Below are 56102 nucleotides of genomic sequence, written 5' to 3' on the forward strand. Positions count from 1 at the left end.
ACCGGAAGCCCGGAGAAGCGCGGCGCGGCCGCGGCCGGCCTGCCGGTCGTGTGAGTCGCCGCACAGGCGGTTACCGGTAGGCAACGCGTACCGGGAGGGCGGCCCGTACGGCCCCGCAGTTCAGCGGGGCGGTACGGGCCGCTCCGCCGTACGGGGGTCCGCGCCGGCGTTTCATCTGTGTTTGACCGCCGGGTCATGCCCTGGTAACACCGTTCTGTGAGCATGGTGGAACACACCGCCACCACCAGCCCGCTCCCCCACCTCGTCTCATCCGCACGCGAGAGAGGACCCCTCATGCCGGCCGCGTCGACGCACGTCCGCGCCAGTGCCCTTCCGTCCGTCACCGGCGCCCTGCGGGCCGTCGAGGCCCTCTTCCTGGGCGCCGGACAGCGCACCGCCCGCCGCAACGCCTGGACCTCCGTCCTGGAGGACCGCCGCCGCGCCAAGGACCGCATCGAGGCCCAGGACGTCCTGGAGGCCGCGTCCGGCCGGACGTCCCGGGCCACGTAGACTTCAAGGCATGGCGAGGAAGGCAAACACGGGCGGCGCTGACGCCGCGAACCCAGGGCGACTGAAGCAGATCGCCCTCACGTACAAGATGACCCGGAAGGCCGATCCCAAGGTCGGGCTCGTCGTGGCCGGCGTGGGCATCGTCGTACTCGGTGTCCTCCTCGGTATCGGCTTCCTGATCGGGCACCCGGTCTACCTGGGCATCCTGGGCTTCGTCCTGGCGTTCCTGGCGATGGCGATCGTCTTCGGACGGCGCGCCGAGCGGGCCGCCTTCGGGCAGATGGAGGGCCAGCCGGGCGCCGCCGCGGCGGTGCTGCAGAACATCGGGCGCGGCTGGACGGTGACCCCCGCGGTCGCGATGAACCGCAGCCAGGACGTCGTGCACCGGGCGGTCGGCCGCCAGGGCATCGTCCTGGTCGGCGAGGGCAACCCGAACCGGCTGAAGCCGCTCCTCGTGGCGGAGAAGAAGAAGATGGCCCGCATCCTGGTCGACGTGCCGGTGACGGACATCGTCGTCGGCAACGACGAGGAGCAGGGCCAGGTCCCCCTCAAGAAGGTCCGCACCAAGATGCTGAAGCTGCCCCGGCTGCTCAGCGGCCCCCAGGTGACGGCGGCCAACGACCGGCTGCGGGCGATGGGCGACCTCATGAGCAACATGCCGCTGCCGAAGGGCCCGATGCCCAAGGGCATGAAGATGCCGCGCGGCGGAAAGATGCGCTGACGCGCGCCACGACCGGAAAAGGCGGTGCCCCGGACCTTCGAGGTCCGGGGCACCGCCTTTTCGGCGCGCGGGTCCCGGGCTCAGGCCCGGACCTGGACGGCGCCGGAGAAGCGGTCGTGGAGGCCGCGGCCGTCCCGGTCCCAGACGAGGGCGGGGATCGCCAGGCAGGTGAGGGCGGCGCGGAGCACGGCGCGGGGCAGCGAGAGGCGGCCGCCCGCGGCCGAGACGACCCGCAGGCGGAAGAGGAGCTTGCCCGGGGTGGCGCCGACGGTGCCGACGGTCAGGGCGTTCAGGACGAACAGGATGAGCAGGGCCCAGTTGCTGGTCGCCTGCCCGTAGCCGTCGGTGATGAGACCGTATGCGATCAGCAGACACAGCCCCCAGTCCACGGCGAGCGCGCCCAGCCGCGCCCCCGGGCGGGCGATGGAGCCGGGCCCTTCCTCGGGGAGGCCCAGCTGCTGCCCCCGGTAGCCGAAGTCCACACCTGCTTGCTCCGCCGCGGCGCGGGGGCCGGAGAGCCACGATCCGAGTGCTTGCCTGTTGTCCACCCGACCACCGTACTGCGCCCGTTTTCGATCACTTCGGTCCGGGTGCGGATGGGGCACGACACGAGCCGGCCGCAACCGTCCCGGTTAACTTCGACGAAACAAATGGGTCATGCTTGAGAAATCCCGACTGCCTAGGGTCGGGTCCGAGCGTGCGCCACCGCACTGGCCGCATCACCGAGCTGCAACCCCGCCCCTCCCCGGGCCGGGAGTAGGAGGAGTTGGATGTCCAAGCACGGGTTCCAGAACGCCGAAGAGGTCGCGAAGTTCATCAAGGACGAGGACGTCAAGATGGTCGACGTCCGCTTCTGCGACCTTCCCGGCGTGATGCAGCACTTCTCGATCCCGGCGACGGCCTTCGACCCGTCCGAGGAGCTGGCCTTCGACGGCTCGTCGATCCGCGGCTTCCAGGCCATCCACGAGTCCGACATGTCGCTGCGCGCGGACCTCTCCACGGCCCGCCTGGACCCGTTCCGCCGCGACAAGACGCTCAACATCAACTTCTTCATCCACGACCCGATCACGGGCGAGGCCTACAGCCGCGACCCGCGGAACATCGCGAAGAAGGCCGAGGCGTACCTCGCCTCCACCGGCATCGCCGACACCGCGTACTTCGGCCCCGAGGCCGAGTTCTACGTGTTCGACTCGGTCCGCTTCGAGACCTCCGCGAACCAGGGCTTCTACCACATCGACTCCGAGGCCGGCGCCTGGAACACCGGTGCGGAGGAGAACAACCGCGGCTACAAGGTCCGCTACAAGGGCGGCTACTTCCCGGCCCCGCCGGTCGACCACTTCGCCGACCTTCGCTCCGAGATGTCCCTGGAGCTGGAGAAGGTCGGCCTCCAGGTCGAGCGCCAGCACCACGAGGTCGGCACCGCCGGCCAGGCCGAGATCAACTACAAGTTCAACACGCTGCTCGCCTCGGCCGACGACCTGATGCTGTTCAAGTACATCATCAAGAACGTCGCCTGGCGGAACGGCAAGTCCGCGACCTTCATGCCGAAGCCGATCTTCGGCGACAACGGCTCGGGCATGCACGTCCACCAGTCGCTGTGGTCGGGCGGCGCCCCGCTCTTCTACGACGAGGCCGGTTACGCGGGCCTGTCGGACACCGCGCGCTACTACATCGGCGGCATCCTCAAGCACGCCCCGTCGCTGCTCGCCTTCACCAACCCGACGGTGAACTCCTACCACCGCCTGGTCCCGGGCTTCGAGGCGCCGGTCAACCTGGTCTACTCGCAGCGCAACCGCTCCGCCGCCATGCGCATCCCGATCACGGGCTCGAACCCGAAGGCCAAGCGCGTCGAGTTCCGCGCGCCGGACCCGTCGTCGAACCCGTACCTCGCCTTCTCCGCCCTCCTCCTCGCGGGCCTCGACGGCGTCAAGAACAAGATCGAGCCCATGGAGCCGATCGACAAGGACCTCTACGAGCTGGCTCCCGAGGAGCACGCGAGCGTCCCGCAGGTCCCGACCAACCTGGAGGCCGTCCTCAAGGCCCTGGAGGAGGACAACGAGTACCTCCAGGCCGGCGGCGTCTTCACCTCCGACCTGATCGAGACCTGGATCGACTACAAGCGCACCCACGAGATCGCCCCGATCCAGCTGCGCCCGCACCCGCACGAGTTCGAGCTCTACTACGACCTCTAAACCGCGCGGCGCACCGACGCCCACGCAGAAGGCCGCCGTCCCGGAACCCCGGGGCGGCGGCCTTCGCCGTCCTCACGCTTCGGTCCCCCCTCGGTCCCCCCGCGTCAGCGGTTGTAGCGGATGAGGGTGCGGACCAGGCGGCAGGTGGTGTCGGAGGGCGGGTGGATGCCTATGCGCTCGGCCATGGTGCGGATCGTCGCGTTCGTGGCCTTCGACGGGACGTAGACGCCCGAGTCGAGCAGGGCGATGGCGAGGCGCATCGCCTTGAGGCGGCGGTTGTGGGTGACGTACCACTCGCGCGGGCGGCCGGCCGGGAGGGCCTTCTTCTGGAGGGGCGTGAAGGGTTCGATGGACGGCCTGCGGATCACGGCTGCTGCCATGGGCTACCTCCTGGCGAACGGTGGCGGGGGCCCTCCCCGGGGCCCTTGCCTTCAGCTCCTATTTTAGGCGCAAGCACTGACAATCGGGCCTGGTCGGACGGGGTTCGGGGTAACTTCGGGGGATGGAGATCTGGATCAATCCCGCCTGTTCCAAGTGCCGGAGCGCCCTCACCCTGCTCGACGCGGAGGGGGCCGGGTACACCGTCCGGAAGTACCTGGAGGACGTGCCCTCCGCGGAGGAGATCCGGGACGTTCTCGGACGGCTGGGGCTGGAGCCGTGGGACATCACGCGGGCCGGAGAGGCCGAGGCCCGGGAGCTCGGGGTGAAGGAGTGGGGGCGGGAGCCGGAGGACCGCGAGCGGTGGATCGAGGCGCTGTCCGCGCACCCGAGGCTCATCCAGCGGCCCCTCATCACCGCCGACGACGGCAGCGCCGTCGTCGGGCGGTCGGAGGAGGCCGTGCGGGACGCCATCGGCCGGGGTTAGCGGTCCCCGGCCGGGGCCGTCAGCGGGCTTCCGCGCGGGTCTGGGCCTCCGTGAGGAGTTCGGTGAGGCGGAGGGCGAAGCGGGCGTCGCAGGGGTGGGGGGTGCCGGTGGCCGCCGCCGCGAGGAGGGCGTCGACGGCGTGGGCGTAGGCGTCGGCCGCGCCGTTCCACGGCGGCAGCTCGGCGCGGCCCGCCGTGCCGAGCAGGGTGAGCGACGCGCCCGCCGCGGGCGGCGGGGCGCTCAGGCTCAGGGTCGCCGTGCTGCTCGCGCCCGAGGCGTGGCGGAGGACCAGGTGGTGGGTGTCCTCCGGGCCCCTCGCCGCCGTCAGGGCGGTCACCTCGCCGAGGACCGGGAGCAGGACGGAGAGGACGTGCGGGCCCACGTCCCACAGGCCGCCCTTGTCGCGGCGCCACGGGGAGGCCGCGTACGGGCTGTCGGAGCCGGGGGCGTAGAGGGAGCCGAGCCAGCGGGCCTCGGCGACGTACCAGCCGCCCTCGGCCCGCCGCTCCTCGATCCAGCGGGCCGTCTCCGGGGCGAAGCGCAGGGTGCAGAAGACGACCGAGGCGACGCCCGCGGCGTCCGCCGCGTCGACGACCTCGCGGGCGGCCGTGACCGTCGTGGCGAGGGGCTTGTCGAGCAGCAGGTGGCGGCCGGCCCGGGCCGCGCGGGCGGCGATCGGCGCCTGGACGTCCGGCGGGAGCGCGACCGCGACGGCGTCGCAGGCGTCGAGGAGGGCGTCCAGGTCTTCGTACGCGCGCGTGCCGGAGGCGGCGGCCAGTTCGGCGGCCGCCTCGGGACGCCTGCCCCACACCCCCGCGAACTCGACGCCCTCGTGGGCGGCGAGCGCCGGGGCGTGGGTGCGGGCGGCCCAGGGGCCGGTGCCGAGGAGGCCGATGCGGGGGCGGTCGGGGAGGGAGTGATGCGCCATGGGGCCAGTCTGCCCGGCCCGGGGCCCGGGGTCCCCGTTGTCCACGGGCCGGACCCCGGGGGCCTCCGCCGTCCACAGGGCCGGGCCCGGGGCCCTCGTCGTCCACGGGCGGATCGCTCGCGCCCGTGGTCCACGGCTTGGAAATCCGCTGGCCCGGCGCCCCCGGGCCGGTGTTAGTTTGCTCGGGTGCCGGCCGCGGGACTTCGGTGCGACTTCCGATACCTGCCTCGTAAAGCAACGTCTTCGCTGATCGCGCTTCCTCTCCCCGGCCGGCACGCCGACGCGCGAGAAGGGGGCCCGCCGTGTCCGAGCTCGTCGCCGCCGAGGACGTGCTGCTGTTCGTCAACGCGGCCGTGACCGCCACGGGGCAGCGGGAGTTCCGGTCGTCCGCCGCCGAGCAGCGGCTGTCGCTCGACTTCCTCCACGCGTACGTGCGGGTCAACTACCGGCCGCTGTACGCGGCGTGCCTGGCGCTCGACATCAACGACCACAACGCCGCGCTCGTCGTCGAGCAGCTGCTGCGGACGCCGGGCGAGGCGGGTGAGGGAGAGGGGCGGCTGGTCGCGGCCCGGCTGGCGCGGATGGCCCCGCAGCGGGTGTACCGGCTGTTCCGGGTGCTGCGCGCCGCGGGGGTGAACAACCGGCGGACGCGCGCGATCACGCGCGAGTGGCTGGCCGCGCGGCCCGATCCGGCGCTGGACGCCGTGAAGTACCGGACCGGGGTGAAGACCGCGCTGCGGCACGCGCACCTGCCGGCCGCCGACGCCGAGACCAACGACTTCCTCTTCGCGCCCGGGCGCCGGACGCGGTACGCGCACCCGATGCTGGAGGCCTGCCGGCGGGCCCGGTACGAGGAGGGCGCGCTGTACGGGCTGCCGTTCACCGTCGCGGAGGGCTTCGCGGCGAAGCACGGGGTGGACCGGGCGGTCTTCCTGGAGCGGATCGCGCCCCGGATGACCCGGCTGGAGCGGCTGCGGACCGAGCGGGCCGCCGGGCGGGGCGCCGGGCCGGCGACCGCGCTGGGCGGGATGCCGCTGACCCGGCTGGCGCTGTACGTGCTGGCGCTGCCGTTCGCGGAGCGGGCGGAGCGGCGGGCCGAGCTGACGGGGGCGCTGCGGGCGGCGGCGCGGCGGGCGGCGGGGCCGTACGCGGGGAGCTGGGGGCGGGTCGCGGCCGTCCTGGACGACAGCTTCTCCTCGTCGGGTTCGGCGGTGAAGCGGCGCCGGCCGCTGGCCGTGGCGCTCGGCTGCCACTTCCTCCTGGAGGCGCTGGCGGCGCCGGGGGCGTACACCGGTCTGTGGACCTCGGGCGGTACGGATCCGCTGCTGGTCCGGCCGTACGGGCCCACGCCGCTGGGGCTGCGGATCCTCGACGCGCTCGACGGCGGGCCCGACCGGCTGGTGATCGTCTCGGACGGCTGGGACAACGCGCCGCCGGGGCTCGCGGGCGAGGTGCTGCGGGTCTGGCGGACCCGGCTGGATCCGGGGCGGCGGACGGCGGCGGTCCACGTGAACCCCGTATACGACGCGGGGGTGTTCGACGTGCGCCGGCTGGGGCCCTCGGTGCCGGCGGTCGGCATCCGGGACGCGGAGGACCTGCCGGCGCTGGTGGAGATCGCCGGGTTCGCCGAGGGGCGGACCGGGCTGACGGAGCTGCGCGCCTATCTGGACCGGCGGGTGGCGGACTTCCTCGCGGCGCACGCGAAGGGGGAGAGGGCGTGACGCGGATCGACCTGACCGGGCTCGGCGTGCGGCCCTCGCAGGTGTGGGGCGGGATCCGCCTGGTGCCGCTGGTGCGGGCCGAGCCGGTCGAGGGGCTGCGGCTGCACCGGGAGGCGTACGGGCGGACCCGCCGGGACGGGTCCTCGTCCGTCGACGTCGGGGACGGCACCGCCTACACCTCCTACATCCCGCACGGCTTCGTCGCGGACTGGTCGGGGGCGGAGCGGGAGGAGGCGGCGTACGGCACCCGGCTCGGGGACGGACCGCCGGCCGCCGTGCCGCTGCGCGCCCCGCACCACCGGCTCGCCAAGCAGCGGCGCGGCGAGCGGCGGCTGCGGTTCCTGCCGCTCCACCTCGCCCTGGAGGGGTACCTCTCGCTGCACTTCGGCGGTCCGTCCGTGCTGTGGCAGGAGTGGTCGCGGGAGGCGCTGCGGCGGGGCCTGTCGCCGCGGGCGGAGGCGGCGTACGCGGGCGTGGACGTGCCGGGGCTCGCGGAGGCGCTGCGGGTCTTCGAGGTGCACCCGGGCCAGTGCGGGGTGCTGGTGTACGCGGCGGACGCGCTGGCCGCCGCCTTCGTCGTCCCCCACCCGGAGGACTACCGGCTGCTGCACCCGACGCTGGTGGAGGACCTGTTCGGCGAGCTGGTGCACCAGTACGCGCACTACGGCGCTCCGGTGCCGGAGTTCGCGTCCCGGATCCGGGACGGCGCGGGTGGCGTCCGGGACCTCGCGGACCTGCGGGCGGCGGCCCGGGAGCAGGAGCGGCGCTGGGCGGTGGCGCACGACGGGCTGATGGCGCGCGACCTGCTGGAGACGCCGTACGCCTTCGAGCGGGTGCGGCGGACGGGGCGGTTCGCGCTGTACCGGTTCCTGCCGCCGTTCCTGCGGGACGGCCGGGAGCAGCACATCGGCGAACTGATCACCGACCACAAGGGGCGGACGGCCTACCTGAAGACCTTCCGGCTGTCGGACGCGCAGGTCAGGAGGGGTTACCTGCTCCGCAGGCTGGCCTCCTGCGACTGGCACCCGGGCCGGACGGCCGAGGCGCTGGGCACCTCGCGCGAGGAGCTGGTCCGGCGGATCCGCGCGGCCGGCTTCGGCGCGCTGCTCGACGCGCACGGTCTCGCACAGGCGGCGCGCGAAACGCGGGAAGGCTGAGTAACACGGGGTTCACAAACGGGCAACCGAAGGGAAATCCCGTGTTGCGAAGCTGCGGTCACACGAAAGGCGCCAACGGGCGGCGGGCCGGGTCACCGGCCGGCGTCCGCCGCCGCCCCGCAGCTTCTCGCAGCGCCGCGAGCCGCCGCGGACACCCGCAGCAGCACGCCACGCCCTAAGGATGACCCCGTGACCTTCAAGGCTGAGTACATCTGGATCGACGGCACCGAGCCGACCGCGAAGCTTCGCTCCAAGACGAAGATCATCGCGGGCGAGGGCCTGCCGCTGGCGGAGCTGCCGATCTGGGGCTTCGACGGTTCCAGCACCAACCAGGCCAAGGGCCACGCCTCGGACCGCGTCCTCAAGCCGGTCTTCTCCTGCCCGGACCCGATCCGCGGCGGCAACGACGTCCTGGTGCTGTGCGAGGTCCTCAACACGGACATGACGCCGCACGAGTCCAACACCCGTGCCGCGCTGGCCGAGGTCGCCGCGAAGTACGGCGCGCAGGAGCCGATCTTCGGCATCGAGCAGGAGTACACCTTCTTCGAGGGCACCCGCCCGCTCGGCTTCCCGGTCAACGGCTTCCCGGCCCCGCAGGGCGGCTACTACTGCGGCGTCGGCGTGGACGAGATCCACGGCCGTCCGATCGTCGAGGCGCACCTGGAGAACTGCCTCACCGCCGGTCTCGGCATCTCCGGCATCAACGCCGAGGTCATGCCCGGCCAGTGGGAGTTCCAGGTCGGCCCGCTGTCCCCGCTGGAGGTCTCCGACCAGCTGTGGGTGGCCCGCTGGCTGCTCTACCGCACGGCCGAGGACTTCGACGTCGCCGCGACGCTCGACCCGAAGCCGGTGAAGGGCGACTGGAACGGCGCGGGCGCGCACACCAACTTCTCCACCAAGGCGATGCGCGAGGGCTACGACGCGATCATCACCGCCTGCGAGTCGCTGGGCGAGGGCTCGAAGCCGCTCGACCACGTCAAGAACTACGGCGCCGGCATCGACGAGCGCCTGACGGGCCTGCACGAGACCGCCCCGTGGGACGAGTACTCCTACGGCGTCTCGGACCGCGGCGCCTCGGTCCGCATCCCGTGGCAGGTCGAGCAGGACCAGAAGGGCTACATCGAGGACCGCCGCCCGAACGCGAACGTCGACCCGTACGTGGTGACCCGCCTCATCGTGGACACCTGCTGCGAGGCGCTCGCCAAGGCCGGCCAGGTCTGATCGTCCCGCAGACGCGCTTCCCGTGAAGGGGCGCCCACCGTTCCGCACGGTGGGCGCCCCTTTTCGCCATGTGGGCGGGACGACAGGGGATTTGGCCGCCCCGGGGCTGCTCAGGTCCGTTCCCTTCTGGTTCAATAGGGATATGGCCAGCGAGGAGCGGAACGACAGCGCGAGGGGTCGACTCGACCTCGAGCCGTTCTGGCCTTCCCGTCAGCACCACGACTACGACCGGTGCTGTCGGCGCGTGAGGAACGCGTCGGCCCCCTAAAGCCACGACCGGCAGACTCCGGTCCCCCGGCCTTCGGCCGACGCGCATGACGCATGACGTACGACCTCCGGTCCGTCCCGCACCTCGCGCGAGAGAGCTGAGTCCTCCCATGGCCCACACCCAGGCTGCCGCCGCCCCGCTTGCCGCTCCCCGTCCCCGCCTGCGCGCCGTCGCCCCCGACGAGGCCGCCGGGCTCGCCCGGGTCGCCGGCCTCCTGCCGCCGGGCGCCACGCTGCTGCCCGCCCCGCCGCACGCCCTGCCCGCGCTGCCGGGCCGGCCGCCGATGGTCGGCTACCTGGTCCTGCTCCCGGCCGACCGGCAGGCGCCCGCGCCGGCCGAGCCCGAACCCGGGGCCGCCCCCGAGGGGCCGGTCGGCATCGACGGCGAACGGCGGATCGCCACCGTCGACGGACGGGCGCTCGACCTGACGTACCTGGAGTTCGAGCTGCTCGCCCACCTCGTGGCCCACCCGCACCGGGTGCACACCCGCGACCAGCTGGTGCAGACGGTGTGGGGGTACGGCCACGTGGGCGACGGGCGCACGGTCGACGTCCACGTGGCCCGGCTGCGCCGCAAGCTGGGCGCCGAGCACCGCCACACGATCCAGACCGTGCGGCGGGTCGGCTACAAGTACCTGCCCTGACCGTCCCCCAGGGGGCGGGGGTCCGCCCACCGGCGGTACGGAAAGGTCCGCTCCGGGCCCGCGCCGCCCCCGCTCCTGGCTGGTGGTGCCGAGTCCGGCGCGGGCCGCTACGGTCGGGAGGAAAGCCGCGCAACGGTTGGAGACCGAGCCCATGCCCGCGATTCCCGCCACCTCCGTCGCCAACCTCCGGGACCTCGGCGGCCTGCCGCTGGGCGGCGGGCGGTCCGTCCGGTCCGGGCTCGTGCTGCGCTCGGCGCAGCTCGACCGGCTGGAGCCGGAGGAGGCGGTGGTGGCCGGGCTGAAGCTGCGGACCGTCGTCGACCTGCGGACCGCCGCCGAGCGGGCCGACCGGCCCGACCGGCTCCCCGACGGGGCGCGGCTGCTCGTCGCGGACGTGCTCGCCGACCACCTGGCCGCGAGCGGACTGCCGCCGGCCGCCCGGCTCAAGACGCTCCTCACGGATCCGGCGCTGGCCGAACGGCACCTGGGCGGCGGCCGGATCCTCGAGGCGATGCGGCGCACCTACCGCGCCTTCGTCAGCAGCGACTCGGCCCGCGCCTCCTACCGCGCCCTCCTCACCGAGCTGGGCACGCCCGGCGCGGGGCCGCTGCTCTTCCACTGCACGGCCGGCAAGGACCGCACGGGCTGGGCGGCGACGGTGGTGCTCACGCTGCTCGGGGCGGACGAGGCGGCGGTCCGGGAGGAGTACCTGGGGGTCAACCCGGCGGTGCGGCTGGCGTTCGCGCCGATGATCGAGGGCTTCGTCACCCAGGGCGGCGACCCCGAGCTGGCGCTCGCGATGATCGGGGTCCTGCCGGAGTACCTGGACGCCGGGCTGGAGGAGGTCGCGGAGCGGCACGGCTCGATGGAGGCGTACGTGCGGGACGGGCTCGGCGTGCCCGACGAGCTCACCGAGCTGATCCGCGAGCGCCTGACGGTGTACGCGGCCTGAGGGGCGGGGAGCCGGCCGGGGTGACCATCGGAAGAATCGCTCGTTCTGCTGAACGTGAGCACCCAGGATCTCGTTCCCTCGCCCGTGGGCCCCGTCGACGTCGAGCAGGCCGAGGCCGCCCTCGTCGAGCGCTATCCGCGCCTCGTCCGCATCGCCTATCTGGTCCTGCCGCCGACGATGGGCCGCAACCGGCGGGTGCTGACCGCGCACGCGCTCGTGCAGCGCGCCCTGCCGCGGCGGCGGGTGCCCGGGCCCGCGGTGCCGGAGCCCCGGCGGCCCGAGGACGCGGTGGATCCCGGGTACGCGTACGTGCGGGGCGAGGTGCTGCGGCAGGCCCTGGTGGCCGGGCTGCCGCTGCGGCGGTTCGCGGTGCCGCGCCGGGCGCAGCTGCCGCCGCTGCTGCCGCAGGTGTGGGGGCTGCGGCTCTTCCCCCGGGCCGGCGGGGCGGACGAACTCGCCCTGGACCAGCTGCTCTCCCGGCTCTCCGCCCCGGCCCGCGCCGCGTACGTGCTGCGCGGTCTGGAGCGGCAGGGCGACGCGGAGGTGCTGCGGGTCCTCGCGGCGGCGGGGGCGCCGGACCCGGAGTCGGCGCTCGCCGAGCTGGCCGCGCTGGAGGACGGGGAGCCGGACCTCCCCGAGTCCGCGCCGCCGGCGCCCGCGCCGCGCGGCGGCGAGCGTCCCGAGCGGGTGGCCGAGCAGGCGGGCCCGGGCCGCACCCCGGCCGCTCCGGGCCCGTCCGCAGCCCCCGGCCCCTCCCCCGCTCCCGCCGCTCCCCCGGCCGGGCGCCGGCTGAGCGGGGCCTCGCTGCTGGAGTCCGCGGAGTTCGATCCGTGCACCCTCCAGGCGCGACCCGGGGACCTGCTGCGGCGGCGGCAGCACGGGCGGGCCGTGCTGGTGGGCGTGGTGGCGCTGCTGGTGTGCGGGGCGCTGCTCGGCCTCCCGGGGGACGGCTGGGGCAGAAACGGTGCTGCGGCGCCGAGTTACGCCCGCAACCCCGCCGCCGAGGCCGCCCTCGACCCGGCGGCGGTCAAGCGGGTCGCCGCGGCGGTCTGGCCCGGGGCCGTACGGCGGGACTTCTCGGTGTGGCCCGCGCGCGGCGAGCTGGCCGGGGACGCGCCGCTGCTGCGGCGGGCGCTCGCGGTGTGGGCGCGGCCCGGCGGGGCGGTGGAGTCGTCGGCGACGCCGGGCACGCCGGTCGGGCCGCCGATGGGTCCGCCCCAGCTGCTCTTCGCGGGGCGGGTGGACGCGGCCCGGGTGGTGCTCTTCCACGACGGGCTGCGGCTCGTGCGGTACGCCGAGCCGGTGGAGGGGAGCGCGGGCGCCGCGCTGGACTTCGCCCGGACCGACGGCGCGGAGGGCCCGGAGGCCGCCGCCGTCGTGGTGACGCGGGCGGCGGGCAACGTGCGCTACCTGACCGCCCCGTGGGTGTCCGGCGCGTCCGTGCGGGACCTGCTGATGCCCGGCAAGGAGCCGTGGGCGCTGGGGCGTGACGCGCGCGGGGTGACCGACGCCGTGCCCAGTCCGGCGCTCGCGAAGGAGTGCGCGCGGTGGAACACGCTCCAGGTGGAGGACGGTTCCGGCGGCCGGCTGCTCGGCGACCTCGGCGAGCTGCTGCCCGCCCGGCTGCTGTGGGGTCCCCCCGGCAGGCCCGTGGACGCCACCGGCCGCGAGGCGCGGGAGACCTGGTCGCGGACGGCGTGCGGGCTGACGACGGTCCTCGGGCAGGGGGTGCGCTCGGTGCGGTCCTGGCGGTTCGCCCGGCAGACGCTGCCGGAGGGCGCGGGGCGGGCCGCCTGGGTGTGCACCCGGGCGGAGACCTGGCGGGGCACCGGCACCCGGGTGCTCGCGCAGTTCCTGCCGCCGGACCGGAAGGCGCCGGCCGCGCTCGCCGCCCGCGCGCAGGACGCGCCCGCGTGCGGGGTGCGGGAGCCGAGGGTGCTGGCCGGGGCGCTGTGGCAGGCGCCGGGCGGCGGCTGGTACGTGCTGGCGGCGGGCGGCCCGGACGTGGCCTCGGTGGAGGTGAAGGGGGCGGTGGCGGCCCGCGCCGAGGGCCCGGTGCTGGCCGCGAAGGCGGCGGCGGGGGCCCGTGCGGAGCTGAGCGCCACCCTGGAGGACGGCCGCCGGATGCCCGCCCTGCGGTGAGCCGGCGCGGCTGGGGGGCCGTACCGGGGCGCGGGGCGGGGGCCGTGCGCGAGGCCCCGCGGCACGGGGCGCGCGGCGGGGCGCGCGGCGGGCCGAAAAAGGGAGTGCACGGCTCTGTTCCCCGTGCTTACTCCTCAGTACATTGACGGCATGTCTAATACGCAGCCTGCACCGGTGGCGTCGGAACACGTCGAGCTCAAGGCCCGCAAGGTCGCCTTCGACTGGCAGGAGACCCCGCTCCACTGGGTTCCCGGCGACCCCTTCACCACGCACACGATCAACGTGCTGCACCTCCTGCTCCCGGCCGGTGAGCGGTGGTTCGTGCACGTCTACCAGCAGGCGCTGCCGTACATCACCGACGACCGGCTGCGCGAGGACGTCATCGGCTTCATCGGCCAGGAGGCCGTGCACTCGCAGGCGCACGACGACGTCCTGCCGCACCTGCGCGCACAGGGCCTCGACCCGACGCCGTACACCGCGCAGGTCGACTGGTTCTTCGAGAAGCTGCTCGGCGACCGGACGCTGCCGCCCGGCCGGCCGCGCCGCTGGTGGCTGATGGAGCGGGTCGCGCTGATCGCCGCGATCGAGCACTACACCGCCTTCCTCGGCGACTGGATCCTCAACGCCGAGGAGCTGGACCGGCGCGGCGCCGACCCGATGATGATGGACCTGCTGCGCTGGCACGGCGCCGAGGAGGTCGAGCACCGCTCGGTGGCCTTCGAGCTGTTCATGCACCTCGACGGCGGCTACCGGCGCCGCGCCCGCACCTGGGCGCTCGCCTTCGGCGCGCTGGTCTTCCTCTGGCAGCGCGGGGTCCGCTTCTTCCTGGAGAACGACCCCGGCCTGCTCGACCCCAAGGCGTCCTGGGCGGACTTCTACCGCAGGGGCCGCGAGGGCGTGCTGCCCGCCACCCCCGACGTGCTGCGCTCGATCCCCCGCTACCTCAGCCGCGCCTACCACCCCTCCCAGGAGGGCGACACCGCGCAGGCCCTGGCCTACCTCGCCTCCTCCCCCGGCGCCAACGGAGGCCGCTGATGGCCCGGTTCACCACCGTCGCCCTCGTCGCCGGCGCCGCGCTCCTGGTCCGCCGGGCGGTCCGCTCCCGGATGACCAGCGCGCCGCTCTGGCCGCTGCCGTCCCTGGAGACCCCGGTCTCCGGCTACGGGCGCGGGGCGACCGTCCCGCGCCGGGTGACCGTCACCGGCCGGTCCGTGCCCGCCGAGGGCGTCGTCGAACTGCGCCTGGAGGGCGAGCGGCTGCCGTCCTGGGAGCCGGGCGCCCACCTCGACCTCGTGCTCCCCTCGGGCCGGGTCCGGCAGTACTCGCTCTGCGGCGACCCCGGCCAGGCGGACGTCTACCGGATCGCGGCCCGGCTCGTCGAGGAGGAGCGGGGCGGCCGGGGCGGCTCCCGCGAGGTGCACGAACAGCTCCACGAGGGCGTCGAGATCGAGATCCGGGGCCCCCGCAACCGCTTCCCGCTGGCCCCCTCCCCCGCGTACGTCTTCGTCGCCGGCGGCATCGGGATCACCCCGGTCCTGCCGATGGTCCGGGCGGCCGAGGCGGCCGGCGCGGACTGGCGGCTGGTCTACTGCGGCCGGTCCCGCGCCACCATGCCGTACCTGGCCGATCTGCTCCGGATCGGCCGGGACCGGGTGACGGTGGTCGCGGAGGACGAGGCCGGCCGGCCGGACCTGTCCTTCCTGGCCTCGGTGCCCGCCGGGACGGCCGTCCACTGCTGCGGCCCCGAGGGGCTGATGGAGGCCGTCACCGCCGCGATGCCGGAGGGACGGACCCCGCGCCTGGAGCGCTTCTCGGCGCTCGCCCCGGCCGGCGGCACCCCCTTCGAGGTCGAACTGAGGCGCTCCGGGCGGACGGTGGCCGTGGCCGCCGACCAGTCGGTGCTCGCGGCCGTGCGGGAGGAGGTGCCGGGCCTCATGTACTCCTGCACGCAGGGCTTCTGCGGCACCTGCCGGCAGACCGTCCTGGACGGCGAGGTCGACCACCGGGACGAGCTGCTCACCGACGCGGAGCGGGCGGACTCGATGCTGATCTGCGTCTCGCGCTGCGCCGGGAAGAAGCTCGTCCTGGACCTCTGAACGTCAGGGCAGGATCAGCCAGTCGAAGGCGAGGGCGGCCGCGAGGCCGCCCACCAGCAGCCAGGTGCCCAGCCGGGTGCGGCCGTTGCGGGCCAGCTCGATGACGACGCCGCAGAGGATCATCGCGAGGCCGTAGACGCCCACGACGAGCACGGAGGTCCGGCTGGCGAGCCGGACCACCAGGATCACGCCCATCACCACCAGCAGGACGGAGGCGGCCGCCACGCGCAGCCGCCGCGCCTGCTTGGGGGTCATGCCGTCGCCGGGCTCCTCCGCCTCCTCCTCGCCCTCCTCCGGCGCCTCGTCGGGCTCGTCCGTCTCGGGGTTCTCGGCGGCCGGGGTGTCCTGGTCGGAAGCTGTCATGGACGAGGAGCGTAACGGACCCCGATAGGCTGTTCGTATGACGACCGGTGTACGGCGCAGGATGGGCGTCGAGGAGCGCAAGCAGCAGCTGATCGGGGTGGCCCTCGAACTCTTCAGCAGCCGCTCCCCCGACGAGGTCTCCATCGACGAGATCGCCGCCGCCGCGGGCATCTCCCGGCCGCTGGTCTACCACTACTTCCCCGGCAAGCAGAGCCTGTACGAGGCGGCGCTGCGGCGTGCGGCCGACGAGCTGGCGGCCCGCTTCCTGGAGCCGCCGCAGGGCCCGCTGGGGGCGCGGCTGCTGCGGGTGATGGGCCGCTTCTTCGACTTCGTCGACGACCACGGGCCGGGCTTCGCGGCGCTGATGCGGGGCGGCCCCGCGGTGGGTTCGTCGACGACCAACGCGATGATCGACGAGGTGCGGCAGGCCGCGTACGAGCAGATCGTGGCCCACCTCGGGGTGGCGGAGCCCTCGCCGCGGCTCGAACTGGTCGTGCGGTCCTGGGTGTCGCTCGCGGAGTCGACGGCGCTGCTGTGGCTGGACGGGCGGCGGGTGCCGCGCGCGGAGCTGGAGCAGAAGCTGGTGCACGACTTCGCGGCGCTGACGGCGGTGAGCGCGGTCCACGACGAGCAGGCGGCGCAGGTGCTCGCGGCGGTGCTGGCCGAGGAGCCGGCGGACGGGCCGTTCGCGCAGCTGGTGGTCCGGCTGCTCGCGCTGGCGCCCGCCGCCGTGCCGGCTCAGCCCGCGCGGTAGGAGTTCTCGAAGTCGCGGATCTCGACCGAGAGGCGCACCCGGTCGGCCGTCTTGAGGTGGCGGGGCAGCAGGGCGAGGACCGCTCCGGAGAGCCGGCGCTTGGCGTCGTCGGTCTGCCCGAAGCGCAGGGCGATCTCGACGTGCACCACGGCCTCCTCGGTGGTGCCGTCGCCGGCGACGGTCTCCTCGACCTCCCGGAAGCGGGTCGTGCAGGCGGCGAGCGGTCCGCCGCCGGCCTCCGCCACGAGGGCGTGGAGGGCGAGCGCGAAACCGCGCCGGTCCAGGGGCGCGGAGTAGTCGACGGCGATCTGCGGCATGACGGTGTCTCTCCTGCTGGTACGGGGTGTCGGGCCACAGCTTTACGGCGCGGGCCCCGGCCGCACAAGTGGCGGCCGGGGCCCGCGTCCCGGGGAGGACCGTCAGCCGGTGGCCTTGAAGACCGCGACCGTGCGGGCCGGGACCGTGAAGGTGCCCGAACCGGCCTCGTAGGAGGCGGACCTGGTCACGGCGTCGGAGCCGTTCGCCTGCACGGGGTGCAGGCCGTAGGCGGTGCCGGCCAGGGCGGCGACCGTCTGCGTGCGCTCGCCCGGGGTGGCGTTGAAGACCACCACGAGGTCACCGAGGCGCATGGTGATCACGCCCGGGGTCTCGTCCGCGCCGGAGAGCGGGAAGGAGAGGGCGGACTGCACCTGGCCGGCCGTGGCCAGGGAGAAGCCCGGCTCGGTGGTGCGGATCTTCTGGAGGTCCCGGTAGGCGGCGGAGGCGCCGTCGATCTCGGCGCAGCCCGGCGTCAGGTTCGGGAGGGTGAGGAGCGGCTTGCCGTAGCCCCACTTCGCCTTGTTGTCGGCGGCCGGCGGGAGGCCGATGCCGAAGCCGTTGCCGTCCCGGCAGTCCCAGTGGATCGAGTTGAACCAGTCGCCGCTGTCGAAGGAGTTGCGGTCGAGGGACTTGGAGCGGAGCAGGTCGGAGCCGGCCTGGGAGAGCGCCGGGCCCTGGGAGAGGGTGGCCGTGGCCATGGCGAGGACCTGCATGCGGGCCCGGTCGGCGGCGGAGGTGCCGGCGGGCAGCTTGAAGGCGAGGGCGTCGTAGAGGGTCTCGTTGTCGTGGGCGTCGGCGTAGGCGAGGGCGTCGCCGGGGGCGGCGGCGTAGCCGGCCGGGGCGCCGTTGTAGTCGACCTCGGAGCCCTTGACCGTGCGCCCGGCGGTGTCGGTGAAGGTGTAGGAGGCGAGGTTGCCGGTGAGGCCGACCTTGATGAGGTCCTGGTAGTGCAGGAGGCGGGCCTTCTGCTCGGCCGGGGTGCCGTTGGCGGTGGAGGCGTTGGGGTCGGTGTAGAGGCCGGAGGCGAAGCCCTGGACGCCGGGGTCCTCGTCGAAGGGGCCGCCGCCGCGGACGGCGTCGCGGGCCCGGTCGGAGAAGGTGGCGATGCCGGTGCCGGCCATGTTCTTCTGGGTGGCCTGGACGAAGCGGGCGTCGTCGGCGATCTCGCCGAAGTTCCAGCCCTCGCCGTAGAGGACGATCGCCTTGCCGTCGACGCCGTCCTTCTCGACGGTCAGGGCGTCGAGCGCGGCGCGGACGGCGAGGATGTTCTCCTTCGGGTGGTGGCCCATGAGGTCGAAGCGGAAGCCGTCGACCTTGTACTGCTTCGCCCAGGTGACGACCGAGTCCACGACGAGCTTGCCCATCATGGCGTTCTCGGGCGCGGTGTTGGCGCAGCAGGTGGAGGTGGCGACGGAGCCGTCGGCCTGGAGGCGCTGGTAGTAGCCGGGCACGATCTTGTCGAGGACGGACTTGTCGGACTGCCCGGCGGCGACGGTGTGGTTGTAGACGACGTCCATGACCGTGCGCAGGCCCTGCCCGTTGAGGGCCTGGACCATCTGCCGGAACTCGACCGTGCGGCGGGTGCCGTTCGGGTCGGTGGAGTAGGAGCCCTCGGGGACGGTGTAGTGCAGCGGGTCGTAGCCCCAGTTGTAGGCGTCCTTCGCCGCGGCGGCGGTGACGCAGGCCTGCTGCTCCTCGGAGTCGGGGGCGTAGACCTTGAGGTCGCAGGCGGGCTCGCTCTGCCCGGACTTCTTCTCGGGGACGGTGCCGATGTCGAAGGCGGGCAGGAGGTGGACGTAGGAGGTGCCGGAGTCGGCGAGGGCCTTGAGGTGCTTGGAGCCCTCGCTGTTCCTGTCGGTGAAGGCGAGGAAGGTGCCCTTGTGGTCCGCCTTCGCCGTGGGGTCGGCGATCGAGAAGTCGCGGACGTGGAGTTCCTGGATCTGGGCGTCGCGCAGCGGCACGGCGGCGGGCTTGCGCAGGGTCCTCCAGCCGGCCGGGGCGAGCTTCGGGTCGGCGAGGTCGACGACGAGGCTGCGGGCGGAGTCGGCGGTGAGGGCGGTCGAGTAGGGGTCGGTGACCCGGTTCTCGACGACCTTCTGGACGGTGGGGGCCCAGACCTTCACGACGTAGCGGTACGGCTTGCCGGTCCAGGACCTGGGGCCGGTGGCCTTCCAGACGCCGGAGGCGTCGTCGCGGCGCATGGGCACGGTCCGGCCGTCGATCTCCAGGGCGACGGACCGCGCGGTGGGCGCCCACAGGGAGAGGGCGGGGCGGCCCTTCTTGTCGAAGACCGGGCCGAGGTCGGCCTCGACGGCCTTCGCGGCGTACAGGTCGTCGAGGACGCCGGCGGTCTGGACGCCGGTGGCGGCGAGCAGGGCGCCGTTGGCCGCGCGCTGGGTGGCGATCAGCTGGCCGCGCAGCGAGCCGCGGATCCGGTCGGCGTCGCGCGGGTCGACGGTGAAGGCGGGGTAGTCCTTGAGGTGCGGGAACTTCGCCTTCTGGGCGTCGGTGAGGCCGCCCGGGTTCAGCCGGAGCCACTGGCCCTCGTCGCTGAGGACGCCGTCGGTGGCGGTGATGCCGCCGTCGGGGGCGTACACGAGCTGCTGGCTGGTGGAGTCGGTCGCCTTGACCTTCCAGACGACGGTGTTCCGGTCGATCCACTGGGCCTCGGCCTTGCCGAGGTCGAGGCTGGGGGCGCCGCCGACGGTCGGCAGGAGGTACTTGGGCTGTCCGCCGAGGAGCCAGACCTCGTTGCCGTAGGTGGCGAGGTCGAGGGCCTGGTCGGTGGGGAGGTCCTTCTGGTCGCCCTTGTGGAGGATGTACGAGAGCGTGGTGGCGCCTTCGGCGAGCGGCACCTCGTAGACGGCGCCGTAGGCGTCGGTGCGGGTGGGCAGCAGGGGCTTGGACCAGTCGGTGGGCCGGGCGGCGCCGGTCCACAGGTGGAGGCCCCAGCCGTCGTAGTCCCCGTCGGCGCGCTGGTAGTGGATGACGGCCTTGGTCTTGTCCTGCGGGGCGGGGGCCGGGGCGGTCTCGGACTGGCCGTCCTGGCCCTGGGTGACCCAGACCTCGCCGGTGCGGCCGAGGGCGATGGTGCGCTGGGGGCCGTCGGCGGCGCCGTCCTTCTCGACGGTGTAGGCGACGGAGGAGGCGCCCTCGGGGAGCTTCACCCAGGCGAAGGCGCCGTGGGCGTCGCGGCCGGTGAAGGCGGCCTCCTGGCCGGCGGCCTTGAGGGTCCAGCCGTCGTAGTCGCCGTCCTCGCGCTTGTAGTGGACGATCGCGTACGGGCGCTCGACGGCGACCGGCTTCTCGGGCGCCGGGGGCGCTCCGGCGGTGGTGGCGGCGGTGGCGCTCGCGGTGCGTCCGGCGGAGTCGACGACGACGGCCTTGTAGCGCAGCGCGGTGCCGGCGGGGGCGGTGACGTGCTGGGTGACCTTGTAGGGGGCGTGGTCGGCGGTGCCGAGGGTCTGCCAGCGGCCGTTGCCGACCTGGGCGGCGAAGACGACCCTGCTCAGGCCGTCGCCGGTGACGTCGGCGGTGAGCTCGACGGTGCCGGTGGCGCCGGCGGCGGGGGCCTTGAGGGTGACGGCCGGCGTGCCGGTGGCGGCCGGGAGGGGCCGGTCGGCCTTGAGGACGAGGGTGGAGAGGGCCGGGACGGTGACCGTGACCTTGCCGTCCTCGGCCGCGACGGCGCCCCGGCCCCCGTACAGGGCGTGGAAGGCGGCGGAGTCGACCGGGATGCTCACGGTCTTCGCCTCGGTGGCGCTGTTGGCGGCGACCAGGTACTCGACGCGCTGCTTCGCGTCGGTGCGGGAGGCGGCGTAGACGGAGCCCTCGGCGTAGCGCTCCCGCTGGACGCCGTCGCGCAGGGCGGGGTGTTCGCGGGTGAGCTTCGACAGGGCGGCGATCGACCTGTAGAGCGGGTGGCCGGTGTCGTAGGCGTCGGAGGCGTGGGTGCGGTCGGTGCCGAGCTGGTCGTCGTCGAGGTAGTCGGGCACCCTGGAGGCGAAGAGGGTCTGGCGGGCGTCCTTGTCGCCGCCGGCGCCGGTGTAGCCCTGCTCGTCGCCGGAGTAGACCACCGGGTTGCCGCGGGAGAGGAACATCAGCTCGTTGGCGAGCGTGGCGCGGCGGACGAGTTCGGCGTCGGAGGCGTTCGGGTTGTCCTGCTTGAGGAAGGTCCCGAAGCGGCCCATGTCGTGGTTGCCGAGGAAGGTGACCTGCTCGTAGGCGTTGGCCTTGTCGGTGGTGTAGCGGTAGTCGTCGCCGAAGACCCTGGCGAGGCGGTCGGCGCCGGAGCCCTGGGAGGCGAAGGCGCGCGCGGCGTCCTGGAAGGGGAAGTCGAGGGTGGCGTCGAGCCGGCCGCGGGTGACGTAGGGGGCGGTGACGGTGGTGTCGGCGGAGTAGACCTCGCCGAACATGAAGAAGTCCTCGCGGCCCCGCTTCTTGGCGTACGCGTCGAGGGCGGTGGCCCACTGCGTCCAGAAGTCCAGGTCCACGTGCTTGACGGTGTCGATGCGGAAGCCGTCGATGTCGAAGTCGCGGACCCACGTCTCGTAGATCCTCTTCATGCCCTCGACGACCTCGGGGCGTTCGGTCCACAGGTCGTCGAGGCCGACGAAGTCGCCGTACTCGGCGGACTCGCCCTGCCAGGTGGAGTCGCCGCGGTTGTGGTACATCGCCGGGTCGTTGAGCCAGGCGGGGACCTTGGTGTTCGCCTTCTCGACGGGGGTGTACGGGAAGGAGTCCGCGTCCACCTCTCCGATCGCGGCGCGGTCGTCGAAGGGGCGGCCGTCCTCGTCGAGGTAGGGGTAGGCGCCCTTGGGGCGGTAGCCGTACTTCTTCTCGGCGTAGTCGACGGTGTCGGCGGTGTGGTTGGTGATGACGTCGAAGAAGACCTTCATGCCCTTGGCGTGGGCGGCCTCGATGAGCTTCTTGAGGTCGTCGTTGGTGCCGAAGTGCGGGTCGACCTGGGTGAAGTCGGTGATCCAGTAGCCGTGGTAGCCGGCCGAGGCGTCCTTGCCCTCGCCCTGCACGGGCCGGTTCTTGAAGATCGGCGCCATCCAGATGGAGGTGGTGCCGAGGCCCTTGATGTAGTCCAGGCGCCGGGTGAGGCCCTTGAGGTCGCCGCCCTGGTAGAAGCCCTTGTCGGCGGGGTCGAAGCCGGTGGCGGTGCGGCTGCCGGTGAGGCCGCCGCGGTCGTTGGAGGTGTCGCCGTTGGCGAACCGGTCGGGCAGCACGAAGTAGAACTGCTCGCGGGTGAGGTCCTGGCGGGCCGGTTCGGCGGCCAGCGCCCGGTCCGACGGCGGGGCCGGAGGGCGGGGGGCGGCGGTGGCCGGGAGGGCGGGCACGAGGGCCGCGCACAGGGCGGCGGCGAGCGCCACGGCCGTTCTCTTGGGTATCACGGGGGCTCCCTGGAGGTACGGGAAGAGGGGGCCGCCCCGGTCGGGGCGGCCCTGCGGAGGGAGGGGGCTCAGCTGCGGAAGGTGTCGTTCAGGACGACCTGGCCGGAGGCGGGGACGGTCGCGGTGCGGTTGGCACCGGACTCCCAGGTGACGTTCCCGGACCCGTCCTTGCGGATGTACTTGTACTCGAAGGCCGTGCCGGCGGGGAGGGAGACCGTCAGCTTCCAGACGGGGTAGGTGGCGGGGTCGAGCTTCAGGGCGGAGGCGGGGGCCCAGTTGCCGAGCTCGGCGCGGTTGCCGACGACGTAGACGTTCTGGCCGATCACCGTGGTGGCGGTGGCGTTGAAGGAGGCGCCCGCGGTGGCGGGGGGCGTCGTCGGCGGGGTGGTGGGCGGCGTGGTGGGGGTGGTGCCGCCGCCGCAGGTGGTGGCGTTCACGTGCAGGGCGACGGCGGTGTTGGCGCCGATCGTGGCGGTGAACTGCCCGGAGGAGTTGACGGTGACGGCGGTGTTCGACTGCACGTCGCAGTAGGTGCCGGCCGGCAGGGAGGTCTGGAAGGTGCGGGAGAGCGCGGAGGACTCGTGGTTGATCGCCACGTAGGCCTTGGCGCCGCGGCCGAACGCGATCGCGTTGCCGCCGTTGTCCCACCAGTTGGTGACGGCCTCGCCGCGGGCGGTGTTGCGGAAGGCGACCATGGAGGAGATCTCGCGCCAGGCGTGCTGGCACTTCCAGCCGTCGGTGTAACAGGCGTTCACCTGGCCGCCGTTGGGCGGGCCCGCGTCCTTGTCGGTCCACTCGTAGCCGGAGTGGACGTCCGGGGAGCCGTAGGGCCAGGCGAGCATGAAGACGGAGGCGAGGGTGTAGTTGGCGCCGTCCTTGTAGGACAGGGTGTCGCCGCCGCGCTCGGTGTCGTGGTTGTCGACGAAGACGCCGGACTGGCCGGAGGGCATGTAGCCCCAGGCCTCGCCGAAGTTCTTCAGGTAGGCGAGCTTCTCGTTCTGGAGGACCCGCTTGAGGTCGCGGGCGTAGCGGAACTCCTGGACGTCGCCGCTGCCGAGGTACTCGCTCGGGGAGACGGCCTCGCCGGCGCCGTGGATGGCCTCCAGCTTCCAGAAGGCCGAGGGGTTCGTCAGGCGGGACTTGATGTTGGTGAGGTCGGCGGCCGGCATGTGCTTGGCGGCGTCGATGCGGAAGCCGTCCACGCCGAGCGACAGCAGGTCGTTGAGGTAGCCGGCTATCTTGCCGCGGACGTGGTCCTCGCCGGTGTCGAGGTCGGGGAGCTGGACCAGTTCGCAGTTCTGGACGTTGGCCCGGTCCTGGTAGTTGGAGATCGAGGACCGGCAGTCGTCCATGTCGGAGCCGGAGTAGAGGCCCGGGTAGTCGTACTTGGAGAACGGGGTCCCGCCCGTTCCGGTGCCGGAGCCGTTGGCCATGTGGTTGATGACCGAGTCGGCGACGACCTTCACGCCGGCGGCGTGGCAGGCGTCCACCATGTTCTTGAAGGCGGTGCGGTCGCCGAGGCGGCCGGCGATCTTGTAGCTGACGGGCTGGTACGAGGTCCACCACTGTCCGCCCTGGAGGTGCTCCTGGGGCGGGGAGACCTGGACGTAGCCGTAGCCGGCGGGGCCGAGGCGGTCGGTGCACTCACGGGCCACCGAGGCGAAGTTCCACTCGAACATCACCGCCGTGACGTCCTTGGTCCCCGGCGGCGTGGCCTGTGCCGGGGCGTTGGCCGTGACGGCCGCAGCGGCTCCCGCCACGAGGGCGAGTGCAGCGGCCACGGTCTTTCTTGCCATGCTTCCTCCTGTACGACGTCCCTGTCGCGTGCGAGAGCTGTTCGCAAGAAGTTGCCGAAATTCTCAGCAACTGTTTTCAGCCGCGACCGTAGGGGCGTACAGGCGTGCGGTCAATACTTCCGGCACGCCCCTCGCAAGGGATTACGCAAGGAGTTGCGGCGGCTGCGCGGTGGAACCGCGCACGACCAGCTCCGGCTGGAAGACGAACTCGGTGCGCTGCACCGGGTTGCCCTCGATCTCCTCCAGGAGCGCGCCGGCGGCCGCCGTCGCCATGGCCTGCACGGGCTGGCGCACAGTGGTCAGCGGCGGGTCGGTGAAGGCGATCAGCGGCGAGTCGTCGAAGCCGACGACGGAGACGTCCCGGGGCACGTCGAGGCCCCGGGCGCGGGCCGCCCGGACGACGCCGAGCGCCATCAGGTCGGAGCCGCACACGATGCCCGTGCAGCCCTCGTCGAGCAGGATCTCGGCGGCGGCGTGCCCGCCCTCGACGCCGAACAGGGTGGGCCGCACGAAGCGTTCGGCCTCCGCCCGCTCCACGCCGAGCATCTCGTACAGCTCGGCGGCGAAGCCCTCGGCCTTGCGGCGCGAGGGCACGTAGCGGGTCGGGCCGATGGCGAGGCCGATCCGCTCGTGGCCCAGCTCGGCCAGGTGCCGCACGGCCATCCGCGCCGCGGCCCGGTCGTCCGGGGAGACGAAGGTGGCGTCGATCCGCTCGTGGTAGCCGTTGATGAGGACGTACGGCACGCCCCGCTCGGTCAGCCTGGCGTACCGCGCCGGGTCCGCGGAGGCGTCCGCGTGCAGCCCGGAGAGGAAGACGATGCCGGCCACCCCGCGCTCGACGAGCTGGTCGACCAGCTCGTCCTCGGTGGCGCCGCCGGGCATCTGGGTGCAGAGCACCGGCGTGTAGCCGTGCCCGGCCAGCACCTGTTCGACGACCTGCGCGAAGGCCGGGAAGATCGGGTTGGTCAGCTCGGGCACCACGAGCCCGACGAGGCCCGCGCTGCGGCGTTTGAGCCGTACGGGACGCTCGTAGCCGAGCACGTCGAGCGCCGCGAGCACCTTGTGCCGGGTCCCGCCGGCCACCCCCGCCTTGCCGTTGAGGACCCGGCTGACGGTGGCCTCGCTGACCCCCGACTGGGCCGCGATGTCCGCGAGCCGCGGGGCACCGTGTCCGGTGCCCCGCGGCGGGGGGATCGTCACACCGCCCACCAGACGGTGGTGTCGGCCGGCACCTCTGCGGCGTCGTCGACGATCCTGACGTCCTCGTTGGAGAGGAGATACCGGCCGGGCAGCGGGACGGAGATGGCCCGGCCGGTGGTGTTGGCGGTGCAGACGAAGCCGTCGCGGCGGAAGGAGAGCACACCCTCGGGTGCCTCCAGCCACTCCACGGCCTCGCCCGCACCGAGTTCGGGGCGCTCGCGGCGCACGGCGAGCGCGCTGCGGTACAGCTCCAGGGTGGAGCCGGGGTCGCCGGTCTGCGCCTCGACGCTCAGGGCGCCCCAGCCGTCCGGCTGCGGCAGCCAGGAGCCGCCGGAGCCGAAGCCGTACGAGGAGCCCCCGGCGGTCCACGGGATCGGCACCCGGCAGCCGTCGCGGTAGCCGTCCTGGCCGCTGGCCCGCCAGAACGACGGGTCCTGGCGCACCTCGTCGGGCAGGTCGGTGACGTCCGGCAGGCCCAGCTCCTCGCCCTGGTACACGTACGCGGAACCGGGCAGGGCCAGCATCAGCAGGGTGGCGGCGCGGGCCCGGCGCAGGCCGAGCTCGCGGTCGCCGGCGGTGCGCAGCTGGGTGCCGAGGCCCGCCGGGTTGGCGAAGCGGGTGGCGTGCCGGGTGACGTCGTGGTTGGAGAGCACCCAGGTGGTGGGGGCGCCGACCGGGCGCATCGCCTCCAGCGAGGCGTCGATGACGGCGCGCAGCTCGGCCGCGTCCCAGTGGGTGCCCAGGTACTGGAAGTTGAACGCCTGGTGCATCTCGTCGGGGCGCACGTAGTTCGCGGTGCGCTCGACGGTCGGGGTCCACGCCTCGGCGACGAGGACGCGCTGTCCGTCGTACTCCGCCAGGATCTTCCGCCAGGAGCGGTAGATCTCGTGGACGCCGTCCTGGTCGAAGAAGGGCATGACGTCGTTGCCGAGCAGCCTCAGCTGGTCGTGCGCGCCGAGGTCGGGCAGGCCGGGGGCCTTGACCAGGCCGTGGGCGACGTCGACGCGGAAGCCGTCGACGCCCATGTCGAGCCAGAAGCGCAGGATCGAGCGGAACTCGTCGCGGACGGCCGGGTGCTCCCAGTTGAAGTCCGGCTGCTCGGGGGCGAAGAGGTGGAGGTACCACTCGCCGGGGGTGCCGTCCTCGTTCTCGACCCGGGTCCAGGCGGGGCCGCCGAAGATGGACTCCCAGTCGTTGGGCGGGAGCTCGCCGTTCTCGCCCTTGCCGGGGCGGAAGTGGTAGCGCTCGCGCAGCGGGGAGCCGGGGCCCTCGCGCAGGGCGCGCTGGAACCACTCGTGCTGGTCCGAGGAGTGGTTGGGGACCAGGTCCACGATGATGCGCAGGCCCAGGTCGTGGGCCTCGCGGATCAGGGCGTCGGCGTCGAGCAGCGAGCCGAACATCGGGTCGATGGCCCGGTAGTCGGCGACGTCGTAGCCGGCGTCCGCCTGGGGGGAGGCGTAGAAGGGGGAGAGCCACACGGCGTCGACGCCGAGCTCCTTGAGGTACGGCAGCCGGCCGCGGATGCCCACCAGGTCGCCCATGCCGTCGCCGTTGCCGTCGGCGAAGCTGCGCGGGTAGACCTGGTAGATCACCGCGTCTCTCCACCAGCCCGTGTCGGTGCCGGTGGTGGGGGCGTCGGCGGCGGGGGCGAGATGCTGGGTCATGTCTTCCCTGGGAGGTAAGGAGGGGCGTACGGGTTCGGCGTTCAGGGCCGTCAGCCCTTGACGGCACCGGCTGACATGCCGGTGACGAGGTGGCGCTGGGCGAAGAGGAACACCAGGGCCGCGGGGATGGCGATGAGGACGGAGGCCGCCGTCATCGGACCCCACTGGGCCCCGTACTGGTTGACGAACTTCTGCAGACCGCCGGCGAGCGTCATGTTCTCGTCGCCGACCATGAAGGCGGAGGCGTAGGCGACCTCGCCCCAGGCGGTGATGAAGGAGTAGAAGGCGGTCACCGCGATGCCCGGCTTGGCGAGCGGCAGGATGAGGCGCCAGAAGGTGCCGAAGGGGGTGAGCCCGTCGACGTAACCCGACTCGTCGATCTCGCGCGGGATGCCGTCGAAGAAGCCCTTCATCATCCAGGCGCAGAAGGGGACGGCGATGGTCAGGTAGGTGATGACCAGGCCGGCCGACTGGTTGAGCAGCCCCAGCGACGCCATGATGTTGTAGATCGGCACGATGAGGACGGCGACCGGGAACATCTGCGTGATGAGCAGGGTCCACATCAGGCCGCGCTTGCCGGGGAAGCGGAAGCGGCTGACCGCGTAGCCGGTGGTGGCGGAGATGAACACGCCGATGAGCGTGGTGAGCGCGGCGACGAGGAGCGAGTTCCCGAACCAGGTGAGGAACGGGGTGTCCCTCAGCAGGTTCGTGTAGTTCTCGAACGTCGTCTCCTTGAAGAAGTCCGTGGTGGTCGCGTACTTCGCGGGCTTGAGCGAGGTCAGCAGGACCCACAGCACCGGGAAGACGGCGACGACGGAGGCGACGATCAGGGTGACGTGCAGCGCCACCGAGGCGAGCGGAGAGCGACGGCCCCGGAGGGGGGCGTTCAGCCGCTGCGTGGGGGTGGGGGTCGTGGTGGTCACCAGACTTCTCCCTGCTTGCGGAGGACGCGCCGGTAGATCGCGGCGAAGAGCATCAGGAGCACCAGGATGAGGACGCCCCACGTGGACGACTGGGCGAAGTCGCGGGGACTGATCTCGAAGGAGAACTTGTACGCCTGGGTGACGAGGATCTGGGTGGCCTCGCCGGGTCCGCCCCGGGTGAGCAGGAAGATCACCGGGAACATGTTGAAGGTCCAGATGGTGGAGAGGAGGATCACCGTGCTGGAGACGGACCGCAGGCCCGGCAGGGTGATGTTCCTGAAGCGCTGCCAGGCGTTGGCCCCGTCCATCTCGGCCGCCTCGTAGAGCTCGCCGGGGATGGACTGGAGGCCGCCGAGGAGGGCCACCATCATGAAGGGGATGCCGAGCCAGACGTTGACGGCGATGACGGAGAACTTGGCCCAGGTGGGGTCGTTCAGCCACGGGACGCCGTCGACTCCGATGCCGGAGAGGATCTGGTTGAGCATGCCGCGGCGCTCGTCGTAGAGGAAGCGCCAGGCGAAGACCGAGACGAAGCCGGGGACCGCCCAGGGCAGGATGAGCATCATCCGGTAGGCGGAGCGGCCGGCGATCTTGCGGTTGAGGATGTTGGCGAGGGCCAGGCCGAGGGCGAAGGTGATCGACACGCAGGCCACGGTCCACAGGACCGTCCAGCCGAGCGTCGCCCAGAACTGGCTGCCGTTGAGGGCCGTGACGTAGTTGTCCAGGCCCACGAACTCGTAGCTGGCCGGGATCTCGTTGACACCGATGCTGCGCGCGACGTTGCGCTCGTTGGCGTCGGTGAGCGACAGGTAGATGCCGCGCACCAGGGGGTACCCGATGATCACGGCGATCACGATCACCACCGGGGCGATCATGGCCCACGCGTACCAGTGGGTGGCGAGGGAGCGCTTCGGCGCCCGGCGCTTCGAACCAGTCCCGCGGCTCCGGCCGCGGGCGACGTCGTCGCCCGCGGCCTTCGCCACCGACTGGCTGGGGGTGTCCACAGCCATCAGCCGGCCAGCCTTCCTCTTACTTCCAGTCCTTCAGGAGCTTGCGGTAGTTGTCGCCGACCGCCTTGGCGCCCTGCTCCGGGGTGGTCTGTCCGGTGAGGACCTTGGTGTACTCGGTGCCGAGCGGCGTGAAGAGGCTGCCGGCCTCGGGGATCCAGGGGCGCTCGACGGCCTTCTCGACGACCGGCTTGAAGAAGCCGATCATCTCGTTCTTGGCGACGTCCTTCTGGAGGTACGCGGACTGACGGGTCGGGAGGAGGCTGAGCTCCTGGGTGACCTTGGCCTGGTTCTCGACCGACGTCATGTACTCGACGAAGGCGTAGGAGGCCTCCAGGTTCTTGGAGCCCGCGTACACGGCGAGGTTGTGGCCGCCCTGCGGGGCGCCCTGGCCGGCGGAGCCGGCCGGGACCGGGGCGATGCCGAGGTTCGCCTTGTCGGCGAACTCCTTGCCGGCGTAGGTGTCGGCCACGGCCCACGGGCCGTTGATCATCATGGCGACCTTGCCGTCCTTGAAGGCGGCCTGCATGTTGTCCCAGCCGTTGGTCGCGTCGGTGATCGCGGACTTGGAGTCGACGAGGTCCTTCACCGTCTTGAAGGCCTTGACGCCGGCCTCGTTGTCGACGGTGACCGTCTTGTTCTCGGCGTCGACCATGTCGCCGCCCTCGCCGTAGAGGAAGGAGAGGAACCAGTACGGGTCGTCGCCGCGGAGGTACAGGCCGGTCTTGCCGGTCTTCTCCTTGATCGTGGCGGAGACGGTCTTCAGCTCGGCGATGTTCTTCGGGACCTCGACGCCGGCCTCCTTGAAGATCTTCTTGTTGTAGAAGACGCCCATGGAGTCGATGACCTGCGGGACGGCGTAGGTCTTGCCGTTGTACTTGGTGGAGGCGGCGGCCTGGGCCAGGAAGTCGCCCTCGTCCTTCAGCGCGGCGGTGCCGTCCAGCGGGGCGAGGTAGCCGAGGTTGGCGAAGTCGGGGGTCCAGGCGACCTCGGAGCGGATCACGTCGGGGGCGCCGGCGCCGGCCTGAGCGGCGTTCTTGAACTTGTTCTGCGCCTCGCCGAAGGGCACGTTCACGTACTTGACCGTGACCTTCGGGTGCTTCTTGGTGAAGTCCTCGGCGACCTTCTTGAAGACCTTGTCCTCGGAACCGACCGTGGAGGTGTCCCACCACGTCACGGTGCCGGAGAGCTCGCCCGAGCCCTTCGCCGCACCGTTGGAACCGCTGTCGCTTCCGCCGCACGCCGCCAGGGTGACGCCCAGGGCCGCGACCAGCGCGGTGGCCGCTATGCCACGCCGCATGTGAACTCCTTCAACATGATCCCGGGGAGACGAGGGGCTGGAACCTTCCTCATTGCGACCGCTCCCTCGCGGCGCTCCGGGTTGCCAGGAACGTAACAGGGATGAAAACGAGCCGAAAGACCTTGCGGCAGATTTCTGCAAGAACCGGGGATCGTTACATCCGCGTGTCCCGAAGGTTGCCATCGGGCCGCTTGACAGCGGCACGGAGGCTCGCCTTCCGCTGATTCACCCGAAATATCCGCCGAGAACCGGCCAGGGGGGCACACAAGAAACCGGCCCTTCCGCGACGGCGGCCCCCCGCCCCACCCCCGCATCCCGCTGCAAGACCTGCAAGACCTTGCGGGCCCTCTTGCGAACCGGCCCGCGCGAAGCGGTACCTCCCCCACTGGTGGGCAATACGCGCTGTGACCGGTACAGTCCACTCTCATGACCGCGCGGCTTGCCGACATCGCAGCCCAGGCGGGGGTCAGTGAAGCCACAGTCAGCCGCGTGCTCAACGGCAAGCCCGGTGTGGCCACGGCCACCCGTGAATCCGTCCTGGCCGCCCTCGACGTGCTCGGCTACGAGCGGCCGGTCCGGCTGCGCCAGCGCAGCGCCGGCCTGGTCGGGCTGATCACCCCCGAACTGGACAACCCCATCTTCCCGGCCCTCGCGCAGGTCATCGGACAGGCCCTGACCCGCCAGGGCTACACCCCGGTGCTCGCCACCCAGACCCCCGGCGGGTCCACCGAGGACGAGCTGACCGACATGCTGGTGGAGCGCGGGGTGGCCGGCATCATCTTCGTCTCCGGTCTGCACGCCGACACCACGGCGGACACCTCGCGCTACGACCAGCTGCGCGGCAAGGGCGTCCCGTACGTCCTCATCAACGGCTTCTCCCCCAAGGTGCAGGCGCCCTTCGTCTCCCCCGACGACCGGGCCGCGATGCAGCTGGCGGTCACCCACCTCGCCGCCCTCGGCCACACCCGGATCGGGCTGGCCGTCGGACCGAAGCGCTTCGTGCCGGTGCTCCGCAAGATAGAGGGCTTCCAGAAGGGCGTGCGGGACCGCCTCGGCCTCACCTCCGAGCAGTCCGAGGAGCTGATCCAGCACTCGCTGTACACCCTGGAGGGCGGCCAGGCGGCGACCGCCGCCCTGATCGCCAAGGGCTGCACGGCGGTGGTCTGCGCCTCCGACATGATGGCGCTCGGCGCCATCCGCGCGGCCCGCCAGCAGGGGCTGAACGTGCCGAGGGACGTCTCCGTCGTCGGCTTCGACGACTCCCCCCTCATAGCCTTCACCGATCCGCCGCTCACCACCATCCGGCAGCCGGTCCAGGCGATGGGACAGGCCGCCGTCCGCGCCCTCCTGGAGGAGGTCGGCGGCACCCCGGCCCCGCACTCGGAGTTCGTCTTCATGCCGGAGCTGGTCGTCCGCGGCTCCACCGCCTCGGCCCCTCCCGGCGCCTAGTACCTGAGAGGGAGAGGGTGCGCCGTACACCCGACCGAGGGATGATCGGTCGGGGGGCGTGGATCTGGCAAACTCTCTGCCTATGGGTGAAACGACCGTGAAGAGTTTGGACGACCGGACGACCCCGTCGTCACCCATCGTGGCCGACGGGCGGTGGGCCTGGCTGCGTGCGCGCACTCCACGGCGTCCCCGCATCTGGTTCGAACTGCTGCTGATCGGCATCAGTTACTGGGTGTACTCGCTCATCCGCAACGCGGTGCCGGAGCAGAAGGCCGAGGCGCTGCGGAACGCGGACTGGATCTGGCGGACCGAGGAGTCCCTCGGCCTCGCCTTCGAGCACGCCGTCAACCACGCGGTGAACTCGGTGACCTGGCTCATCGTGTCGATGAACTACTACTACGCGACGCTGCACTTCGTCGTCACCATCGGTGTGCTCGTGTGGCTGTACCGATGGCAGCCGGGCCGTTACGCCGCGTTCCGCACCGTCCTCTTCGCCACCACCGCCGTGGCCCTGGTCGGCTACTACCTGTATCCGCTCGCGCCCCCGCGGCTGATGGAGGGCAAGGACTTCGTCGACACGGTCCTGGTGCACCACACCTGGGGCTCGATGGCCTCGGGCGACCTCAAGCACATGTCGAACCAGTACGCGGCGATGCCGTCGATGCACATCGGCTGGTCGCTGTGGTGCGGGCTGACGATCTTCTTCCTGGCGAAGGCGCCGTGGGCCCGGATCCTGGGCCTGCTCTACCCGGCGGCGACCCTGGTCGTGATCGTCGCGACCGCCAACCACTTCTGGCTGGACGCCGTCGGCGGCATGGTCTGCCTCGCCTTCGGCTTCCTCGTCGCCTACTTCTGGTACGGCACCTGGCCCCACCGCCTCTCGAAGCGGGTGGAGCCGCTGGTCCCCTTCGAGGCGGAGGCGCCCGCCCCCGTGACGCGGGGGGCGGACGCCGGGCGGGACGCGGACCGCGAGGAGCGCGTCGGCTCCGGAAGGTGATCCGGCCGTGAGCGCCGAGGGCCCCCGCCGTTCCGCCGGCGGGGGCCCTCGGCGTCTCCGGAGCCGGGACCGGGGCAGCCGCGGAGGCGCGGCCGGGACGGCTTCCGCCGGTCCGTTCAGGCGACGGCCCGCGCGCCGACGGCGTCCCGGGCCTCCTGCCGGACCACGCGCCGCCGGCGGGTGGGCAGGCCCAGCGTCGGGTGGGCGACGCCCCAGGCGGCGCCCTTGCAGATGAGCTCCTTGTAGCGGGCGGCGAAGCGGCCGGTGAGGGCCTTCTCCTTGGCCCGGTCGTCGGCGGTGACGAACTGGATCAGGGCCTCCCCGCGGCCCAGCGAGACGCACTGCTGGGCGTAGCGGATGCCGACGCGGGGCACCTCGACGCCGGCGAGCCGGGCGGCGAGCGCGTCGGCGGCCTGCCAGGCCATGGGGACGCCCGAGGCGCAGGACATCCGGAGCGGCTTGTCGTTCGGGCCCGCGGCGATCGCCGCGTCGCCGACGGCGTAGACCTCGGGGTGGGAGACCGAGCGCATCGTCCCGTCGACCACGATCCGGCCGTCGGCGGCGAGCTCCAGGCCGCTGGCCCCGGCGATGGGGTGGACGGCGAAGCCGGTGGTCCACACGGTGACGTCGGCCGGGAGGTCCGCGCCGTCGGCGGTGGTCACCCGGTCCGCCGCCACGGCGGCGACGGACCGGTCCTCGTGGACGGTGACGCCGAGCCGGCCCAGGACCGTCCGCAGGTGGCCGCGGCCCTTCTCGGAGAGCCAGTCGCCGAGGGCGCCGCGGACCACCAGGGCCACGTCGAGGTCGGGGCGGCTCTCGGCGATCTCGGTCACGGCCTCCAGGCCGGTCAGGCCGCCGCCGACGACCACCACGGTCCGCCCGGCCTCCAGGGCGGCCAGCCGCTCGCGGAGCCGGAGGGCGCCGGGGCGGGAGGCGAGCTCGTGGGCGTGGTCGGCGACCCCGGGGACCCCGCCGTCGTTCCAGCCGCTGCCGAGGGCGTAGACCAGGGAGTCGTACGCCAGCTCCTCGCGTCCGGCGGCGCCGTCCACCGTGACCGTCCTGCGGTCGGCGTCGACGGCGGCGACCCGGGCGAGCTCCAGGCGGACGCCGGTGCCGGCGAACATCGCGTCGAAGGGGCGGGGGGCGAGGTCCTGGCCGGCGGCGAGCTGGTGCAGGCGGACGCGCTCGACGAAGTCGGCCTCCGCGTTGACGAGGGTGATGCTCACGTCCTCGCGGTGCAGCCGCCTGGCGAGGCGGCCGGCGGCGACGGCTCCGGTGTAGCCGGCTCCGAGGACGACGATGCGGTGCTGCATGACCGGGCTCCTGTCCGTACGGGGTCCGCGCCGTCTCTCCGGCGCGGTCTCGCACCTTGAACCGGACGGCCCCGCGTTTCCTGACAGGATCCGAATGTGACCCGCGTCACATCCTTCGCGGGGGTGTCAGAGGGTGTACAGCGGGGCCCCGTGCTCCCCGGCCGCCCACCGCTCGGTGGCGCGGCGCAGCTTGTCCGGGTTGACCTGGCTGCGGACCGCGACGATGCCGTCCGGGGTGACCTCCAGGCAGGAGATGCCGACGACCCGGCCGTCCACCACCGCGATGACGGCGGGCTCGCCGTTGGCGACGCCCGCGTAGATGCCGGGGACGCCGCCGACCAGGGCCCGCTTGGCGGGGGCGGGCTTGAACAGGCCGCGCAGGAAGGTGGCGACCGCACGCGCGCCCTCGAAGGCACTGGCGCGGGCGGGGACCTTGCCGCCGCCGTCGCCGAGGGCGGAGGCGTCCTGGGTGAGCAGCCGGACGAGCGGTTCGGTACGCCCGCTGGTGGCGGCGGCCAGGAACTCCTCGACGATCCTGCGGGCGGCGGCCCCGTCGATCTCGGTGCGGGCCCTGCCCTCCGCGAGGTGCTTCTTGGCCCGGTGGAAGAGCTGCTGGGCGGCGGCCTCCCCGATGTCGAGGATCTCGGCGACCTCCCGGTGGGCGTAGCCGAAGGCCTCGCGGAGCACGTACACGGCCCGCTCGTTCGGGGTGAGCCGCTCCAGGAGGACGAGGACGGCGTACGAGACGGATTCGCGCTGCTCGGCGGTGTCGGCGGGGCCGAGCATCGGGTCGCCGGTGAGCAGCGGCTCGGGGAGCCACTGGCCCACGTAGGTCTCTCGCCGGGCGCGGGCCGAGGTGAGCTGGTTGAGGCAGTAGTTGGTGAGCACCTTGGTGAGCCAGGCCTCGGGCACCTCGATGCGGCCGGTGTCGGCGGCCTGCCAGCGCAGGTAGGTCTCCTGCACGGCGTCCTCGGCCTCGCCGGACGAGCCGAGCATCCGGTAGGCGATGGCCTCCAGCCGGGGCCGCGCCGCCTCGAACCGGTCCACGTCGCTCATGATCAGGGCCATGCCACGATCGTATCCGGCCGGGCCCGGCGCGGCGAAGGGCGCCGGGCCGGGCCCCAACCGTCAGGCGCCGTAGAAGAGTTCGTCGACGACCGCGCGGGCGCGGCGGGTGATCCGTCGGTAGTCGTCGACCATCTCGCCCACATGGCCCGGGGCGTAGCCCAGGTAGCGTCCCACCGCGGCCAGTTCGCGCGGCTCGGAGGGGAAGGTGTCGCCGGGGCGGCCGCGGACGAGCATGACGGCGTTGCGCACCCGGGTGGCCAGCACCCAGGCCTCGTCCAGGGTCTGCGCCTCCTCGGTGGAGACCAGCCCGGCGGCGTGGGCGGCGAAGAGCGCGGTCCGGGTGCGGGTGGTGCGCAGGCCGGGCTCGGCCCAGCCGTGCCGCATCTGGAGCAGCTGGACGGTCCACTCGACGTCGCTGAGCCCGCCGCGGCCCAGCTTGGCGTGGAGGGTGGGGTCGGCGCCGCGCGGCAGCCGCTCGGACTCCATGCGGGCCTTGAGCCGGCGGATCTCGCGGACCGCGTCCTCGCCGAGTCCCTCGGCGGGGTAGCGGAGCGGGTCGACCAGCTCGACGAAGCGCCGGCCGAGGTCGGGGTCGCCGGCCATGGGGGCGGCCCGGAGCAGCGCCTGGGACTCCCAGACCAGGGACCAGCGGCGGTAGTAGGCGCCGTAGGAGGCGAGGGTGCGGACCAGGGGGCCGCTCCTGCCCTCCGGGCGCAGGTCGGCGTCGATCAGCAGCGGCGGGTCGGTGGTGGGCAGCTGGAGGAGCCGGCGCATCTCGGTGACGACCCGGTTGGCCGCCTTGGCGGCCTCCTGCTCGTCCACGCCCTCGCGCGGTTCGTGGACGAAGAGGACGTCGGCGTCGGAGCCGTAGCCCAGCTCGTGGCCGCCGAAGCGGCCCATGCCGATCACCGCGAAGCGGGTGGGGAGTTCGTCTCCCCACTCGGCGCGCACGGCGGCCCGCAGGGCGCCGGCGATCGTGGCGGCGTTGAGGTCGGTGACGGCCTCGCCGACCCGGTCGACGAGGGCGCCCGGGTCCGAGGTGCGGGGGCTGTCCTCGGTGCCGTACGAGTCGATGAGGTCGGCGGCGGCGGTACGGAACAGCTCGCGGCGGCGCACCCCGCGGGCGGCGGCGACGGCCTGCTCGGCGTCGTCCGCGCGGTTCACGGCGGCGAGGACCTCCTGCTCCAGGTGGTCCCGGCCGCGCGGCCCCAGCCCCTCGGGATCGCCGAGTATGGCGACCGCCTCGGGGGCGCGCAGCAGCAGGTCGGGGGCGAGCCGGCCGGCGGAGAGGACCCGGGCGAGGTTCTCGGCGGCGGCGCCCTCGTCGCGCAGCAGCCGCAGGTACCAGGGGGTCTTGCCCAGCGCGTCGGAGACCCGGCGGAAGCCGAGGAGGCCGGCGTCCGGGTCGGCGGAGTCGGCGAACCAGCCGAGCAGCACCGGCAGCAGGGTCCGCTGGATGGCGGCCTTGCGGCTGACGCCGGAGGCCAGCGCCTCCAGGTGGCGCAGGGCGGCGGCGGGGTCGGCGTACCCGAGGGCTTCGAGGCGCTGGCCGGCCGCCTTGGTGCTGAGCCGGGTCTCGCCGGGGGCGAGCTGGGCGACGGCGTCGAGCAGCGGCCGGTAGAAGAGCTTCTCGTGCAGGCGGCGGACGACGGACGCGTGCCGCCTCCACTCCTTGTTCAGCGCGGCGACCGGGTCGGTGCGCAGGCCGAGGGAGCGGCCGAGGCGGCGCAGGTCCTCCTCGCCCTCGGGGACGAGGTGGGTGCGGCGCAGCCGGTAGAGCTGGATGCGGTGCTCCATGGCGCGCAGGAAGCGGTACGCCTCGTCGAGCTGGGCCGCGTCGGCACGGCCGACGTAGCCGCCGGCGGCGAGGGCGGCGAGCGCGCCCAGGGTGGAGCCGCTGTGCAGGGTGGCGTCGCTGCGGCCGTGCACCAGCTGGAGGAGCTGGACGGCGAACTCGACGTCCCGCAGGCCGCCGGGGCCGAGCTTGAGCTCGCGGTCGACCCGGTCGACGGGGATGGTGGCGACGACCCGGCGGCGCATGGCCTGCACGTCGGTGACGAAGTTCTCGCGCTCGGCGGCCTGCCAGACCATCGGGGAGACGGCGTCGACGTAGGCGCTGCCCAGCTCGGCGTCGCCGGCCACCGGCCGCGCCTTGAGGAGGGCCTGGAACTCCCAGGTCTTCGCCCAGCGCTGGTAGTAGGCGAGGTGGGAGGAGAGGGTGCGGACCAGCGGGCCGTTGCGGCCCTCGGGGCGGAGGTTGGCGTCGACCGGCCAGATGGTGCCCTCGACGGTGGTCTCGGAGCAGATCCGCATGAGGTGGGAGGCGAGCCGGGTGGCGGCCTGGAGCGCCTTCGCCTCGTCGGCGCCCTCCACCGGCTCGCCCACGAAGATCACGTCGACGTCGGAGACGTAGTTCAGTTCGTGGCCGCCGCACTTGCCCATGGCGATCACGGCGAGCCGGCACTGGGCGGCGTCGGCGGGTTCGGCCGCCCGGGCGAGGGCGAGCGCGGCCCGCAGGGTGGCGGTGGCCAGGTCGGCCAGCTCGGCGGCCGTCTGGGCGACGTCGGTGGTGCCGCACACGTCCCGGGCCGCTATCCCGAGCAGGCAGCGGCGGTAGGCGACCCGCAGGGCCACCGGGTCGCTCGCCCCGGCGAGCCCGTGCTCGAACTCGGTCACCCCCGGGTGCAGGTCGACCGCCTCGTAGGTGACCAGGGTCTCCCAGTCCTTCGGGTGCCGGGCCAGGTGGTCGGCGAGCGCCTCCGAGGCGCCGAGCACCCCGAGCAGCCGGTCCCGGAAGGGCTTGGCCGACAGGAGGGTGGTGGTGAAGGTCCCCCGCTCGGTCTCGGGCTGCGCCTCGGCCAGCCGGACCAGGCCGCGCAGGGCGAGATCGGGGTCGGCGGTGGCGCCCAGCGCGTCGAGCAGGACGGGGTCGCCGCGCAGCGCGGCGAGCTCGGGCAGGCCGAGCAGCCGCTCGGCTCCGGACGGATCGGTGAACCCGTGCCGCAGCAGCCGTGAGAACGTACTGCTCCTGCGCCCCGGCACCGTCATCTCCGCCGCTCCCTCCAGCCGCACGCCCGACCCGTCGAGCCTATCCGCAGCGACCGCCGGGGGCGTGCGGGGCGGGGCGCGGCGAGCCTCCCGGGGGGCCGCTCCCGGGGCCCGCTCCCGCACGGCGGGCCGGCGGGCCACGGAGCCGGCCGCTGTCGCAGTCGCAGTCGCCTACGCCGCCCGGAACCGGGCGCTCCTGCCCGGTCCGGCGGGGATCACACGTGACGTCGGGCACATCGGGCCGTTTTCGGAACCCGTCGGCGGCCCCCGCCCTGTAGCCATGTGAGTCGTCGTCCCGGCGCGGCCGCCGCTCCGGCGCCGGCCCGCGCGGCGCCCGTCACCGCCGACGCGCACCCGTCCCCGAGGTAGAGAGCCCTGCCGCGCCCATGCCCGTTCGCCGCCCCCTCCGCCCCGTCCGTCCCGCCCGCCTCATACGCCCCTTCCGTCACCGCCGGGCCGCCGTGGCCGTGGCGACGGCCGCCGTGCTGGCCGGCGGCACCCTCGCGGGCGTGCTCACGGCGACGGCGGCCCAGGAGGAGGCGGCGCCGGGCGCCCCGCGCCCGCGGGCCGAGACGTCCGCCCCGGCCCGGACCGCCGCCCCGGTCTCCGTGGTGCAGTTCGTCTCGCACCCGGACGACGACCTGTACTTCATGAACCCGGACACCGCGCAGTCGCTGGCCGACCGGACCCCGCTGACCACCGTCTACCTGACGGCGGGCGAGGCGAACGGCGTCAACTCCCGCCCCGGGCGGGCCGCCGTGACCGCGCCGGACAAGCCCGCCTACGCCGAGGCCCGGCAGAACGGCATCCGCGCCGCGTACGCCGAGATGGTCACCGGCGACCGCACCAGCCCCTGGGACCGGACGGCGATCCCCACGGCGGGCGGGGGCGCCGCCGAGCTGGACACCCTGCGGGCCCGCCCCGGGGTGCGGCTCGTCTGGCTCCAGCTGCGCGAGGCCGGCTCGCCCTACGGCGACCGCCCGCACAGCCTGCGGGGCCTGTGGCACGGCCGAATACCCGCGCTCGGCTCGCTGCGCGCCTCCGGGACGCCGGTCGACGCCGACTTCGCGTACTCGAAGGAACAGGTGGTGGCGGTCCTGACGGGGCTGCTCGACCGCTTCCGGCCGACCTTCGTCCGCACCCTCGACCCGACGCCCGGCACGCACGCGGGGACGGGGCGGCTGCGGGACCACCAGGACCACGCGTACGGGGCGCGGTTCGCGCAGGCGGCGCTCGCGCGGTGGGCACAGCGGCCCGGGCACCCGCGGGTCGGCGTGCAGAGCTACATGGGCTACCCGAACACCGAACTGCCGCAGGCCCTGGACCGCCGCACCGCCGAGGAGAAGCTGCGCAGCCTGCGGACGTACGCGTGGCTGGACGGCACCGACCACTGCGGCAGCCCGGCCGGCTGCGGCGACCTGAAGATGGCGGACCGCCCGGAGGGCCGCGACTGGACCGGCACCGTGCGGTACGCGCGAAGCTCCTCGACCGAGTGGCTCCAGCGGGACGCGGACGGCGGGCTGCTGGCCTTCGGCGTCCAGGACGGGCGGCTCGCGAGCTGGCAGCGGGCGCCCGGCGGGTCCTGGCGGGGGCCGGAACTGCTGCCCGGCGGCGGGCTGGACGGCGGCATCGGGACCGTACGGCTGCCGGACGGGCGGATCGCGGTCTTCGGCACCCGGACCTCCTTCGCGGGCCCGGCCGGCTACCGCCGCGAGGTCGTCACGGCCGAGCAGTCCTCGCCGGGCGGCCGCTTCGGGGCGTGGCGCTCGCTCGGCACGCCCGGGAAGCGGGACGAGGCCGACCGGACGCCGGACATCAGCGCGCCCGCCGTGGCCGTGGACGGCGCGGGGCGGGTCTCGCTCTTCCTGCGCGACGGCGACCACCGGCTCTCCGGGCGCGCGCGGACGCCCGGCGGCGCCTGGGGCCCGTGGCGGTCACTCGGCGGGGCGGACCTGCACGGCGACCCGGTGGCGGCGACCGACGCCCGCGGCCGGACCTACGCCTTCGCGGCCACCCGGGGTTCGGTCCTGATGTGGACCGGCGCGTCCGGCGGCGGCCCGGCCGCCGGGCCGCTGCCGACCGGTCTGCCGGCGACGACGCTCGCGCTGAGCGCGGGCCCGTCCCCCGCCGGGGACGGCGTACGGCTCTGGTACCGCGAGCCCGCCACCGGCGAGCCGCGCGCGGCCGGCTTCGCGGGCCGGGACCGGCTCGCCCCGGTGGCCCCGCCGCCCGCCGGCATCGCGGGCTTCGGCCCGGTGAGCGCGGCGGACGGGCTGCTCGCGGCCCGGTCCCGGACCGGCCGGCTCGCCGTGGCCCCGCTCGCGGGCGGCGGCGCCTGGCGCCTCTCCGGCTTCCCCCTGGCGGGCGCGCCGGCGGCGGGCCCGGACGGGGTGGCCGCCCTGGGCCAGGACGGCCGTCTGCGCTGGGTGCCGGACCCGCGCTGAGCGGGGCCGTCCGGCGGCCGGACCTCGGGGTGCCGGGCGGTCGGGCGGTCAGGCGTCGAGCAGGACCGGGAAGGACTCCAGGTCGTTCTGGGTCATCACCGGGAGGTTGCGCAGCTCCTCGTCCGGGACGGCGAGGCGCAGCCGGGGGAAGCGGGCGAAGAGCGCCGGGAGGGCGATGCCCGCCTCGACGCGGGAGAGGGCCGCGCCCGGGCAGATGTGCGGGCCGTGGCCGAAGGTCATGTGCCGGATGGGCGTGGCGCGGGTGATGTCGAAGGCGTCGGCGTCGGGGCCGTGCTGCTCGGGGTCGCGGCCGATCGCCCGGTACGAGATCACCACGCCCTCGCCCTTCGCGATGACGGCGTCGCCGACCTCGATGTCCTCGGTGGCGAAGCGCATCAGCAGGTGGGTGGTGGGGGTGTCGAAGCGCAGGGTCTCCTCGATCACCGTCTCCCAGGGGACCTCGCCGGCCAGCACCGTCCGCAGCTGCTCGGGGTGGGCGAGCAGGGCGCGGACGGCGTTGAGGACGAGGCCGATGGTGGTCTCGTGGCCGGCGGCGACCATCGCCTTGAGGTTGCCGACGACCTCCTCCTCGGTCAGCGGCTCGCCGCCCTCCTCGGCGAGGATGAGCGCGGAGGTGAGGTCGTCGGTGGGCAGGGCGGTCTTGGCGCGGACCAGGTCCGTGTAGAAGACGTCGAGTTCGGCGAGGAGGGCGAGGCGCTCGTCCTGCGGCGTGAGCATCGAGAAGAACTTCTTGTACTGGCGGGTGAGCATCGTGTTCGCCTCGGGGTCGACGCCCATCAGCATGCCGACGACCCGCATGGGCAGCGGCTGCGCGAAGACGGACTTGAGGTCGACGACGGCGCCGTCCCGGCCGCCCTCCTCCAGTGCGTCGAGGAGCTCGGCGGTGAACTTCTCGATGTCGGGGCGGATCGCCTCCAGGCGGCGCGGGGTCAGCGCCTGGGAGGTCTTGGCGCGCAGCCTGCGGTGCTCGTCGCCGTCGACGGTGAACATGGAGCGGCCGGCGTCGATCATCCCGATGAGCAGCCACGCGTGGGTGACCGCGCCGCTGGTCCACAGGTCCCAGGCGCCCAGGTCCTTCACCAGCCGGGGGTCGAGCAGGAGGCGCCGGGCGTCGGCGTGCCGGGTGACGGCCAGGGCGGGCACGCCGAGCAGGTCGATGCGGGCCAGCGGGCCGGCGGCGCGGAGCCGGTCGGTCTCGCCGGCGAGGTCCTGGACCATCGGGTCGATGACGACGGGCGCGGCGTCCCGGGCGGCTGCGTGCGGGCAGGTCACGTGAGGTCTCCAGTCGTGGGTACGGGGGTGAACCGGACGGGCAGGGCGGTGGTGCCGCGCAGGAAGGCGGAGGGGCGGCGGACCAGCTCGCTCTCGGGGACGGCCAGTTCGAGGTCGGGCAGCCGGTCGAGCAGGACCTCGATGCCGGTCCTGGCGATGGTCTCGGCGATCTCCTGGGCGGGGAAGGGGCAGCGGTACTCGCCGTGGCTGAAGGCGAGGTGGGCGCCGCCGCCGCCGCGCTCGGAGGGGGCCGCGCCGGGGGCGCCCTGGCGGATCAGCGGGTCGGTGTTGGCGGCGCCGAGGCCGAGGAGGAGCAGGTCGCCGGCCTTGACGCGGCGCTCGCCGAGGCGGGTGTCGCGGACGGGCCAGCGGCCGGCCAGGATCTGGGTGGGGCCGTCCTCCCACAGCACCTCGGTCATCGCGTCGGCGACGCTGCGGCGGCCGCGGGCCATCGAGTCGGCGAAGCCGGTCTCGGTGAGCATCAGCCGGACGGAGTTGCCGATCCAGTCGGCGGTGGTGAGGTGGCCCGCGGCGGTGATCGCCATCAGGTCGAGCACGTACTCCTCGTCCGTGAACTCCTCGGGGAAGGCGAGCATCCGGGAGGTCACGTCGTCGCCGGGCTCGGCGCGCTTCGCGGCGACCAGCCGGGCCATGTGGGCGCCGAACCGCTGGTGGGCGCTCTGCGCCCCGGGCCCGCCGTCTGCGAGGTCCTTCAACACCCGGGCGATGTCGGCGCCTTCGTCGTCCGGGAAGCCGACGAGCCGGGCGAGGACGAGGACCGGGAGGGGTTCGCAGAAGGCGGCGACCAGGTCGGCGGTACCGCGGGCGCAGAAGGCGTCGACGAGCCGGTCGGCCAGCTGCTCGCAGTGGCCGCGGATCTCGAAGGGGTCGACGGCCTCCAGGGCGGGGACGACCATCCGGAGGTGGCGCCGGTGCTCCTCGCCCGCGGTGAAGTAGACGGAGGGCAGGGGCCGTCCGACCATCGGGAGCAGCGGCCAGTCGTCGGGGACGTGCGGCCACTGGTTCCACAGGCCGACGTCCCGGGGGAAGAGCGCGGGGTCGCTGGTGACCTGGTGGATCTCGCGGTAGCCGATGACCAGCCAGGCGGGGAGGCCGCCGGGGAGTTCCACGGGGACGACGGGGCCGTGCTCGCGGCGCATGGCCCGGTAGAGGGCCTGCGGGTCGGTCTGGAAGCCGGGCCCGGAGAGCGGGACGGCCGCGGGGCACCCGGACGGGGGCGCGGCGTCGGGAGCGGGCTCGGCTGAGGGGGAGCGCGTCATGAGTCCTGTCTCCGGTGGCGGACATGTCGTCGACACGGCCGGTGCGGCCAACGCGTCGTCACTATAGGGAGGTTGGGGGACGCCGGAGCGGTCGTTCGCGATCAATCTCGCACCTCGAACGAAAAGATCAGGTCACCCGCTCGGAGGGAAGGCGATTTTCCGTCAGGTCGGACGGACCGGCGAGGTGGAGTGCGGCGCACGGCCGGGCGCGGGACGGTGGTCCCATGAACTGGACACTGGAAGTCATCCCGGTCCCCGTCACCGACATGGACCGGGCGAAGGAGTTCTACGCCGAGAAGTGCGGCTTCACCGTCGACCTCGACGACGAGGTCGCCCCCGGGACGCGGATCGTCCAGGCGACCCCGCCGGGCTCGCGCTGCTCGATCGCGCTGCTCTCCGGCATGCCGCCGATGCCCGGCACCAGGACGATGGCCCCGGGCACCCTGCACGGCCTCCAGCTGTGCGTCACCGACATCGAGGCGGCCAGGGCCGCGCTCGTCGGGACCGGCGTCGACGTCTCCCCCGTGATGCGCGTCGGCGCGGACGGCTGGGAGGAGGGCAAGGGCGGCACCTGGAACTCCTTCCTCGCCTTCGAGGACCCCGACGGCAACGGCTGGGTGGTCCAGGAGGCTCCCTCGGAACTCCCGGAGCGCTGAGCGCTACCCGCCGAGTTCCACCAGGAACCGCACGAGGCCGCCGTCGCCGTCCGGGGCGCGCCGCATCCCGGCCCGCTCCATCACCCGGTGGGAGGCGGCGTTGGCGGGATCGGCGTCGCCCCGCAGCGCGGTGGCCCCGGCCGCCCGGGCGATGCCGATCACGGCCGCGAGCGCCTCGGAGGCGTACCCCTTCCCGCGCTCCCCCGGCACGATCCCGTACCCCACGGTCACGTCCCCGTCCGCCCCCGGCGGCCCGTGGAACCCGATCCCGCCGACGACGAGCCCGCTCGCCGCGAGCCGTATCTGGTACGTCCGGAACGCCCCCGGGTCCCCGCCCCCGGCGCACCTCCGCAGGAACGCCCCGACCGAGGCGAGGTCCCCGACGCCCGGGTACCCCTCCCCCCACCGGTCCTCCGGCAGCGGCGCCCGCGCGGCGATCCGCTCGCCCTCGGCGACGGTCAGGGGGTGGAGGACGAGCCGCTCGGTGGCGACGGGTGCGATCTTCACGGTGGGCAGTCTGGACACCCCCGCCCCCGGGGGCAAGGCGATTACGGCGCGGCCCGGCCACGGCCCGGACCCGGTGGGACGGCTCGGGGCCGACGGTTCGCCGCCGTCGGCCCCCGGCCTCGTTTCCGGGCGGTGCCCGCCCCGACCCGGGGCTACAGCACCGGCAGGTTCTTCCGCAGCTCGAAGGCGGTGACCTCGGAGCGGTACTCCTCCCACTCCTGCTTCTTGTTGCGCAGGAAGAAGTCGAAGACGTGCTCGCCGAGGGTCTCGGCGACCAGTTCGCTCTTCTCCATGAGGGCGATCGCCTCGCCGAGGTTCTGCGGGAGGGGCTCGATGCCCATCGCGCGGCGCTCGGAGTCGGAGAGCGCCCAGACGTCGTCGTCGGCGCCGGCCGGGAGTTCGTAGCCCTCCTCGATGCCCTTGAGGCCGGCGGCGAGGAGGACCGCGTACGTCAGGTAGGGGTTGGCGCCCGAGTCGATGGAGCGGACCTCGACGCGGGAGGAGCCGGTCTTGCCGGGCTTGTACATGGGGACCCGGATGAGGGCGGAGCGGTTGTTGTGGCCCCAGCAGATGTACGAGGGGGCCTCGCCGCCCGAGCCGGCCGTGCGGGAGGAGCCGCCCCAGATGCGCTTGTACGAGTTGACCCACTGGTTCGTCACGGCGGAGATCTCGCCCGCGTGCTTGAGGAGGCCCGCGATGAAGGAGCGGCCCACCTTCGACAGCTGGTACTCGGCGCCCGACTCGTAGAAGGCGTTCCGGTCGCCCTCGAAGAGCGAGAGGTGGGTGTGCATGCCCGAGCCCGGGTAGTCCGAGAACGGCTTCGGCATGAAGGTCGCCTGGACGCCCTGCTCCAGCGCCACCTGCTTCATGACCAGGCGGAAGGTCATGATGTTGTCGGCGGTGGAGAGCGCGTCGGCGTAGCGGAGGTCGATCTCCTGCTGGCCGGGGGCGCCCTCGTGGTGGCTGAACTCGACCGAGATGCCCATCGATTCGAGCATGGTGATGGCCTGGCGGCGGAAGTCCATGCCCACGTTCTGCGGGGTGTGGTCGAAGTAGCCGGAGTTGTCGGCGGGGGTGGGACGCGAGCCGTCGAGCGGCTTGTCCTTCAGCAGGAAGAACTCGATCTCGGGGTGGGTGTAGAAGGTGAAGCCGAGGTCGGACGCCTTGGCGAGGGCCCGCTTGAGGACGAAGCGCGGGTCGGCGAAGGACGGCGAGCCGTCCGGCATGAGGATGTCGCAGAACATCCGGGCCGTGCCGGGGGCCTCGGCCCGCCAGGGCAGGATCTGGAAGGTGCCCGGGTCCGGCTTGGCGATCATGTCGGACTCGTAGACGCGGGCGAAGCCCTCGATCGCGGAGCCGTCGAAGCCGATGCCCTCGTCGAAGGCCTGCTCCAGCTCGGCGGGGGCGACGGCGACCGACTTGAGGAATCCGAGCACGTCGGTGAACCACAGGCGCACGAAGCGGATGTCGCGCTCTTCGAGCGTACGGAGCACAAATTCCTGCTGCTTGTCCATTTCCACACCCATCCTCGCTGGTCAGGCCGCCTGCTCCCACCGCCTCGGGCACATCGGGGGGCACCTGAGCATCCCACCACATGGTTTCGTGCACGTTGCACACCCATACTGCCTGTTCGGTTGTGACACAGGTAACCGAGGACCTCCGGAAGTCGTACCCCGTTCGGCCCACGCGGCCCCCTCGCCCACTACGATCTGCGCCCATGGGAGCCCTGCGGCTCGAACGCCCGTACCGGCACGCGCGTCCCATGGCACTGGTGAGTGCCGTGGCGACGCTCCTCGCCGCGCTCTTCGTCTGTCTGGGGAGCGGTCCCGCGGGGCCGGGCGGCCATCCGGGGCACGGGCGGACCGCCGCCGCCGGCACCGCCTCGGCGTCCCCGGGCCCCGCCGCCACCCCCGTGCCCGCGCCCGGACGGGCCGCGTTCGTGTGCCCGTACGACCGGGGCGACTGCTCCCTCTTCCCGTCCCTCTCCCCCGCGGTGCTGAGCGCCCCGCCCCTCGATCCGCCGCTGCACGCCGAGGACCGGCTGCCGCGCTTCGACGCGCTCACCGGCGACGGCGCGGGGCGGGACCCGGGGGTCCGGCCGCGCGCACCGGACCTGCACGTCCTTCAAGTTCTCCGGACCTAGGGCGACCCCCGGGGCCCCAGGACCCCGGCGGGCCCCGCCCTCCCCGAACGACGACTTCCCCCTGTTTTTTCTTTCCCAGAAGGACGACAACACCATGGCCGCCAACCGCTCCACCACCGCCGACCGCCGCGCCCGAATAGAGGAGATGCGCCGCGCCGAGCAGGCCCGTGAGCGCCGCAACCGCTTCCTCACCATCGGGGTCTCCGCCGTCGTCGTGCTGAGCCTCGTCGGCTTCGGCACCTTCGTGCTGATGAAGAAGTCCGACGAGGAGGACGCCAAGGCCGCCGCCGCCAAGGCCCCCATCTCCGGCGAGAAGTCCTGGGACGCGGCGAAGCTGGGCCGCAACCACGTCGAGACCGCCGTGAAGTACGACATGAAGCCGCCGGTCGGCGGCGACCACCACCCGGTGTGGCTGAACTGCGACGGCGACGTCTACGACAAGGCCGTCCCCGAGGTGCACGCCGTGCACTCCCTGGAGCACGGCGCCGTGTGGGTGACGTACAGCAAGAAGGCCGCGGAGGCCGACGTCAAGAAGCTGAAGGACAAGGTCTCCGACACCCCCTACACGCTGATGAGCCCGGTCGACGACCAGACCGGCGCGATCATGCTCTCCGCCTGGGGCAAGCAGGTCACCGTGGACAGCGCGAGCGACCCGCGCGTCGACGCCTTCTTCACCAAGTACGTGCAGGGCAAGCAGACGCCCGAGCCGGGCGCGGCCTGCACCGGCGGCGTCGGCGCCGACGGCATGGGCGGCGCCGGGATGGGCCAGTGACCGGCCGCCGCACGCGGTACGCGGCGGTCACCGCGGTCGCCCTCTCGGTGCTGTTCGCCGCCGGCGCGGTCACGGTCGCCTCGGCCGAGCGCGAGGAGGCGCCCCGCACCCCGGACTCCGCCTCGGCGGACGCGGGATTCGCCCGGGACATGTCGGTCCACCACCAGCAGGCCGTCGAGATGTCCTTCGTCGTCCGGGACCGGACCGAGGACCCGGCGGTGCGCCGGCTCGCGTACGACATCGCCAACACCCAGGCCAACCAGCGCGGGATGATGCTCGGCTGGCTCGACGTGTGGGGCCTGCCGAAGGTCGAGTCGGGCACCGCGCCGATGACCTGGATGGGCATGCCCGTGACCGGCGACGCGGCCGAGAAGGACGGCGCGCTGATGCCCGGCATGGCGACCAGGACGCAGCTGGACGCGCTGCGGAAGGCCTCCGGAAAGGAGGCCGAGATCCTGTACCTGCGGCTGATGACCGCCCACCACAAGGGCGGGGTGCACATGGCCGAGGGCTGTGTGCGGAAGTGCTCGGTGGACGTCGAGCGGGACCTCGCCCGGGGCATGGTCGACGCCCAGGAGTCGGAGATCGCGCTGATGGCGGACATGCTCCGCGCGCGCGGCGCCACCGCCTGAGCCGGCCGCCCGGCACGCCCCGGCCCCCGTGACCCGCTGCGGTCGCGGGGGCCGACGCGTGCCCGCAGAATGAAAGGCGCTCGGGGACGACCTCCGTACAACGACGTCCGACGAAAGGTACGCACCCCATGACCACGGCGAAGGACATCATGCACCCGGGAGCCCGCTGGATCCCGGAACACGAGACGCTCGACCGCGCGGCCCAGCTGATGCGCGACCTGAACGTGGGGGCGCTCCCCGTCGCCGACGAGAACGAACGGCTCTGCGGCATCGTGACCGACCGCGACATCGTGGTCCGCTGTGTGGCGATGGGCCACGACCCGGCGAAGGTGACCTGCGGCGCGATCGTCCAGGGCACCCCGCGCTGGATCGACGCGGGCGCGGACGTGGGCGCGGTCCTGGAGGAGATGCAGAGCCACCAGATCCGCCGTCTGCCGGTGATCGAGAACAAGCGGCTCGTCGGCATGATCAGCGAGGCCGACCTGGCCCAGCAGCTCTCGGACGAGCAGCTGAAGGCCTTCTGCGCGAGCGTCTACGCCGCGTCCTGAGACGCCTGGAGGACGGCCCGGGCCACCGCGTCCGGGGCGTCCCGCATGACCAGATGGCCCGACGGCACGGCCGCCTCGTAGCGGGCGCCGAGCCGCCGGGCCAGTGTGCGCTGGCGGTCCTCCCAGCGGGCGGAGCCGTCGGGGGCGGCGAGGACGGTGACGGGGGCGCCGGGCGGGAGGGGGCGGCGGTCCCGGAGGGCGTGGAGCTCGGCGGCGACGGCGCCGTAGCGGGCGTTCTCGCGCAGGGCGCCGCGCCAGACGCGTGAGCCGCGGTAGACGCGGCGGACCTCGGCGGGCGGGGCGGCGTCGGGGTGGAGGGCGAGGCGGCGCAGCGCGGGGCCGAGGGCGGCGGGCAGGCCGAGGGCGGTGAGGGCGGTCCCGGCGGCGACGGTCCAGCCGAGGCGGCCCGGGCGGGGGTGGTCCTCGGTGGAGGAGTCGACGAGCACCAGGGCGGCCGTGCGGTCCGGGTGGAGGCGGGCGAAGCCCTCGGCGTGGAGTCCGGCGATCGAGTGGCCGACGACGGTGACGGGGCCGGGCAGGCCGAGGGCGTCGAGGAGGGCGGCGATCCGGTCCGCCTCGCCGGCCAGGGTGGGGGGCGCGGCGGTGCCCTGGGAGAGGCCGTGGCCGGGGCGGTCGAAGCGGACGACGGTGCGGTGCGGGGCGAGCAGGGGGACGACCGGGTCCCAGTCGAACCAGCAGAGGCCGAGCCCGGCGGAGAGCACGCAGACCGGTCCGTGGCCGTCGACGGCCACGTGGTGGACGAGGCCCCCGAGGCGTACGGATCCGTGGGGGGCGGGGCTCCCGGGCCGTGCGGGGCTCACCGGCGCTCCCGGGCGACCGAGACGGCGAGGACGCCGGTCCACACCGCGACGAGGAGGACCTGGAGGCGCTGTCCGGCGCCGAGGGCCCACAGGCCCCGGCCGGACTCGAAGGCGGCGACGGCGGCGAGGGTCCAGGCGGTGGCGGCGAGTTCGAGGGCGACGAGGGCCGGTCCGGTGCGGGCCAGCGGCCGCCAGAGGCCGTACCGGCGGGCGGCGAGGGTGAGGGCGGCCATGGCGACGAGGGCGCCGGTCATGGCGAGGCTCGAACTGACGGCGTGGGCCGTGTGGGTGGCGGGGACGAGTCCGGCGGTCTCCCGGGCGGCGCACTCGGGGTCGGCGGTGGGGGCGCAGCTGAGCGGGAGGCGGGAGTCGAGGGCGGTGGCGGCGCCGAAGAGGGCGAGGGCGGTCCAGCCGGCGAGGAGCCAGGGGCGGCGGGCCGCGGTCCCGGTGCCGATGCCGGTGCGGGCCCAGCGGGGGACGCCCGCTTCGGGCGCGGGTCCGGCGGGGGCGCGGGTGGCGAGGAGGCCGGTGACGGCGCCGGCGAGGACGAGGAGGCCGGCGGCGAGGTCGGTGGCGCGGAAGAGGCCGCCGAAGGGCTGGTCGGCGGCGGCGAGCTCGGAGACGTACGCGCGGACCGGGTCGAGACCGGTCCGCACGACGGCTTCGAGGACCCAGGCGGTGTACGCGAGCGCCCCCAGGAACAGCAGGACGGCGGACGCGCGCGTGACCTTTCCGGGCATACGGGGTCAGACGTCAGGGGGTGCCGGAAGGTTCCCGGTGGTCGGGGTGGACCCACTCGGGCTTGCGGTACCTGAGCAGGAGGGCGGGGATGAGGAGGCCGAGGACGAACAGGCCGCCGCCGACGATCAGCAGGTAGCGCCAGAGCGGCTCGCCGTCGAACTGGTCGGGCGGGACGAAGCCGATGACGAGGGCGAGGACGGAGGCGACGAAGCCGACGGAGGCGACCCAGGTGACGGCGGGAACGCGGAAGCCGCGCTCCACGTGGGGCTGGGTGCGGCGGAGCTTGACGACGGCGACGAACATCAGCAGGTAGGCGATCAGGTAGATCTGCACCGTGATGACGGAGAACATCCAGTAGGAGCTGGAGACGCTGCCGCTGAAGGCGTACAGGATGCCGATCAGGGTGGTGATCACGCCCTGGGCGACCATGATCGCGGTCGGGGAGCCGGCCTTGTTGAACTTCTGGAAGGCGGGCGGGAGGTAGCCCTCCTGGCGGGAGAGCAGGACGAGGCCCTTGGCGGGTCCGGAGAGCCAGGTGAGCATGCCGCCGAGGGCGGCGCAGACCAGCATGACGCCGACGACCCGGGTCATCCAGCCGATGGAGAAGTGGTCGAAGAAGGCGCCGAAGGCCTGCATGAGGCCGGCGGTGAGGCTGAGCTGGTCGGACGGCATGACCCAGGCGATGGCGAGGGCCGGGAGGATGAAGATCAGCAGGACGAGCCCGGTGGCCAGGAACATCGCCCTGGGGTACTCGCGCCGGGGCTCGCGCAGCGAGGAGACGTGCACGCCGTTCATCTCCATGCCCGCGTAGGACAGGAAGTTGTTGACGATGAGGACGAGGCTGGCGAGGCCGGTCCACGGCGGCAGCCAGTGGTCGGCGGTCATCGGCTGGGCGGAGGGGTTGCCCTGGCCGAGGAAGACCATGCCGAGGACGACGAGGAGCACGCCGGGGACCAGGGTGCCGATGACCAGGCCGAAGGAGGAGAGCCCGGCGATGGCCCTGGTGCCGCGCGAGGAGACCCAGACGCCGGCCCAGTAGACGGTGACGATGACGATCGCGACGTAGAGGCCGTTCTCGGCGAGCGAGGGGTCGATGACGTACGCGAAGGTCGAGGCGACGTAGGCGAGCAGGCTCGGGTAGTACGCGATCGTCATGGCGAACTGGCACCAGACGGCGAGGAAGCCGAGGGGCTTGCCGAGGGCCTCGCTGACCCAGCGGTAGATGCCGCCGGACCAGCCGGAGGCGAGTTCGGCGCCGACGAGGGCGGTGGGGAGCAGGAAGACGACGGCGGGGAGGAGGTAGAGGAAGACCGCGGCCAGTCCGTAGATGGCCATGGTCGGCGCGGGCCGCAGGGAGGCGACGGACGCCGTGGTCATGAAGGCGAGCGTCAGCCAGGAGATGAACTGCCGCTTGGTGCCGTCGTCCTGGAGGAGCGCCCCGTCCTCCCCGGTGGCGGGCCGGGCCGATTCCGCCGGATCGTCAGTGGTCGTCATGGGCCCATGATCACGGGGGTGAACTTACTTCGCATGTCGGGATCGAAGGGGTGGATCCGCCGGGGCCGGGCCCGGTTCCCAGGACATAGCGTCGGTTTGACGATTAGACTGGGGAGCGTGCATCGACTACGCCTCGCGCTGAATCAGATCGACTCGACCGTCGGGGACGTCGCCGGGAACTCCGAGGCGATCGTCCACTGGACCCGGCACGCCGTCGGGCAGGGCGCGCACCTCGTCGCCTTCCCCGAGATGGCCCTGACCGGCTATCCCGTCGAGGACCTGGCCCTGCGGCCGTCCTTCGTCGAAGCCTCCCGGGCGGCGCTGGACGCGCTCGCGGAGCGGCTCGCCGACGAGGGCTTCGGCGAGGTGCCGGTGGTCGTCGGCTACCTCGACCGCACGGAGCGGGCGGTGCCCCGCCTCGGCCGCCCGGCCGGTTCGCCGGAGAACGCGGCGGCGGTGCTGCACCGCGGCCGGGCCGTGCTCCGCCTCGCCAAGCACCACCTGCCGAACTACGGCGTCTTCGACGAGTTCCGCTACTTCGTGCAGGGCGACACCCTGCCGGTGCTGCGGGTGCGCGGGATCGACGTGGCGCTGGCGATCTGCGAGGACCTGTGGCAGGAGGGCGGCCGGGTGCCGGCGGCGCGCAGCGCCCGGGCCGGGCTGCTGCTGTCGGTGAACGCCTCGCCGTACGAGCGGGACAAGGACGACACCCGGCTCGAACTGGTCCGCAAGCGGGCCCAGGAGGCCGGCTGCGCCACCGCCTACCTGGCGTCGACCGGCGGGCAGGACGAACTGGTCTTCGACGGGGACTCGATCGTGGTGGACGCGGCGGGCGAGGTGATCGCGCGGGCCCCGCAGTTCACCGAGGGCAGCGTGATCCTCGACCTGGACCTGCCCGCGGCCGACCCGGACGCCCCGGTGCCGGGCACGGTGGTGGACGACGGGCTGCGGATCGACCGGGCGGTGCTCGCCGGGGAGGCCGGCGAACCCCTGCCGGTGACCGAGGCGGAGCTGACGGGCGGTTACGCGCAGCGGCTCGACGGCGACGAGGAGGTCTACTCGGCGCTGGTCATCGGGCTGCGCGCGTACGTCGCGAAGAACGGTTTCGGCTCGGTGGTGATCGGCCTCTCCGGCGGGATCGACTCGGCGCTGGTCGCCGCGATCGCCTGCGACGCGCTGGGCGCCGACCGGGTGCACGGGGTGTCGATGCCGTCGAAGTACTCCTCGGACCACTCGAAGGGCGACGCGGCCGAGCTGGCCCGCAGGACCGGGCTGCGCTTCCGCACCGTCCCCATCGCGCCGATGTTCGACGCGTACATGGCCGCGCTGGAGCTCACCGGGCTCGCCGAGGAGAACCTCCAGTCCCGGCTGCGGGGCACCACCCTGATGGCGATCTCCAACCAGGAGGGCCACCTGGTCCTCGCCCCGGGCAACAAGTCCGAGCTGGCGGTGGGCTACTCGACGCTGTACGGCGACTCCGTCGGCGCCTACGGGCCGATCAAGGACGTCTACAAGTCGGACGTCTTCCGGCTGGCCCGCTGGCGGAACCGGGCCGCCGAGGAGCGCGGCCAGACCCCGCCGATCCCGGAGAACTCGATCGTGAAGCCGCCCAGCGCCGAACTGCGCCCGGGCCAGGTGGACACGGACTCGCTGCCGGACTACGACGTGCTCGACCGGATCCTCGCCCTGTACGTGGACGGGGACCGGGGGACGGACGAGATCGTGGCGGCCGGCTTCGACCCGGAGCTGGTCGCGCGGACGCTGCGGATGGTGGACGCGGCGGAGTACAAGCGGCGCCAGTACCCGCCGGGCACCAAGATCTCGGCGAAGGGCTTCGGCAAGGACCGGCGGCTGCCGATCACGAACCGCTGGCGGGAGACACCGGCGTCCTGACGCCGGACTCCCGGCCGGTCCCGGCCTCCCGGTCCGCGAGGGGGCTTCGCGCGACGACGTGCGAGGCCCCTTCCGGCTTCCTCCCCGCGCGGTCGAGGAGGCCGGCGGTGACCGCGATCGCCAGGCCGGCCGCGGCGAGGCCCGCGCCGACCAGGGCCGGGGAGGTCCAGCCCCAGCCGGCGGCGATGGCGGCGCCGCCGGCCCAGGCGCCGCCCGCGTTGGCGAGGTTGAAGGCGGAGTGGTTGGAGGCGGAGGCGAGCGTGGGGGCGTCCTTCGCCTTCTCCATGACGAGCATCTGGAGCGGGGTGGTGGTCATGAAGCCGACGGCGCCGAGGACCACCACGGTGACCAGGGCGAGCCAGGGCACGTGGACGGTGAAGCGGAAGGCGACCAGGGTCACGGCGAGGGCGGCCAGCGAGCCGTAGAGGGTGGGGCGCGGGGCGCGGTCGGTGAGCGGTCCCGCGGCGAGCGCGCCGGCCGTCATGCCGAGGCCGAAGAGGGCGAGGACGACCGTGACGGTGGACTCGCCGAAGCCCATCACCTCGGTGGTCATGGAGGCCAGGTAGGAGTAGACCGCGAAGACGCCGGCGAAGCCGAAGACGGCGGTGAGCAGGCCGAGCAGCACCTGCGGGCGGCCGAGCGCGCGCAGCTCGCGGCCGAGGCCCTGGCGCTCGTCGACGGGCAGTTCGGGGACCAGCCGGGCGAGGGCGGCGAGCGCGCCGAGGCCGATGACGGTGACGACGAGGAAGGTGGCGCGCCAGCCGAGGTGCTGCCCGAGCAGGGTGGCGGCGGGGACGCCGAGGATGTTGGCGACGGTGAGGCCCAGGAACATGGTGGCGACCGCGCGGGCCTGCCGGTCGGGGCGGACCAGCCGGGCGGCGACGACGGCGCCGACGCCGAAGAAGGCGCCGTGCGGGAGTCCGGCGAGGACCCGGCCGGCGAGCAGCCAGCCGTAGCCGGGCGCGAGGGCGGAGGCGAGGTTGCCGACGGTGAAGAGGGCCATCAGCAGGAGCAGCATCCGCTTGCGGGGGACGCGGGAGCCGAGGGCGGTGAGCAGCGGGGCGCCGGCGACGACGCCGAGGGCGTAGGCGGAGACGAGGTGGCCCGCGGTGGGGACGGTGGTGCCGAGGTCGGCGGCGACGTTGGGCAGCAGGCCCATCATCACGAACTCGGTGGTGCCGATGCCGAAAGCGGAGATGGCCAGGGCGAGCAGGGCCACGGGCATGGGTGGGAGACCCTTTCCGGATACGAGGGTTTGTTTTCTTACGAAACAAATTCTCGCAGACGGCTGGGCGTTCCCGGTCTCCGGGGGATGAAGAGAAGGTTTCGGCCGGTCGCCGGCGACCGCTCCGGCGCCGTCAGAGCGTGAGGCGGGCCGCGAGCGGCAGGTGGTCGCTCCTCGTCTCCGGCAGCGCCCAGGAGGAGACCGGCTCGACGCCCCGGACCAGGATCTGGTCGATCCGGGCCATCGGGAAGGAGGCCGGCCAGGAGAAGCCGAAGCCGTCGCCGGCCGCGCCCTGGGTGGAGCGCAGCTGGGAGGTGACGGCGTTGAGGGCGCGGTCGTTCATGGTGCCGTTGAGGTCGCCGAGGAGGACGATCCGCTCGGCCCGGTCGTTGGCGATGGCCTCGCCGAGGGCGACGGCGCTGTTGTCCCGCTGGTTGGCGGTGAAACCGGCGTTCAGCTTGACCCGCACGGAGGGGAGGTGGGCGACGTACACCCGCAGCTCCCCCTGGGGGGCGACGACCGTGGCGCGCATGGCGCGGGTCCAGCCCATGTGGATGTCGACCGGCCGCGGGTCCCGCAGCGGCAGCCGGCTCCACAGGCCGACGGTGCCCTGGACGGAGTGGTACGGGTACTTCTCCGCCAGCTCCCGCTCGTAGACCGGCACCATGTCGGCCTTCAGCTCCTCCAGGGCCAGCACGTCGGCGCCGGAGGCGGCGAGCCCGCGGGCCGTGCCCTCGGGGTCGGGGTTGTCGGCGTTGACGTTGTGGGTGGCGACGGTGAGGTCGCCGCCGGAGGCCGACTTGTCGGCGACGAGGCCGCCGAAGAGGTTGAGCCAGACGACCGCCGGGAGCAGCAGGGCGATCAGCGCGGTGGCGGAGCGGCGCAGCAGCGCGAGGAGGAGCAGGACCGGGACGAAGAGGCCGAGCCAGGGCAGGAAGGTCTCGGTGAGGCTGCCGAGGTTGCCGACCCGGTTGGGGATCTGCGCGTGGAGGACCATCAGCAGGGTCAGGACGACGGCGCAGACGGCGAGGACGATGCCGCGCCGCCAGATGCCGGGGTCCCGTCGCAGGCGGCCGAGGGCGGAGCGGAACCGGTCGCGGGACCCGGAAGGGGCACCTCCCGTTCCGCCGTGCTCCGTCCCCGTCATGTCCACCCGCGTCATCGCTGCCCTCACTCGCCTTGCCGTGCCGTCGTGCCGTCCGTGCTCCGAGACCCGCTCCGACCCTAGGCGATGCCGGGCCCGGCGCACTCCCCCAAGGACGGACGCGGCGTGTGACGGGGTTCCGGCGGGACGCCGGTTCGGGCGGGCTGTGACAGAACGCGCACATTCGTGCGGGTCAGGAGGGGGCCGGGTGTGGCCGGCGCCTCGACCGGTCCCCTCGCCGGAGCCCGGGCTCCGGCCACGCGGCCGGACCCCGCCGACGAAGGCGGGGGTCGGCCCCTCGGCCGGAGCCGTGGACGAAGACGGGGGGGCTCGGTCCGTCGGCCGGGCCCCGCCGACGAAAGCGGGGCTCAGGCCCTCGGCCGGAACCGTGGACGAAGGCGGGGGGCTCGGTCCGTCGGCCGGGCCCCGCCAAGGGAGGCGAAGGGCTCAGACCCTCGGCCGGACTCCGTCCAGGATGGTGTCGGCGACCCGGG

The 56102-nt window shown here is 73.6% G+C and carries 47 protein-coding genes (1 of these 47 cut by a window edge); 22 read left to right on the forward strand and 25 right to left on the reverse strand.

All coding sequences use genetic code 11. The features are described 5' to 3' along the window. Nucleotides 1-294: 294 nt before the first annotated feature. Nucleotides 295-510 carry a hypothetical protein gene (locus ACF1ED_RS12590; protein WP_391759427.1) on the forward strand — a complete coding sequence of 72 codons (216 nt, stop codon included), beginning with the start codon at nt 295-297 and terminating at the stop codon, nt 508-510. 10 nt (nt 511-520) lie between these two features. After that, complete coding sequence (locus ACF1ED_RS12595; RefSeq protein WP_391759429.1) at nt 521-1231, forward strand: DUF4191 domain-containing protein; 711 nt, start codon at nt 521-523, stop codon at nt 1229-1231. A gap of 80 nt (nt 1232-1311) precedes the next feature. Here ACF1ED_RS12595 and ACF1ED_RS12600 read toward each other — a convergent pair whose 3' ends face one another. Then, on the reverse strand, nt 1312-1779 hold the full coding sequence (locus ACF1ED_RS12600) for an RDD family protein (RefSeq protein WP_391759430.1): 468 nt from the start codon (nt 1777-1779) through the stop codon (nt 1312-1314). Between the two features lie 222 nt (nt 1780-2001). On the opposite strand from ACF1ED_RS12600, the gene glnA reads away from it, so the two are divergent. After that, nucleotides 2002-3423, forward strand: a complete 1422-nt coding sequence (glnA, locus tag ACF1ED_RS12605; RefSeq protein WP_391759432.1) for a type I glutamate--ammonia ligase — start codon at nt 2002-2004, stop codon at nt 3421-3423. A 104-nt stretch (nt 3424-3527) separates the two neighbouring features. Here the strand turns inward: glnA and ACF1ED_RS12610 are convergent, their stop codons facing one another. Next, on the reverse strand, nt 3528-3803 hold the full coding sequence (locus tag ACF1ED_RS12610) for a hypothetical protein (protein WP_391759434.1): 276 nt from the start codon (nt 3801-3803) through the stop codon (nt 3528-3530). A gap of 122 nt (nt 3804-3925) precedes the next feature. On the opposite strand from ACF1ED_RS12610, the gene ACF1ED_RS12615 reads away from it, so the two are divergent. Beyond that, the gene (locus ACF1ED_RS12615) at nt 3926-4288 is read left to right on the forward strand and encodes an ArsC/Spx/MgsR family protein (protein WP_391759436.1); all 363 of its coding nucleotides are present in this window, start codon (nt 3926-3928) and stop codon (nt 4286-4288) included. 19 nt (nt 4289-4307) lie between these two features. Here ACF1ED_RS12615 and ACF1ED_RS12620 read toward each other — a convergent pair whose 3' ends face one another. Further along, nucleotides 4308-5216 (reverse strand): Gfo/Idh/MocA family protein, encoded by a 909-nt coding sequence (locus ACF1ED_RS12620; protein ID WP_391759438.1) that lies wholly within the window; start codon nt 5214-5216, stop codon nt 4308-4310. 302 nt (nt 5217-5518) lie between these two features. On the opposite strand from ACF1ED_RS12620, the gene ACF1ED_RS12625 reads away from it, so the two are divergent. From ACF1ED_RS12625 to ACF1ED_RS12660, 8 genes are all read left to right on the forward strand, one after another. Continuing rightward, nucleotides 5519-6937: a hypothetical protein gene (locus ACF1ED_RS12625; RefSeq protein ID WP_391759440.1), complete on the forward strand. Its 1419-nt coding sequence runs from the start codon at nt 5519-5521 to the stop codon at nt 6935-6937. Continuing rightward, the gene (locus ACF1ED_RS12630; protein WP_391759442.1) at nt 6934-8094 is read left to right on the forward strand and encodes a hypothetical protein; all 1161 of its coding nucleotides are present in this window, start codon (nt 6934-6936) and stop codon (nt 8092-8094) included. Before ACF1ED_RS12625 ends, ACF1ED_RS12630 begins: the two co-directional genes overlap by 4 nt. A gap of 189 nt (nt 8095-8283) precedes the next feature. Further along, nucleotides 8284-9315, forward strand: coding sequence for a glutamine synthetase (gene glnII, locus ACF1ED_RS12635; protein ID WP_391759444.1), 1032 nt, complete (start codon nt 8284-8286; stop codon nt 9313-9315). A 377-nt stretch (nt 9316-9692) separates the two neighbouring features. Next, entirely contained in the window at nt 9693-10226 is a 534-nt protein-coding gene (locus ACF1ED_RS12640; protein ID WP_391759446.1) for a winged helix-turn-helix domain-containing protein, read from the forward strand. Between the two features lie 151 nt (nt 10227-10377). Continuing rightward, entirely contained in the window at nt 10378-11178 is an 801-nt protein-coding gene (locus ACF1ED_RS12645; RefSeq protein WP_391759448.1) for a tyrosine-protein phosphatase, read from the forward strand. 54 nt (nt 11179-11232) lie between these two features. Then, entirely contained in the window at nt 11233-13320 is a 2088-nt protein-coding gene (locus ACF1ED_RS12650) for a hypothetical protein (protein ID WP_391759450.1), read from the forward strand. 150 nt (nt 13321-13470) lie between these two features. Further along, a complete protein-coding gene (locus ACF1ED_RS12655) occupies nt 13471-14355 on the forward strand; it encodes a metal-dependent hydrolase (protein ID WP_391759452.1) in 885 nt (294 codons plus the stop codon). Beyond that, the gene (locus ACF1ED_RS12660) at nt 14355-15416 is read left to right on the forward strand and encodes a PDR/VanB family oxidoreductase (protein ID WP_391759454.1); all 1062 of its coding nucleotides are present in this window, start codon (nt 14355-14357) and stop codon (nt 15414-15416) included. Before ACF1ED_RS12655 ends, ACF1ED_RS12660 begins: the two co-directional genes overlap by 1 nt. 3 nt (nt 15417-15419) lie before the next feature. Here the strand turns inward: ACF1ED_RS12660 and ACF1ED_RS12665 are convergent, their stop codons facing one another. Next, entirely contained in the window at nt 15420-15779 is a 360-nt protein-coding gene (locus tag ACF1ED_RS12665) for a hypothetical protein (RefSeq protein ID WP_391759456.1), read from the reverse strand. A gap of 37 nt (nt 15780-15816) precedes the next feature. On the opposite strand from ACF1ED_RS12665, the gene ACF1ED_RS12670 reads away from it, so the two are divergent. Next, entirely contained in the window at nt 15817-16533 is a 717-nt protein-coding gene (locus ACF1ED_RS12670; RefSeq protein ID WP_351848164.1) for a TetR/AcrR family transcriptional regulator, read from the forward strand. Here the strand turns inward: ACF1ED_RS12670 and ACF1ED_RS12675 are convergent. From ACF1ED_RS12675 to ACF1ED_RS12710, 8 genes are all read right to left on the reverse strand, one after another. Beyond that, the gene (locus tag ACF1ED_RS12675) at nt 16518-16850 is read right to left on the reverse strand and encodes a 5-carboxymethyl-2-hydroxymuconate Delta-isomerase (RefSeq protein ID WP_391759458.1); all 333 of its coding nucleotides are present in this window, start codon (nt 16848-16850) and stop codon (nt 16518-16520) included. The genes ACF1ED_RS12670 and ACF1ED_RS12675 overlap by 16 nt on opposite strands. A gap of 102 nt (nt 16851-16952) precedes the next feature. Beyond that, nucleotides 16953-22250, reverse strand: a complete 5298-nt coding sequence (gene pulA / locus ACF1ED_RS12680; protein WP_391759460.1) for a pullulanase-type alpha-1,6-glucosidase — start codon at nt 22248-22250, stop codon at nt 16953-16955. Nucleotides 22251-22318: 68 nt separating this feature from the next. After that, entirely contained in the window at nt 22319-24046 is a 1728-nt protein-coding gene (locus ACF1ED_RS12685) for a carbohydrate-binding module family 20 domain-containing protein (RefSeq protein WP_391759462.1), read from the reverse strand. Between the two features lie 141 nt (nt 24047-24187). After that, entirely contained in the window at nt 24188-25255 is a 1068-nt protein-coding gene (locus tag ACF1ED_RS12690; RefSeq protein ID WP_391759465.1) for a LacI family DNA-binding transcriptional regulator, read from the reverse strand. Further along, a complete protein-coding gene (locus tag ACF1ED_RS12695; protein WP_391759467.1) occupies nt 25243-26910 on the reverse strand; it encodes an alpha-amylase family glycosyl hydrolase in 1668 nt (555 codons plus the stop codon). The genes ACF1ED_RS12690 and ACF1ED_RS12695 overlap by 13 nt, the downstream gene beginning before the upstream one ends. Nucleotides 26911-26960: 50 nt before the next feature. Then, a complete protein-coding gene (locus ACF1ED_RS12700; RefSeq protein WP_391759469.1) occupies nt 26961-27833 on the reverse strand; it encodes a sugar ABC transporter permease in 873 nt (290 codons plus the stop codon). Further along, nucleotides 27830-28843 (reverse strand): sugar ABC transporter permease, encoded by a 1014-nt coding sequence (locus tag ACF1ED_RS12705; protein ID WP_351848141.1) that lies wholly within the window; start codon nt 28841-28843, stop codon nt 27830-27832. Before ACF1ED_RS12705 ends, ACF1ED_RS12700 begins: the two co-directional genes overlap by 4 nt. Before the next feature lie 19 nt (nt 28844-28862). Next, nucleotides 28863-30140, reverse strand: coding sequence for an extracellular solute-binding protein (locus ACF1ED_RS12710; RefSeq protein WP_391759471.1), 1278 nt, complete (start codon nt 30138-30140; stop codon nt 28863-28865). A 426-nt stretch (nt 30141-30566) separates the two neighbouring features. Here ACF1ED_RS12710 and ACF1ED_RS12715 point away from each other — a divergent pair, with 426 nt between their 5' ends. Together ACF1ED_RS12715 and ACF1ED_RS12720 are read left to right on the forward strand one after the other, a co-directional pair. Beyond that, entirely contained in the window at nt 30567-31589 is a 1023-nt protein-coding gene (locus tag ACF1ED_RS12715) for a LacI family DNA-binding transcriptional regulator (protein ID WP_391759473.1), read from the forward strand. 82 nt (nt 31590-31671) lie between these two features. Next, the gene (locus ACF1ED_RS12720) at nt 31672-32586 is read left to right on the forward strand and encodes a phosphatase PAP2 family protein (protein ID WP_391759475.1); all 915 of its coding nucleotides are present in this window, start codon (nt 31672-31674) and stop codon (nt 32584-32586) included. Nucleotides 32587-32702: 116 nt separating this feature from the next. On the opposite strand, the gene ACF1ED_RS12725 is transcribed toward ACF1ED_RS12720, so the two are convergent. The 3 genes from ACF1ED_RS12725 to ACF1ED_RS12735 form a co-directional block, all read right to left on the reverse strand. Then, on the reverse strand, nt 32703-33899 hold the full coding sequence (locus ACF1ED_RS12725; RefSeq protein WP_391759477.1) for an NAD(P)/FAD-dependent oxidoreductase: 1197 nt from the start codon (nt 33897-33899) through the stop codon (nt 32703-32705). Between the two features lie 126 nt (nt 33900-34025). Beyond that, entirely contained in the window at nt 34026-34967 is a 942-nt protein-coding gene (gene sigJ / locus ACF1ED_RS12730) for an RNA polymerase sigma factor SigJ (protein ID WP_391759479.1), read from the reverse strand. Nucleotides 34968-35027: 60 nt separating this feature from the next. Further along, on the reverse strand, nt 35028-38015 hold the full coding sequence (locus ACF1ED_RS12735) for a bifunctional [glutamine synthetase] adenylyltransferase/[glutamine synthetase]-adenylyl-L-tyrosine phosphorylase (protein WP_391759481.1): 2988 nt from the start codon (nt 38013-38015) through the stop codon (nt 35028-35030). 461 nt (nt 38016-38476) lie between these two features. Between ACF1ED_RS12735 and ACF1ED_RS12740 the strand changes: the two genes are divergently transcribed. Further along, nucleotides 38477-40459 carry a PIG-L family deacetylase gene (locus ACF1ED_RS12740; protein WP_391759483.1) on the forward strand — a complete coding sequence of 661 codons (1983 nt, stop codon included), beginning with the start codon at nt 38477-38479 and terminating at the stop codon, nt 40457-40459. 48 nt (nt 40460-40507) lie between these two features. Here the strand turns inward: ACF1ED_RS12740 and ACF1ED_RS12745 are convergent, their stop codons facing one another. Beyond that, nucleotides 40508-41752, reverse strand: a complete 1245-nt coding sequence (locus tag ACF1ED_RS12745; protein WP_391759485.1) for a cytochrome P450 — start codon at nt 41750-41752, stop codon at nt 40508-40510. Then, nucleotides 41749-43032, reverse strand: a complete 1284-nt coding sequence (locus ACF1ED_RS12750) for a cytochrome P450 (RefSeq protein WP_391759487.1) — start codon at nt 43030-43032, stop codon at nt 41749-41751. The genes ACF1ED_RS12745 and ACF1ED_RS12750 overlap by 4 nt, the downstream gene beginning before the upstream one ends. A 224-nt stretch (nt 43033-43256) precedes the next feature. On the opposite strand from ACF1ED_RS12750, the gene ACF1ED_RS12755 reads away from it, so the two are divergent. Continuing rightward, entirely contained in the window at nt 43257-43688 is a 432-nt protein-coding gene (locus ACF1ED_RS12755; RefSeq protein ID WP_391759489.1) for a VOC family protein, read from the forward strand. Nucleotides 43689-43691: 3 nt separating this feature from the next. Here ACF1ED_RS12755 and ACF1ED_RS12760 read toward each other — a convergent pair whose 3' ends face one another. After that, nucleotides 43692-44195 carry a GNAT family N-acetyltransferase gene (locus ACF1ED_RS12760; RefSeq protein WP_391759491.1) on the reverse strand — a complete coding sequence of 168 codons (504 nt, stop codon included), beginning with the start codon at nt 44193-44195 and terminating at the stop codon, nt 43692-43694. 152 nt (nt 44196-44347) lie between these two features. Beyond that, nucleotides 44348-45709, reverse strand: coding sequence for a glutamine synthetase family protein (locus ACF1ED_RS12765; protein WP_030755173.1), 1362 nt, complete (start codon nt 45707-45709; stop codon nt 44348-44350). A gap of 203 nt (nt 45710-45912) precedes the next feature. On the opposite strand from ACF1ED_RS12765, the gene ACF1ED_RS12770 reads away from it, so the two are divergent. From ACF1ED_RS12770 to ACF1ED_RS12785, 4 genes are all read left to right on the forward strand, one after another. Beyond that, the gene (locus ACF1ED_RS12770; protein ID WP_391759493.1) at nt 45913-46338 is read left to right on the forward strand and encodes a hypothetical protein; all 426 of its coding nucleotides are present in this window, start codon (nt 45913-45915) and stop codon (nt 46336-46338) included. Nucleotides 46339-46432: 94 nt separating this feature from the next. Beyond that, on the forward strand, nt 46433-47110 hold the full coding sequence (locus ACF1ED_RS12775) for a DUF3105 domain-containing protein (protein ID WP_391759495.1): 678 nt from the start codon (nt 46433-46435) through the stop codon (nt 47108-47110). Beyond that, a complete protein-coding gene (locus ACF1ED_RS12780; protein WP_391759497.1) occupies nt 47107-47742 on the forward strand; it encodes a DUF305 domain-containing protein in 636 nt (211 codons plus the stop codon). Before ACF1ED_RS12775 ends, ACF1ED_RS12780 begins: the two co-directional genes overlap by 4 nt. A gap of 128 nt (nt 47743-47870) precedes the next feature. Next, nucleotides 47871-48290 carry a CBS domain-containing protein gene (locus ACF1ED_RS12785; protein WP_351848104.1) on the forward strand — a complete coding sequence of 140 codons (420 nt, stop codon included), beginning with the start codon at nt 47871-47873 and terminating at the stop codon, nt 48288-48290. Here the strand turns inward: ACF1ED_RS12785 and ACF1ED_RS12790 are convergent. The 3 genes from ACF1ED_RS12790 to ACF1ED_RS12800 are packed head-to-tail and all read right to left on the reverse strand — an operon-like array spanning nt 48275 to nt 51346. After that, on the reverse strand, nt 48275-49111 hold the full coding sequence (locus ACF1ED_RS12790) for an alpha/beta fold hydrolase (protein ID WP_391759500.1): 837 nt from the start codon (nt 49109-49111) through the stop codon (nt 48275-48277). The genes ACF1ED_RS12785 and ACF1ED_RS12790 overlap by 16 nt on opposite strands. Continuing rightward, entirely contained in the window at nt 49108-49851 is a 744-nt protein-coding gene (locus ACF1ED_RS12795; RefSeq protein WP_391759502.1) for a DUF998 domain-containing protein, read from the reverse strand. Before ACF1ED_RS12795 ends, ACF1ED_RS12790 begins: the two co-directional genes overlap by 4 nt. A 13-nt stretch (nt 49852-49864) precedes the next feature. Further along, nucleotides 49865-51346, reverse strand: a complete 1482-nt coding sequence (locus tag ACF1ED_RS12800; protein ID WP_391759504.1) for an APC family permease — start codon at nt 51344-51346, stop codon at nt 49865-49867. Nucleotides 51347-51463: 117 nt separating this feature from the next. On the opposite strand from ACF1ED_RS12800, the gene ACF1ED_RS12805 reads away from it, so the two are divergent. Next, nucleotides 51464-53239, forward strand: coding sequence for an NAD+ synthase (locus tag ACF1ED_RS12805; RefSeq protein WP_391759506.1), 1776 nt, complete (start codon nt 51464-51466; stop codon nt 53237-53239). Here the strand turns inward: ACF1ED_RS12805 and ACF1ED_RS12810 are convergent. The 3 genes from ACF1ED_RS12810 to ACF1ED_RS12820 all read right to left on the reverse strand — a co-directional run. Then, a complete protein-coding gene (locus ACF1ED_RS12810; protein WP_391759508.1) occupies nt 53205-54464 on the reverse strand; it encodes an MFS transporter in 1260 nt (419 codons plus the stop codon). The two genes, ACF1ED_RS12805 and ACF1ED_RS12810, sit on opposite strands and share 35 nt — an antisense overlap. Nucleotides 54465-54597: 133 nt before the next feature. After that, entirely contained in the window at nt 54598-55611 is a 1014-nt protein-coding gene (locus ACF1ED_RS12815; protein WP_391759772.1) for an endonuclease/exonuclease/phosphatase family protein, read from the reverse strand. A gap of 444 nt (nt 55612-56055) precedes the next feature. Continuing rightward, on the reverse strand, nt 56056-56102 hold the end of the coding sequence (locus tag ACF1ED_RS12820; protein ID WP_391759510.1) for a TetR/AcrR family transcriptional regulator C-terminal ligand-binding domain-containing protein. The gene runs 694 nt beyond the window's last position; only the last 47 of its 741 coding nucleotides appear in the window; the start codon falls outside the window, past its right edge; it ends in the stop codon at nt 56056-56058.

It is taken from the genome of Streptomyces sp. NPDC014656 (genome assembly GCF_043084305.1).
GTDB lineage: Bacteria > Actinomycetota > Actinomycetes > Streptomycetales > Streptomycetaceae > Streptomyces.

Excerpts from the sequence above, each read along its gene's own strand:
- ACF1ED_RS12735 (WP_391759481.1), bottom strand. The coding sequence starts at position 38,015 with ATGACGGTGCCGGGGCGCAGGAGCAGTACGTTCTCACGGCTGCTGCGG.
- ACF1ED_RS12610 (WP_391759434.1), bottom strand. The coding sequence starts at position 3,803 with ATGGCAGCAGCCGTGATCCGCAGGCCGTCCATCGAACCCTTCACGCCC.
- ACF1ED_RS12725 (WP_391759477.1), bottom strand. The coding sequence starts at position 33,899 with ATGCAGCACCGCATCGTCGTCCTCGGAGCCGGCTACACCGGAGCCGTC.
- ACF1ED_RS12645 (WP_391759448.1), top strand. The coding sequence starts at position 10,378 with ATGCCCGCGATTCCCGCCACCTCCGTCGCCAACCTCCGGGACCTCGGC.
- ACF1ED_RS12615 (WP_391759436.1), top strand. The coding sequence starts at position 3,926 with ATGGAGATCTGGATCAATCCCGCCTGTTCCAAGTGCCGGAGCGCCCTC.
- ACF1ED_RS12640 (WP_391759446.1), top strand. The coding sequence starts at position 9,693 with ATGGCCCACACCCAGGCTGCCGCCGCCCCGCTTGCCGCTCCCCGTCCC.
- ACF1ED_RS12815 (WP_391759772.1), bottom strand. The coding sequence starts at position 55,611 with ATGACGGGGACGGAGCACGGCGGAACGGGAGGTGCCCCTTCCGGGTCC.
- sigJ (WP_391759479.1), bottom strand. The coding sequence starts at position 34,967 with ATGGCCCTGATCATGAGCGACGTGGACCGGTTCGAGGCGGCGCGGCCC.
- glnA (WP_391759432.1), top strand. The coding sequence starts at position 2,002 with ATGTCCAAGCACGGGTTCCAGAACGCCGAAGAGGTCGCGAAGTTCATC.
- ACF1ED_RS12655 (WP_391759452.1), top strand. The coding sequence starts at position 13,471 with ATGTCTAATACGCAGCCTGCACCGGTGGCGTCGGAACACGTCGAGCTC.
- ACF1ED_RS12720 (WP_391759475.1), top strand. The coding sequence starts at position 31,672 with ATGGGTGAAACGACCGTGAAGAGTTTGGACGACCGGACGACCCCGTCG.
- ACF1ED_RS12590 (WP_391759427.1), top strand. The coding sequence starts at position 295 with ATGCCGGCCGCGTCGACGCACGTCCGCGCCAGTGCCCTTCCGTCCGTC.
- ACF1ED_RS12785 (WP_351848104.1), top strand. The coding sequence starts at position 47,871 with ATGACCACGGCGAAGGACATCATGCACCCGGGAGCCCGCTGGATCCCG.
- ACF1ED_RS12795 (WP_391759502.1), bottom strand. The coding sequence starts at position 49,851 with ATGCCCGGAAAGGTCACGCGCGCGTCCGCCGTCCTGCTGTTCCTGGGG.
- ACF1ED_RS12765 (WP_030755173.1), bottom strand. The coding sequence starts at position 45,709 with ATGGACAAGCAGCAGGAATTTGTGCTCCGTACGCTCGAAGAGCGCGAC.
- ACF1ED_RS12695 (WP_391759467.1), bottom strand. The coding sequence starts at position 26,910 with ATGACCCAGCATCTCGCCCCCGCCGCCGACGCCCCCACCACCGGCACC.
- ACF1ED_RS12710 (WP_391759471.1), bottom strand. The coding sequence starts at position 30,140 with ATGCGGCGTGGCATAGCGGCCACCGCGCTGGTCGCGGCCCTGGGCGTC.
- ACF1ED_RS12675 (WP_391759458.1), bottom strand. The coding sequence starts at position 16,850 with ATGCCGCAGATCGCCGTCGACTACTCCGCGCCCCTGGACCGGCGCGGT.
- ACF1ED_RS12810 (WP_391759508.1), bottom strand. The coding sequence starts at position 54,464 with ATGCCCGTGGCCCTGCTCGCCCTGGCCATCTCCGCTTTCGGCATCGGC.
- ACF1ED_RS12660 (WP_391759454.1), top strand. The coding sequence starts at position 14,355 with ATGGCCCGGTTCACCACCGTCGCCCTCGTCGCCGGCGCCGCGCTCCTG.
- ACF1ED_RS12775 (WP_391759495.1), top strand. The coding sequence starts at position 46,433 with ATGGCCGCCAACCGCTCCACCACCGCCGACCGCCGCGCCCGAATAGAG.
- ACF1ED_RS12685 (WP_391759462.1), bottom strand. The coding sequence starts at position 24,046 with ATGGCAAGAAAGACCGTGGCCGCTGCACTCGCCCTCGTGGCGGGAGCC.
- ACF1ED_RS12755 (WP_391759489.1), top strand. The coding sequence starts at position 43,257 with ATGAACTGGACACTGGAAGTCATCCCGGTCCCCGTCACCGACATGGAC.
- ACF1ED_RS12705 (WP_351848141.1), bottom strand. The coding sequence starts at position 28,843 with ATGGCTGTGGACACCCCCAGCCAGTCGGTGGCGAAGGCCGCGGGCGAC.
- ACF1ED_RS12595 (WP_391759429.1), top strand. The coding sequence starts at position 521 with ATGGCGAGGAAGGCAAACACGGGCGGCGCTGACGCCGCGAACCCAGGG.
- ACF1ED_RS12770 (WP_391759493.1), top strand. The coding sequence starts at position 45,913 with ATGGGAGCCCTGCGGCTCGAACGCCCGTACCGGCACGCGCGTCCCATG.
- ACF1ED_RS12665 (WP_391759456.1), bottom strand. The coding sequence starts at position 15,779 with ATGACAGCTTCCGACCAGGACACCCCGGCCGCCGAGAACCCCGAGACG.
- ACF1ED_RS12715 (WP_391759473.1), top strand. The coding sequence starts at position 30,567 with ATGACCGCGCGGCTTGCCGACATCGCAGCCCAGGCGGGGGTCAGTGAA.
- ACF1ED_RS12750 (WP_391759487.1), bottom strand. The coding sequence starts at position 43,032 with ATGACGCGCTCCCCCTCAGCCGAGCCCGCTCCCGACGCCGCGCCCCCG.
- ACF1ED_RS12670 (WP_351848164.1), top strand. The coding sequence starts at position 15,817 with ATGACGACCGGTGTACGGCGCAGGATGGGCGTCGAGGAGCGCAAGCAG.
- ACF1ED_RS12620 (WP_391759438.1), bottom strand. The coding sequence starts at position 5,216 with ATGGCGCATCACTCCCTCCCCGACCGCCCCCGCATCGGCCTCCTCGGC.
- ACF1ED_RS12800 (WP_391759504.1), bottom strand. The coding sequence starts at position 51,346 with ATGACGACCACTGACGATCCGGCGGAATCGGCCCGGCCCGCCACCGGG.